This is a genomic window from Streptomyces sp. NBC_00285 (assembly GCF_036174265.1).
In the GTDB taxonomy this organism is placed as follows: Bacteria; Actinomycetota; Actinomycetes; order Streptomycetales; family Streptomycetaceae; genus Streptomyces.
The window spans coordinates 9,804,388-9,862,058 of sequence record NZ_CP108055.1 but is presented as its reverse complement, the minus strand read 5'-3'; the positions used below and the strand labels follow the sequence as shown (position 1 = coordinate 9,862,058).

Here is a 57,671-nt window from a genome sequence, read left to right as displayed (position 1 = left end):
ACGGTGTCACCGATGACCAGCTCGCCCTCGCCGGTGAACGGTCCCAGGATCCTGGCGGCCAGGCCGCCGTCGACCAGCAGCAACGGCGTGGGGCCGCACGGCGGCTGGACACTCACCCGTGCCCCGGCCGACATCACCCTCGGCGACGTGTGGCGGGCCATCCAGGGAAACGATCCGGTGCTCGCCCTGCACGCCGCGGCCCCCGACTGCCTCGTCGGCCGGTCGGTGCACTCCTCACTCGCCGACCTCGAGCGCCGCACAGCGCGCGCCGTCGAAGACGAACTCGACCGCGTGACGCTCGAAGACCTCGTCCGCGACGCAGTCGCCGCGATCGCTGCGGCCGCTGCGACGGAGTCCTAGATCAGCTCGTCATCCATCGACGTCGGCCGCTCCCGAGCCAAGAGCGCCTCGATCCCGGCCAGTCCTGAACAGTGCGCGCCTTCGGCGCAGTAGCCGAACGCCCACGAGATCCCTGCAGGTCGGCGCTTTCATGCGACGCGGACTTGGTGATCGGACCTCAAGACACCTGCGGTGTCAGGGCTGATTCAAAGTTGCGGTTCTCGTGAGAAGTTCCCGGTCACCGCAGCGTGACGATGCGCCGGGCGACCGTCACACAAGCAACGAGGCTCCGGTACAACGAGTCCTGCGAAGTCGCCCTGCGTAACCGGATCCTTGATGTGCCGCCAGGCCTCCGCCGCCTGTTCTGCCGAGGCGAACACCCGCCGCCAGGGCCGTGACGCCAGCCACGGGCGGTACGAGACACGCTCGGTGCGCACACTGACGGTCACCAGCCCTGACCTGGAATTCCCGCACGTGATCCAGGCAGCGAAGATCCCTCGGCATCGCACCGACCTGAACCGGTGCGCCGGCCAATCCGCCGAACTCCTCGCCCGACGCGACATCCGCATCGCACTCTCGCGCACCAACTCCCTTAACTCAAACCTTACTTCACCTCTTGACCTAATTGGTCCAGACCTTTAGGTTCACAGGTCAGCCAGACACCTCGCCCCCACGAAGGGTTCTGCGCATGCCCACCCCCACGCGCCTCCGCAGATCCGGCGCCGCCCTGGCTGTCACGGCGGCCGCCGCATCTGTCCTGACGTCCCTACCCACCCCCGCCCACGCCGCCACAGCGCTGCCCACCGACTTCTTGACTGTCATGAACGCGGCAATCGGGCGCTGTCTGGACGCCATGTCGGCCGCCACCGCCAACGGCACCGTCGTGCAGCAGTACGCGTGGGGGCGTGCGCTTCACGAGCATGGTGACGGTCTCCCTCGGCGGCACCGGCACCATCCGGCACGTCGTCAACGGCACAGGCGGGCCCTCCAACTCCGCGACCAACGTGGCCAATCTGGCCGGCTACCCGTAACCCTCCGTCCGTCATCGACCGAGGCCTCCCGGGCCCACCCATTCCCTCAAGGAGCGTGCTCACCCATGTCCGCATCCCTCCGCGCAGGTCGCTTCGCGGTCTTCGCCGTCCTCGCGGCCGTGCTCACCGCACTGCTCGCGGTGACACCCGCACACGCCGCCTCCGGCACCATCACCGGCTTCGCCGGCAAGTGCGTCGACGTGGCGGGCGCGAGCACCGCCAACGGCACGGCCGTACAGCTCTACGACTGCAACGGCACCGGTGCGCAGATCTGGTCCAACTCAGGTGACGGGACCCTGCGGGCGCTCGGCAAGTGTCTGGACGTCGCCGACCGCAGCACCGCCGACGGGGCGGCCGTACAGCTGTGGGACTGCTCCGGCGGCACCAACCAGCAGTGGGTGGTCTCCGCCGCGCGCGACATCGTCAACCCGGCCGCCGACAAGTGCCTGGACGTCCGGGACAACAACAGCGCCAACGGCACCCGGCTGCAGATCTGGACCTGCGCCGGAACCGCCAACCAGAAGTGGAACGCGCCCGCGAGCGGAGGCGGAAGCACGCCCTCCGGATTCGTCGTCAGCGAGGCGCAGTTCAACCAGATGTTCCCGAACCGGAACTCCTTCTACACCTACAGCGGCCTGGTCGCGGCGCTGAGCGCCTACCCCGGCTTCGCCACCACGGGCAGCGACACGGTCAGGAAGCAGGAGGCGGCGGCCTTCCTCGCCAACGTCAACCACGAGACCGGCGGTTTGGTGTACGTCGTCGAGCAGAACACCGCCAACTACCCGACGTACTGCGACTGGAACCAGCCCTACGGCTGCCCGGCCGGGCAGGCCGCCTACTACGGTCGCGGCCCCATCCAGCTGTCGTGGAACTTCAACTACAAGGCAGCGGGCGACGCGTTGGGGATCGACCTGCTCAACAACCCCTGGCTGGTGCAGAACGACTCGGCCGTGGCCTGGAAGACCGGCCTGTGGTACTGGAACACCCAGTCCGGCCCCGGCACCATGACCCCGCACAACGCCATGGTCAACCAGGCCGGCTTCGGCCAGACGATCCGCTCCATCAACGGCTCCCTGGAGTGCGACGGCCGCAACCCGGCCCAGGTGCAGAGCCGCGTCGACGCCTACAACCGGTTCACGTCGATCCTCGGGGTGAGCCCCGGCGGCAACCTCTACTGCTGAACAGGAGGACATCATGCGCACGTTGAAGTCCCTGGCCACGGTTCTGGGCGCACTGGCGCTCGTCGTGGCGATCCCCGCGACCGCCCACGCGAACGTCCTGACCCTGCTCCCCCAGAACGCCGACAGCCTGGAGCAGACCTACTCCCCCGCCTACGACTACGACGGCGACGGCTGCTACGCGACCGCCGCCATCGGGGCCGACGGCACGCTCAACCCCGGCCTCAAGCTCGGCGGCGACGTCAACGGCAAGTGCCACGACTACGCCCAACTGGCCAACGCCAACACGTACTCACGGGCGAAGTGCAACAACGGCTGGTGTGCCGTGATGTACGCCAGCTACTTCGAGAAGGACCAGGCCACGCTGGGTCCCGCGGCCATCGGGCACACCCACGACTGGGAGCACGTCGTGGTGTGGGTCTCCGACAACCTGGTCCAGTACGTGTCGGTGTCCCAGCACTCGGGCTACCAGGTGGCCGCGCGCTCAGCGGTGCGGTTCGACGGCACCCATCCGAAGATCGTCTACCACAAGGACGGCGTCTCGACCCACTGCTTCCGGTTCGCGAGCGGTAACGACGAGGCGCCGGAGAACGCCACCGGCGGCTGGTTCTTCCCGCGGCTGGTCGGCTGGAACGGCTATCCCGCCGGGTACCGCGACAAGCTCGTGGCCGCCGACTTCGGCTCTGCCACGCTGAAGATCGACGACGGCGACTTCTCGTACGCACTCGCACACTCCAAGCCGTCCGGGATCGGCTTCGATCCGTACGCGTGACGCCGGACGGTCGGCCAAGCACGGGAGGGACGGGGAACGGCTCGCGAAAGCCGCTCACCGTCCCTCCCGGTGCGGTCGGCTAGTTCGGCCCCTGGTTCGCCGTCGCGGACGAGGCCACGCCCCCTCTCGGGACGTCCGTCAGGGGCCGGCCCTGGAGCGCCGGGTCTCGCAGACCGGATCGGTACCTCCGCGCCACAGCGCACGCGAAGGAACCCACCCGTCAGTGACTGGACACGGTCGTCTGCTGCTCCATCGGCGCCGCGCCACGCCGGCTGTCGGCACCCAGCGCCTGCAGGATTTCCTCCACGCTCTGTTTGGCGTCGCCGAACAGCATGCTGCTGTTCTCCCGGAAGAAGAGAGGGTTCTGCACACCCGCATAACCGGAGGCCATGGAGCGTTTGAAGACGACAACCTGCTCTGCTTCCCAGACCCGCAGCACCGGCATCCCGGCGATCGGGCTCGCCGGGTCCTCGGTCGCGGACGGGTTGACGGTGTCGTTCGCGCCGATGACCAGCACGACCGAGGTGCCCGCGAAGTCGTCGTTGATCTCGTCCATCTCCAGGACGATGTCGTAGGGCACCTTCGCCTCGGCCAGCAGCACGTTCATGTGACCGGGCAGGCGCCCGGCGACAGGATGGACGCCGAAGCGAACCTCCACGCCCCGCCCCCGCAACTGCCGGGTCAGCTCCGCGACGGGATGCTGGGCCTGGGCGACGGCCATGCCGTAACCCGGGGCGATGATCACGGAGCGGGCCTGAGCGAGCATCTCGGCCACCTCCGCCGCCCGCACCTCACGGTGCTCCCCCTGCTCCTCCGCGCCGCCGGACGGCGCCTCGATGCCGAAACCGCCCGCGATGACGGACAGGAAGGACCGGTTCATCGCCTTGCACATCATGTACGACAGGTAGGCACCGGAGGAGCCCACCAGCGCGCCGGTGACGATGAGCAAGTTGTTGTCGAGAAGGAAGCCGGCCGCTGCCGCCGCCCAGCCCGAGTAGCTGTTCAGCATGGAGACGACGACGGGCATGTCGCCGCCGCCGATGGAGGCGACCAGGTGCCAGCCGAGCGCCATGGCCAGCGCGGTCACCGCGATCATCAGGGGCAGGTTCGGGCTGATCGTGAACCACACGGTCAGCGCGACGAAGGCCACGAGCGCCCCGACGTTCAGGGCGTTCTTGCCCGGCAGCATCAACGGCCGGGACTTGATGCGCGCCGACAGCTTCAGGAACGCGACGATCGAGCCGGTGAAGGTGACCGCGCCGATGAAGATGCCGATGAACACCTCGGCGTGGTGGATGCCCAGCAGGTCGGCACCGATCGTGTCCTGCGCCGAACCGTGGGACTCCACCTCCAGGTAGCTGTTCCAGCCCACCAACACCGCGGCCAGGCCGACGAAGCTGTGCAGGACGGCGATGAGTTCGGGCATCTGCGTCATCTCGACGCGCCGGGCCCGCCACAGGCCCATCGCCGCGCCGAGCGTCATCGCCAGCACGATCAGCGCGACCGCTCCGACAGAGATGCTCTGTGATGCGACCACCACGGTGGCCACCAGGGCGAGCCCCATGCCTGCGATGCCGTAGACGACGCCGGCTCGGGAGGTGCGGTGCTGGGACAGACCGGCCAGGCTGAGGATGAACAGCAGGGCGGCGACCAGGTCGGCCGCGTGGGAGGCTGTCAGGGAGGTCATCTCGGCTCAGCCTTTCGAGAACATGGACAGCATGCGGCGGGTGACGGCGAAACCTCCGAAGATGTTGACGCTCGTCAGCAGGATCGCCACGAAGGACAACGTGGTGACGATCCAGCTCTCGTGCCCGATCTGCAGCAGGGCGCCGATCACGACGATCCCGGAGATCGCGTTGGTCACCGACATCAGCGGGGTGTGCAGCGCGTGGTGCACCTTTCCGATGACGTAGTAGCCGATCACCACGGCCAGTGCGAACACGGTGAAGTTGCCCGCGAGTTGGGCCGGAGCGAAGGCCACCAGCAGGAACATCGCAAGCATCCCGAGCCCGATGAGGCCGAAGCGCAGGGCAGGCGTCAGTGTCGGCTGTTTCGGTGCTGGCGTCGCGCGTGCGGCCGCGGGCTGTGCGGCAGGAGCAGCAGAGACCGCGACGGGGGGCGGCGGCCAGGTGACGTCGCCGTCGCGCACCACGGTCACCGCCCGCTGCACGACGTCGTCGAAGTCGATCGTCAGCTGCCCGTCCTTGCCAGGGGTCAGCAGTTTCAGCACGTTCACCAGGTTCGTGCCGAACAGCTGCGAGGCCTGGGCCGGGAGCCGGGAGGCCAGATCGGTGTAGCCGATGAGGGTCACGCCGTTGTCGGTCACCACGATCCGGCCCGGCACGGTGCCCTCGACGTTGCCGCCCATCGCGGCGGCCATGTCGACGATGACGCTTCCCGGCTTCATGACGGCCACGTCCTCAGCCGTCAGCAGACGCGGCGCGGGGCGCCCCGGGATCAGCGCGGTGGTGATGACGATGTCCACGTCCCCGGCCTGCGCGTGGTAGAGCTCGGCGGCGGCGCGATCGTAGTCGGCGGAGGTCGCCTTGGCATAGCCGTCGGTGCTCACCTCCTGGGCGGCGTTCACCGGCAGGTACTCGCCGCCCAGCGACTTCACCTGGTCCGCGACCTCCGGACGAGGGTCGGTGGCGCGCACGATCGCCCCGAGGCTGGAGGCGGCGCCGATCGCCGCGAGACCGGCCACGCCTGCGCCGGCCACCAGCACCTTCGCCGGCGGCACCTTGCCCGCCGCGGTGACCTGACCGGTGAAGAACCGTCCGAAGACGTGCGCGGCCTCGATGACCGCGCGATAGCCGGCGATGTTCGCCATCGACGACAGCACGTCCATCGACTGGGCCCGCGAGATGCGCGGCACCGCGTCGAGCGCCAGCGCCGTCACCCCGGCATCGGCGAGCGCCCGGAGCAACTCGGGATTCTGCGCCGGGGCCAGCAGGGCGACCACGACCGCGCCCCTGCGCAACCGGCGGATCTCCGCCTCGGTGGGAGCGTTCACCTTCAGGACGACGTCCGCGTCCCAGGCCTCGGCGATCCCGGCGCCGACATCGGCGTACGCCTGGTCGTCAAAGCCGGAGGCCTCGCCGGCCCCCGACTCGACGACGACCTCGTAGCCGAGGCCCAGCAGCAGCCGTGCCGTAGCCGGGGTCGCCGCGACCCGCGTCTCTCCGGAGACGGACTCGGCCACGACGCCGACGCGGCGAGGAGGATGGTGTGCGCGTTCTTGAGCAGACATGTCCTGTATCTCTCGTCAAAGGAGGTGCGAAAGGGAGATCTGCACTCTGGGAGTTACGACGTCCTGCCCCGTGATCGCTGGAACGTAACCCGTCGGTCGAGTACCGGCCAACGGCAACCGACGGTGATCTGATTCACCTTGCGCTATGAACGGAAGACGTCAGTCGCCGCGGAGCGGGCCTGCCGTGCCCAACCGCGGTGACCGGGCCGACCGATTTGGAGACCCGCGAACAGTCGCGTCGCGCCGACCGCCCTCAGTGGGTTTCCGGTCAGAGCCTGCCCCGCACTCCGTACAATCGTGACGAATTGCCGTATCGGAGGTGGAGGGAAGCTCACGTGACGTCCCCCTTCGCGGAACCCGGAGAGGGCTCAGACACACTGTTCGACCTCGACGCACTGACCAGGCCAGCAGCAGCCTTACCCGTCGACAGCCCATCCCGGGCTGCCTCCCCCTTCCGCGACTCCCCCGCGGCCCGGACCATGCTGCCGGTGCGCACCGTCTACGCCGAGCCCACAGCCGCCGCATCTCCCCGTGGCCGCGAGATCCTGGCGCGTTTCCCCACCGCGCAGGTCATCGAGGTGGACTCCCACTGGCGTATCCCGGGCCTGCACGGAAACCAGGACAACGTCGAGCGCTGGGTCCGCGTCAAGGGCGAGACCCTGGTCCTCGGCGAGCGCAAGACCCTGACCACACGGCCCAACGGACGCTCCGCCGACTACATCGCTCCCGGACCCTCCAACGGGTGCGCGATGGCCTGCGCCTACTGCTATGTGCCCCGCCGCAAGGGATACGCCAACCCGATCACCGTCTTCACCAACGTCGACCAGATCATCGTCCACCTCGGACGCCACATCGCGCGCCAGGGCCGTAAAAGGGAACCCAACCAGTGTGACGAGGACGCCTGGGTGTACGACATCGGGGAGAACGCCGACTGCTCGGTTGACGCGCTCATCTGCGACAACACCGCGGACCTGATCACCGCCTTCCGCCGGTGGCCCACCGCGAAGGCGTCCTTCGCCACCAAGTTCGTCAACCCCGATCTGCTGACGCTGGACCCCCGCGGCCGGACCCGGATCCGTTTGTCACTCATGCCCGCGACCGACTCAAGGCTGCTGGACCTGCGCACCTCTCCGATGGCCGACCGCATCGCCGCCGCGGCCGACTTCGTGGACGCGGGCTACGAGGTCCACTTCAACCTCTCCCCCGTCGTCCTGCGGCCCGGCTGGCAGGACGACTGGGCCGACCTCCTGCGCCACCTCGACGACGTCCTGCCCCACCGGGTGAAGTGCCAGGCCGCCGCAGAGATCATCACGCTCACCCACAACGAGGACCTGCATCAGGTCAACCTCGGCTGGCATCCACGCGCCGAGGACGTCCTGTGGCAGCCCGACCTGCAACAAGGCAAGCTCTCACAGAACGGAGCGCACAACGTCCGCTACCGCGATCACATCAAAGCGGACGCCGTGCACACCCTGCGCGGGCTCATGACCACCCACGCGCCCTGGCTCCGTGTGCGCTACGCCTTCTGACCTGCCGGCCGCGCCGCTGGTTCGAAGCCGGGCGGGAGCGGCCTCAACGGGCCTTCGCAGCAGGAGCAATGCTCAAGACCCGTGGATCGGCTCGGGGAGGACCGGCTCGGGGAGGACATACCTTCCCGAGCAATCAATCGATAGGTCCGGTCGGCTCGTCGAACGCCCCGAAGGCCTCTCTGCCTGATTGATCCACCTGACCTTGACGCCAATCGACCCCATGGGCTCCTATGCGCCTGGAGACACGGGAAGCGGGAGGCGGAGGGCTCGATGGGCGAACGGCGAGGAGTTCACTGGCGTGAAACCGGTCAGATCCTGATGCTCAGCTGGATGGTCTGCGCAGTGGCGTGGGGCATTCTCAGTCTCCTCGACGGAACGGGGTTTCATGTCGCCTTCCCGGTCGTGGTGATCCTGGCGAACTGGTTCTGGAACCGGCACCGGTACTGGGCCGCGGCCGCTGCAGCCGCCTGCGCGGGCTCGGTCGTTGTCTTCGTTCTGACTGACCTGGCACGGTCGCACTTGGACCGGATCGCGGCAGACACATTGGCGACGGCAGGCGGCACAACAGTCGCTCTGGTCGTCTTCACGGGGGCGTCCCGGCTAGCATCCCCGGCCACCTGGTCAAAGGTCACATGACACACATCTCTTGACAATCACTCTCGCCGCAGCAGTGGTGGCCTTTCGGGAAGCCGGCTCGGCGGGAGGCTACCCGGACGACCCAGATCGCTCCGTCGTCGGGCACGGCCCCGCCATTGCCCGGGCACACGCTCGGGCAATGGCGGGGCCTGTCCAAACTGCGGGTTCCCGCACCTCGCCGGCTCACGATCGGAGCCGGCGGCACACCGTCTGTCCGCGAAAGCCCCAAGCGGGTCAGCGGTAACAGTTCGAACTGGTGTCGATACGGATACCGGTCACATTGCCGTAGCCCTGGATCCGCAGAGGGGCCTGACGCCCCGGTTCCACGCAGCTGGTGTAGCCGCCGCTGTAGAGGAAGTACGCAACACCATCGTGCCGAGCGTTGTAGGCGTAGGCGACGTCGGCACGACTGAAGGTCTGCCAGTAGCGTGTGACGTCCTTGTAGTTGCCCACCTTGACCTGGTTGGCGTCGTAGACACAGACGTACGGATGCCTACAACCCGTGAGCGTTGAGGCTGACGCGTGAGCCGCCGTTCCGACCGCCAGGCCGGCCCCCATGAACAGAGCGGCGGACGCACACAACACAGCGAACCGTTGCACAGGACGATGACGCATGCCCTTTCCCCCTTCTCGTACGTGAGCGACGAGTTCATCAGTGCCCTGCCGCAAACAGGAGAGCGTGAACAGGTGGTCCGGAAGCGTGACCACACGGTGTGCCTGGTCCAGCTCCCTGCTTCACACCCATGCCTTGCGGAAGGTACTGATGGTCTGTCACCGGCCACGTGTTCCGACGCCCGCCCCACCGGCCTCCCCACCCCGTCCGAGCCGTCCCACGGCCCGGCGGTGTCGATCGCCCGCACGGCCGAGCAAGGAACGCTTGGGCGGCGATGCCGTCGGCGATCTGCCCATGGCGAGCGGCACGTACGGATGGCGCATCTGCGGCTCCTCGAAGAGCAGTTCGCGGAGCTGGGAGCGCGGCCACAGGCCCTGCCTGACGACCACCGAAAGCTGTCTGATCCGTCGCTGCCGGACGCGTCAATCGTCTTCGCCCCGTTCCACCCGGCACCGCGCAAGCGGGCCCACGGGGACACCAATTTCAGCGTGTCTCGGATGAGAGTCCACCGCGAGGTCAAGGGCGCAACCCGCCGGCTACCAGGGGGCTCCAGCGCAGGGACCCCGTCAGCGACTTCGGCAAGGGACGACGGGAGCCCAGCCGTTCAAGGACGTGTGCTTGCAGACCCTGTCGTCCGTACTGCTCCGTAGGCACGCAAGCGCGTGTCAGACACCCTTGAGAACGCGGTCAAGTGCCGCCCGGCCCGCTGGTCCCCAGTGCGGCTTGCCGCCGGGAAGACCCCGATCTCCGTTCTGCCCCATCAGCATCAGGAAAAGGCACTTCATCGCCGCCAGCCCGCGGGCGCGCCGCATCGCAGCCTCGTCCACAGGGCCGTACATGTCGAAGAACCGTGCGGCCGTGCCCGCGGGCAGCAGCACCCATGCGGCGGCGAGGTCCCACGCCGGATCGCCGGCGAACAGGGCCCCGAAGTCGACGATGCCCGCGAGCGTTCCGTCCGAGACGACGACGTTCGCGGGATGGAGGTCGCCGTGCACCCAAACAGGCGGGCCCTCCCACTCGGCGGCCGCGACGGCATCGTCCCAGACGGCCCGGACCTCGTCGGCAATGCCGTCGGGGACCACGGCGTGGAAGAAGTGGTCGAAGCCCTCCGTGCACTTCTTGGGGTGAACGCCGAAGTCCGAACTGGTCGGCGCCTCGGTGGGCGCCTCCACGTGAAGCGCTCGGAGGAAGCCCGCCAGGGTGTCGGCGGCGTGGGCGCCGCGGCTGATCGAGCCGTGGTCCAGCGGCTCGCCGGGAACCCACGTCATCACGGTCCAGTGCTTGGGGAAACGCTCGGACGGTTCACCGAGCCGCACCGGGCTCGGCACCGGGAGCGGCAGGCGCGGGGCCAGCACGGGCAGCCACCGCCGTTCCTTGAGCTGGAGCTCCGGGGTGGGGTCCATGCGCTGCATCCGTACGGCCAACTCGTCCCCGAGACGCCACATTTGGTTGCCCCAGCCGCCCGCCACCTCACGGATGGCCAGCCCCGCAAGGTCTGGATGTTGCTCCTCCAGCAGGTCGCGCACCAGGTCTGCCGTGATCTCGATCTCGGTGTCGGTCATGCCGAGTCACCGTACTCGAGCGTGCGGTCCCGGTCCGGGCCGGCTACGGCAGCCGCGGGACGGACCGGACCGTGTTCCGTCTCCACGACGTCCACGCGGAGTCGGCGAGCGGGTCCCGCCAAAGGGGCGTCAAAGAAACGCCGCCGGCTGCTCGCGGCAATGGAAAAGGCCGTCACGCAGACGCCTCCGCCCCAGGCGGGAGCGACCATCACGGGCCTGCGGCTGCGGCTGCGGCTGCGGCGGACACCCTGACAGCCCCGTCGTGGTCTGGACCGACGCCTGCCCCACCTGTCACCGCAGCACGCCGGAACCGACACCGACCAGACCGAGCCCCGCTGGTGCGTCGGAGCGACGCACGGCGCGCTGAACGGGTGGACTCCGGCCAGGGCGATCACGCGAAGCGCTCGCGCCATCGGCACGGATGGTGACGTGGCTGCCCCGCCCCGAACCCGGAAGAGGCACTCCGACATGAGACGTCGTATCCCCGCCCGCCGTGTCCTGGCCGCCGCGCTGCTCGCGGCGTCCGTGTTGGCTTCGACGGCAGCAACCCCGGCCACCGCTGCCCAGACCTTCACGACCCGCCAGTCCGCCGATGACGACTGTCCCCCGCATGAACTCGACCATGCGCTCGCCTCGCGGCTGGACAAGGCCATCGAAACGGTACGTCGGCAAACCGGAGTTCCCGGTGTCGTCGCCGGCCTGTGGATGCCGGGCAAGGGCAGCTATGTCCGCGCGACCGGCATCGCCGACAAAGCCACCGGCGAGCCCATGAACACGGATGTCTTCGTCCGGATCGGCAGCGAGACCAAGACGTTCACGGTCACCGCGCTGCTCGAACTCGTCGATGACGGCCGGCTCGGACTCGACGACCCGATCTCCGCCTACGTCCGCCATGTGCCCAACGGATCCCGGATCACGCTGCGTCATCTCGCCGAGATGCGCAGCGGTCTCTTTCCGTACACGGACGACGCGGACTTCCAGCACGATCTGCTGAGCGATCCGAAGCGGTCGTTCACCCCGCAGCAGGTACTGGCGTACGGCTTCAAGCACAAGAACACCTTCGCGCCGGGCACGCAGTTCCAGTACTCCAACACCAACCTCACTCTGCTCGGTCTCGTGGTCGAGAAGGTCAGCGGGCACCGCCTCACCGACTTCCTCGAGAAGCGGGTGCTGCGTCCCGGCCGTCTCTCGCACACGCTGCTCCCCGACGGCTCCGAATTTCCGCAGCCGCACCCGCGCGGCTACACCAACCAGACGCTGAGCGGTGCGGTCGCCGACAGTACGGACTGGAACCCCAGCTGGTCCTGGGCGGCCGGAGGAATGATCTCCGACCTGCACGACCTGCATCGCTGGGCGAGGATCGTCGCCACCGGCACACTGCTGCGGCCACAGACCCAGGCGCAGCGGCTGAAGATGCTGCCCACCGGTCACCCGGGCACGAGCTACGGCCTCGGCATCTTCAAGAGCGGCGGCTGGATCGGGCACAACGGCTCCATCCCCGGCTACCAGACCGTGACCGTCTACCTGCCCTCGAAGAAGGCCACCCTGGTACTGATGATCAACACCGATATCGCCTACCAGGGCCAGGAGCCGTCCTCCCTGCTCGCGCGGGCGATCACGGAGATCGTGACGCCGGACAACGTCTACGACCGGGCGGCTCCCACGCAGTAGGACACGTCCGCACACCAGCCGTAGACCGTGGTCCTCGTGTACGGGCCGCCCGCTTGTCTCCGGGAACGGCTGGTGTGTGGCGGCTCGGTGGTGGCACCGCCAGTCGAACCAGTTGACCTTCTACGGTCCAGCGTTGTGCGGGTGGTCGGCCACGGCGGCTGGTCACATGTCCGGTAGGAGAAGCCAGACTTCGGAGAAGGCAAGGCCGTGCTCGCGGGTCACCACCCCGCACGGGCAGCCCAGCGAGATCAGGCGCCAGTCGCAGCTCACCCTCGGTGATCCTGCCAACGGCCACCACGTTTCGGCGCCCGCTCAGCGGCCGCCGCTTCACCCCGTGCATATGAGGTGCCGGACCTCGCGAAGCGCGGTGGCGGCTCCCACGTACCAACCCACTCGTGCTCGTGCCCGTCTGCAAGAGATCAGCAATTCTTGTGCCGTTGACGGATGCCTGGTAGGACTGTGACGCGCCGTCACCGTCACATGTTCGATTCCGCGGGGGTTCATGTGGTCGCCACGGCCTTCAGGTCTTCGCCGCGGCGACGCCCGGGGGCTGAGCGCCCGACTCGGCAGCATCTTCCCGTCGTTGCCAGGCGTGCCACGCAGCATGGGCTGGTGCTGGCCGCTGTCGCGGTGACCGTGCTGCTGTGTGCGACGGCACTGGCCGCGCTCGCGGCGGTGGCGGGGAGTTCGGTGCAGGAGGGTGCCGTACGACGGCTGACTGCCGACCTCGGCGCGCAGGTGAACGTCAACGCGTCCCTCCGGGCCGGAGGAATGGCCGCCGCCGATCGAGATGTGCGGGCCGCCGCCGAGCGGGTGTTCGCCGGGGTGCCGCAGCGGACGTATGTGGGGCTGCTGGGCACGTCGCCGGTCTCCGTGTCGGGGGTCGACGGTGCCGGCCCGCCGCGCGGTCCCGGGGGGAGCGGGCTGCACCCGGTAGCGGTGCAGGACGGGGGCAGGTTCGGGCAGTTGGTCGCCGGGCAGTGGCCTGCCGACACGGCCGACGCCCCGGCCGGCGCGTTCACCTCACTGCCCGATGTCCGGGTCGCCACCGGGTCCACCGCTCCGGTCGACGCGGCGGTGCCCGTTGCGCTGGCCAGGCGTCTGGCCGTCAAACCTGGTGCCAGCCTTCAGGTACAGGACGCTTTCGGGCGGGCCATGACCCTGCGGATCACCGGCGTCTTCCGGGCAAGTGGTGCCGTCGGGTTCTGGCCCGCGATGGCCGGCGACCTGAGCAAGGGGCAGACCGCCGACCAACGCCTGCTGGTGGTGTCGGCGTCGGCTCTCAACGGCAGTGCCGTCCTGAACGGGCACTTGACGGCCCACTGGAGTGTGCAGCCCGACTTCTCCCGTATCGACGCGGCAGGCCTCCCCGGGTTGCGGGACCGACTGCGCGCTCTGTCCGGCAGCCAGAGCCGTGTGTCGGTGTTCCGCGGGCGGCAGCCGTCGCTGGACGACCTGACGGTGAACTCCGGACTGCCGGGCGCGGTCGACGACCTGGTGGTGCCGATGGTGGCGGCCCGGTCCTCGCTGTATCTGCCGAGCGTGATGCTGGCGGCCCTCGCCCTGGCCACCCTGGTGCTGGCTGCTCGTCAGTTGACGGTGCGCCGGCAGGGTGAGCTGGCCCTCCAACGTGCCAGAGGCGCCGGCACCCTGCGGTTGCTGCGCGGCGCACTGGCCGAGTGGGCGCTCACCGGCGTCCCGGCGGCCGTCGCCGCGCCCTTCCTGGCCGGGCTGCTGCACCCCGGCAGCCGGGGCACCGGCGCGTGGGCGGCGGTGGGTCTGACCCTGCTGGTGCACGCTGCGGCGGTGCTGCTGCCCGTGGTGCCGTCGGCGCGGTCACGGCCGACCCGCGGCTCACGGGCCGCCGCCGCGCAGCAGTTGGGCGCCGACCTGGCATTGCTGGCCATCGCGATGCTGGGGTATCTGGAACTGCGGCGGCATCACTCGTTGATCGCCGGCCTGGGCACCGGCAGCGCCTCCGCGGACCCGGTGCTGGTCCTGGTGCCCGCCCTGGTGGCCGGGGCCGCCGCGCTCCTGCTGTTACGACTGCTTCCGCTGACCTCTCTCCTGCTGGACGCGTTCGGCCGCCGCAGCCGGGGCCTCGTCCTCGCGCTGGCCGGCTGGCAGTTGAGCCGACAGGCCGCGCGCAACGCTGGACCGGTGGTGCTGATGTGCCTGGCCGTGTCGGTGAGCGCTTTCGCCACCACCCAGCTGGCCTCTCTGAAGGCCCTGGCATCCGAGGAGGCAGCCTTCGCCGTCGGCGCGGACGTGCGGATTTCCCCATCCGCAGCCGACAGTTACCCCGCGTCCGTACTCGGGGCCGCCTATCGCGCGCTGCCCGGGGTGACGACCGTGACACCGGTGACGCAGTCGCTGGTGACCCTGCCCGGCGGCGCCAACGAAGACCTGGTCGGCACGATCGGCGGGCCCGCTCCCCACACCCCGTCACCGGTCGCCCTTGGGATACGGCTCCCCGGGCGCCCGACCGCGCTGCTGCTGGACGAGCGGCTGAGCAGCGACGGCACTCCCTCGGCGCCGGGTCTGGAACTGACCGTGCAGGACGCGTCCGGCCTCGTCAGCACGGTGGCGGCCCGCCTGCCCGCCGCCGACGGACGCAGGCACACCGTCGTGGTCCCACTCGACGTGGCACTCAGTGGCGGCCACTCACGGGAGTATCCGCTGACCGTGACCGCCGTCAGCGTGCTGCCGCAGCCGAAGGTGCGTCCCGCGCGGCTGGACCTGGAACTGATCCGGGTGGGCGCGCGCGGCACAACAGACACCTGGGCCACCCGGCTGCCCGGTGGGCAGGTGTGGACCAACGGCACGGACAACCCGACGGACTCCACCGCAGGGGCGTGCAAAGGAGAGTTGACCGGCGCCTACGCTCTCGGCACACCCGGTGTGTGCTCGGTCGTTTCCGGCGGCTCCGAGGTCCTCAAGACCACTGTCAGCACCGGCATCCGGGCCTCCCAGGCCACCGACGACGCCTTCGGCGGCCTGGCCGCCGACGACTACGACACCCTGCCCGGCACCCGGGTGCGCCTCCTGGCGGGCCCGGCCGGCGTTCCGGCGCCACTGCCGGTGCGCGCCGACGCCTCGGCGCTGAGCGACGCGCGCCTGACCGTGGGCAGCACCACCGAGCTGGAGCTGGGCGGCGCTCGGGTCACCGCCATGATTGTGGGCCGAGTCGACTCGTTGCCCGGACTGGGCCGCGGGCAGGGGCATCTGATCGCCGACCAGCGTCAACTCGCCACCGCCATCACGCGGGCCGGGGCCGACCCGGAGGATCCCGCGTTCTGGTGGCTCGGCAGCACCGCCGGCGCGCGTACGGCCGCCGCCGCCGAAGCGCACCCCGCGCTGGGCTCCGTCACCACCACGGCACGCACCGCCGCGGCCCTGCGGGACGACCCGTTCCGCAGCGGGCTGCGCCGGGTGCTGGAACTGGTCCGGTATCTGGCCCCCGGCTTCGCGGTCATCGCCTTCACCGTGCACGCGGTGGTCTCCACCCGTCAGCGCCGCAGGGAGTTCGCCCTGCTGCGGGCGGTCGGCGTCCGTGCCGCAAGCCTGTCCACGCTGCTGGGTGCCGAGCAGTTGAGTCTGGCGCTGTTCGCGGTGGTCCCGGGAGCGCTCATGGGCATGGCCCTGGCCTTGGCGGTGCTGCCATTGGTCACCGTGGACGACAGCGGACAGGCCCCCTATCCTCCGCTGCCGCAGGTCGTGCCCTGGGGCGTCGTGGCGCTCACCGCGGTGGCGACCGCTCTGGCGATCAGTGCGGTGGTGCTGGCCCTGGCCCGCCTGTTGGCCCGGGTGGACCTGGTACGTGTGCTGCGGGCAGGGGAGGACCGTTGAGCCGGGTGGCCGGAAACGACCGGAAGGGGCGGAGGACGGTGACACGGCCCGTGGGCTCCGGTGCGGCGGTGACACGGCGCCTGATACGCAAGGAGACCCGCGGCGACCTGCCGCTGCTGGCCTGCCTGGCGGTGGTGGTCCTGATGCTGGCGGCGCTCTGCGCCTGGGTCCCCGCCTTCGCGGGCGGCCAGGAGGACCGGGCACTGAGGCAGCGTGTCGACGCCGCGCAGGCCCAAGCGCCCCAGATCGCCCTGAGCACCACACCCGAGGTCTTCGACACCGTGCCGCCCTCCGTGGACACGGCCACCCTGCTCAACGCCGGCCGTACCCTCACCGAGCAGTTGAGCGGCCCCGCCGCGCAAAAGGTGACCATCACGGGCGGCAGCTACGACTACGGCCAGGCGTCCCTGATCTCACCTCGGCCGCCGGGGCCGGCCGACACCAGCACCCAGCTGACGGCCGGCTACCTTCCGTCGGCGCGGGACCACCTGCACTACGTCAGCGGCCACGCGCCGGCCGACCGGACGCCGCTGGGCAGCGTGCCCCAGATCGGGTTGTCGCAGGCCAACGCGCAAGCGCTCGGTGTCCGAGCCGGCAGCCGGCTGACCCTTGAGTTCGCCAAGACGCTCGGGGTGCAAAACGCCCCGCCCCGGGCGCAGTTGCAGGTGAGCGGCATCTTCCGCGCCACGACCGAGTCCGACGGCTTCTGGACCGGCCGGGAGACGCTGGACCAGCCGGCACGCTACCCGGCTGAGCACTCCGCAGGCACCATGCTCGCCGTCCACGGTCTCGTCGGCCTCGACGCCGCCGACCTGCTGGCCGGCGCCGGAGTGAGCGGCCCACGGGTGACCTGGCATCTGCGCGCCGACCTGTCCGGGGCGGCACTCGACCGGGCCCGTGCTCTGACCGGGCCACTGTCCCACTACAGCGCGGACCTCAGCGACGCCCTGTGTCAGGGAGTCGACCCGATCACCAGCGACATCAGCTGCCACATCGGCGGCCAGGCCACCGGGTCCCTGCTGGTGACCGACTCCCTGACTCCCCTGCTCGCCGCCTTCACGGCCCAGGACCAACAGGCCAGGGAACTGGCGACGTTCGCCGTCGACGCCCTGGCCGCGGTCGCGCTCGCCACCGTCACCGTCGCGGTCCGGCTGCTGTTGCGCCGCAGGCAGACACACCTGCGCTTGCAGCGCGCCCGGGGCGCCTCCACCGCGAGACTGGTCCTGCTGCGCTGCGCCGTCGCCTGGCCGGTGGTACTGATCGCCGCGCTGCTGGGCTGGGCGGCCGGAGGGGCCCTCGCTCCCACCGGCACCTCCGGATCACCGCAACCGATGACCGCCGCCCTCGCCGCCACGGTGGTGGCACTGACGGTGCCACTGATGACCTGGCTCGCGGTCCGCGAGCCGCGCAGACCCGGCCGGCTACGGCGCTCACGCCGGAACATCACCGTCCGCCGCCGTGTGGTCCTGGAGCTGACGGTACTGGTCACGACGGCGGCGGGCGTGGTCGCGCTGCGCACCCAGGGGCCCGACGGGATTCTGGGCGCGGTACCGGTGCTGGTGGCGCTGACCGTCGTACTCATCCTGCTGCGGGTCTACCCGCTCGTGCTGCGCCCGGTGCTGCGGCTGACCCGGCGCGGCCGGGGAACCGTGGCCTTCATCGGGGCGGCCCGGGCCGCCCACGACGCCCCGGCGACCGGGCTGGCCCTGTTCGTCCTGGTCCTGACTCTGGGGACCGCTGTGTTCGGCGGCCTGGTGCAACGGACCATCGACGACGGGTTGGCCACGGGTGCGGCCTGGACCAGCGGCGCCGACGCGAGCGCGACCACGGCCGGGACCGCACCCTCCGCACCGGGGACCGGCACCGCCGGAATCCGGACCGCCCTCCAGCATCAGTACACCCTCCAACTGGCAGGACAGGCCGACGGCACGGTGATCTCCCCGGTCGCCGTGATCACCGTGGATCCCCGGCAGCTGATCGCCGTCGCCCCGAAGTCGCCACTGGCCGGCGCCCTGCTGGCCCGGCTGTCCACCCCGACGGAAACCCGGGCAGGCACGAACGACCCCCTGCCGTCCTTCCTCTCGCCCGGCCTGCGGACGAGCGAGCGCACCGGCGGCTTCACCACCACGGTCGTGCCCAACGGGCAGCCCCCGAAAGACCTGATCTTCAAGCCGGTCGGCACCCTCACCGCCGCGGAACTGCGCGACCCCCTCCTCGGGCCGGTCACAGCGCAGATCGCGGCCGGCACGCCCATGCTGATCACCACCGCCAGAGCCGAGCATCTGATCCCCCGGCAGTCCTCGGGAAGCACCGTCCTGCTCCTCAAGGCCGACGGGCCCGCCACCGCCGAACCCGCAGCCCTGCGGTCGGCGGCGGCCAGGACACTCGGGCCGACGGCCCGCATCCGCGTCCGCTCCGAGACGCTGAACTCTCTGCGCACGGACGGTCTGACGCGGGGACTCGGCACGATCTACACCACCAGCTCGATCCTCGCCGCCCTGTCAGGCCTGCTCGCGCTCATCCTGGAACTGGCCCTCACCTTCCACGAGCGCAGCCGCACCACCTCGTTCCTGCGCACGCTCGGACTCGGCGGCAAAGAAGCCGGGGCGCTGCACCTGCTGCAACTGCTGCCGCTGGCGGTCGCCTCAGCGGTGGGCGGAACGCTGCTCGGGCTGCTCGAACCGCGGCTCATGGCACGGACACTGGACCTGCAGCAGTTCACCGGCGGCCCGGCCCAGCCTGCGCTGCACACCGACTACTCGCTCACCGTCGCCCTCGTCGCCGGCGTGACCGCGCTGATCCTGGCCGCCACAGTCACCGAAACCCTCCTCGCCCGCCGACGCGCACTGGCAGGCGTACTACGTCTCGCGTGAAGGCTCGGCACGCGGTGACTGCCCGGGCAGCCACCGGACGCCCCGCTCACCGCTGACCATTTCGGCGCTCTCAGCCCTTCGGGCCGCCGTTCGCCGCGTCCTGTGCGTCGGACCTCGCCCGGCGTGCGGCCTCGTCGGGCCACACACCGACGTGGTCGCTCTCCAGCACCAGCCGCACCCGCTTGCGCAGGTGCAGGCGCTCGGTGAACTCGCCCGGCAGCTGCAGCCGGCCGCTGGCGTCCAGTACCGCGTACTCCTCAGCGGTGAGCACCTGGACGCCGTCCTCGCCGGTGGCGACCCGGCGCAGCACCTCGGTCGAGGTGCGGCCGTTACGGATCCGTACGGTGCGCTGCACCTGCTCGGACACCAGCGCGTCGTGGGTGACCACGATCACTGTGACACCCAGGTCCTCGTTGGCCCGGCGCAGCGCCGCGAAGACCTCGTCGCTGGTGGTGGTGTCGAGTTCACCGGTGGGTTCGTCGGCGAACAGCACCCGCGGCTCGTTGGCGTTGGCGACGGCGATGGCGACCCGCTGCTGCTCACCGCCCGAGAGCGTGTCGGGGGTGCGATCCCGGCAGTGGCCGACGGACAGCAGGTCGAGCAGTTCCTCGGCCCGGGCCCGGCGCCGAGAGCGCTTGATCCCGGTGTACGTCATCGGAAGCATCACGTTCTCGGCCGCCGAGAGGTAGGGCAGCAGGTTGCGGGAGGTCTGCTGCCAGACGAAGCCCACGGTGCCGCGCCGGTAGCCGAGCCGCTCTCGGCGTTTCATCGCCAGCAGGTCGTGCCCGGCGACCTCGGCGGCGCCTGCGGTGGGTACGTCCTGGCCGGAGAGTATGCCCAGGAGGGTGGACTTGCCGGAGCCGGAGGCCCCGATCACCGCGATCATCTCGCCCTGCGCCACGGTCAGGTCCAGTCCCTGGAGTGCCTGTACTTCGACGCCCTCGCTCTGGTAGATCCGCACCAGGTTCTCGCAGACCACCATCCCCGCCTCGCGCTGCGGGGCCGTGACCACGGTCCGCCGACGCAGCTCGTCCAAGTCCGGTCCCCCGGTCGGCTGTTCGTGAGCTGGCACATGGTCCCCCGAGAAGGTGAAGTCTGCGGACAACGCTGTCAAAGCGACGCCAGGATAATGCGGAAGTCCGTACGAGGGGCCGGTTCCACCAGGTCGGCGGCAGCGCACCGGGCCAATGCCGCTTCCGGGACCGCCCACCGCATGACGGCAGACCGAGCCGCCTGCCCGTGAGCCGGCCACCAGATCTCAAAATCGTGGTCAACAGGCGACGTTGCAGGGAAAATGGACGTCATGACGTACGAACGCTCCCCGATCGACCCGGCCAAGCCCAGCATCGCCCGCGTCTACGACTACCTGCTGGGTGGCAAGGACAACTACGCCGTGGACCGCGAGATCGGCGACGTGTTCAAACGCGACCTGCCCGGTTCGGTGGCCATCGCCTACGCCAACCGCGCAGCCCTGACCCGCGCGGTCGCGGAGATCGTGAAGTCCACCGGCATCCGGCAGTTCATCGACCTGGGCAGCGGCCTGCCGACCGCCGACAACGTCCACCAGGTCGCCCAACGGCACGCCCCCGAGGCCACGGTCGTCTACGTCGACACCGACCCCCAGGTCCTGGTCCACGGACGGGCGCTGCTGGAGAAGGACGACCGCACCCGGGTCGTCGCCGTCGATGTCCGAAACCCCGAGGCCGTCCACACCCACCCCGACACCCTCGAACTGATCGACTTCACACGACCCGTCGCGGTCATTTTCAGCGCCATCCTCCACCACGTCAACGACGACGAGGACCCGGCCGGCATCGTCCGCTACTGGCGCGACAGGGTGCCCTCCGGAAGCCACTTCTTCGTCAGCCACTTCCGCTCCGGCAACAACCCGGAGACGCAGGAGGCCGAGAAGGTCCTCCAGCAGACGTTCGGCCGTGGCCGCTGGCGTACCGATGCCGAAATCGCCGCCCTCCTCGACGGCTTGGAGATCCTCGACCCCGGCATCGTCCCCGCTCCCCTGTGGCGCCCCGACCAGACCGCCACCCCCGCCTGGAACAGCAGCGGTGAACGGCAACTCACGGTCTGGGAGCACCTCATCGCCGCCGCCCTCGCCCGCAAACCCTGACTCTCATCCCGGACGACGACGTCCCGATCGCCATCCGGCGCTGCCTCGTTCGCGAACCAGGATGAGCTGTGCGGCGAAGGCCCGGACGGGCTCGCAGGACGAACTCCCCCGGCTACTCACCGGCTTGGCAACGCCGTAGCAGGGGTCGCCTGCTCACCGCGGATCCAGCCGGTGGGCGAGGTCGTGGGCGGTGTCGCTGGTGAGGTCACCGAAGCGGGCCCCGAGGATGTCGAGACGACCGCCGGTGATCGAGGCGGCCACATATGGGTTGCCCCAGAGCTTGTCGTCGATGACGATGGCGACTTCGTTGCGCGGGAGCGGGGCCGACGCGATGGAGCCGGTAAAGGAGGCGAAACGGGCCCGGTCGGCGGGGCTGAAGGTCACCTCGACCTGCCAGGTGCCGTCGGTGGGGTTCTTCTCAGCTTTCGCGGAGGCGACGCGGACGTCGGTCATGCCGCCCGTCCGGTCGACTCGTACGCACTGTGCCGGTTGGTCGGCGGTCGCGTGCACGGTGTAGCCGGCACCGGTGCATGGGTGCTCCGTGACCGAGGTGACGGGCAACAGAGAGATGGGGACCGCCTTCCCGGTGTCGCCTCCTGCGGCGGGACGAACCCCGTGCGCGCTCGAGGTCGCGCCGTCCGCGACGGCCATCCAGGCGGCGGCGACCACGGCGGCGGTGGCGACACCGACCCCCGCTCGGGCCAGCCGTTGCCGCCGCCGGGCGACCCGCAACGCGCCGTCGGCCAGGCCGACCAGCTGGGCGCCGGCGCCATCGCCGCCCTCCAGGACATGGGCGTGCAGGGCATCGTGAAGCAACGTGTCGTGCAGCAGGTGTTCGGTCGAGTCGTTCACGCGATGACGCCCCTTCCGGAGGCAGCGGAGGAAGAGGCTGCCTGCCCCGCCTCGGCCAGAGTGGCGCGGAGCGAGGCAAGGGCCTTGTGGGTCTGGCTGCGGACCGTGCCCTGGGCGACACCCAGAATCGTGGCGATCTCGCCGTCCGGCCGGTCCTCGAAGTAACGCAGCACGATCACCGCACGCTGACGCTTGGGCAACCGCCGCAGCGCGGCCATGATGTCCTGCCGCTGGACCACGTCGTCAGCCCAGTCCGCGCCGTGCCCGGACGGCCGGTCCGGCAGCATGTCCGTGACGGTCTCCCGCCCCCAGCTGAGGAGCCGGAAGCGGTCCACCTGGGCGTGGTAGAGCGCCCGGCGCACATAGATCTCCGGTTGCTCCCGGTCCCGCAGCTTCGACCAACGCCGAGCAGTTGACGCAAGCGCGGTCTGGAGCAAATCCCGGCCCTGTTCCCAGTCCCCGGTCAGCAGGTATGCCGTGTGCAGCAGCGATCTCGACCGCGCCGCCACGAACTCGCGGAACTGGCGTTCCTCGTCGGCGTTCAATATGCCCTCCCTCGTTCCCCAGTTAAGACGGGTACGGAACGGGGTTCGACTGCCCTGCCGATCAGAATTCTTCCCTTGCGATGCCACCGCGCTCCGGGACTGAAGACGTCCGGTACGACTCCGATCATGCAGGAGGCGTCGAGGCGCATCGACGGTGGCGGCACGCCCTGCGGTGCGTGCTGCGGGTACGACCGCTTCGGCACGGCCTCCGGTGCCGCGGCGCCGTGCCGGTCGCCCTGGATCCCTCACGGGGCTAGTGTCTGTCGAGTGAGCACTGACGATGCGAACCGGCGGTGGACCCGGTCCATGCCCGAGGCCTACGAGCGCCACCTGGTGCCGGTCTTCTTCCGTCCCTTCGCCGCTGACCTGGCCGCCCGGGCGGCGGCTCTGCAGCCGCTCACGGTGCTGGAGCTCGCCGCCGGAACCGGGGCGTTGACCTCGGCGCTGCTCACCGCGGTGCCCACGGCCTCGGTGGTGGCGACCGACCTCAACGAGGCGATGGTCACCGCCGGATCGGCGCGGGAGTCCCGCGCCGACTGGCGACAGGCGGACGCCCAAGAGCTGCCCTTCGAGGACGGCAGTTTCGACCTGGTTCTGTGCCAGTTCGGCGTGATGTTCTTCCCCGACAGAGCTGCCGCCTACAGCGAGGTGGGCAGGGTCCTTGCCCCGCAGGGCCGATTCCTGTTCAACAGTTGGGGCCCGCTGGCCTCGCACGGGTTCGGGGCCGCCTTCCAGGAGGCCCTGGAGCAGTCCATGCCCGAGGGAGCGCCCTCGTTCCTCAAGGACGTGCCCCACGGATACACCGATCCGGCTGTGGTCGCCGCGGACCTGGCGATTGCGGGACTGGCCCTGGCCACCACCGTGGAGATCACGCTGGACGGCGTCGCGGAGTCGGCGTCCTCCGTCGCCACCGGGTTCCTCACCGGCACGCCGGTGAGCGCCGCCATGGAGGCCCGTCAAGACGCAGGGACCATCCGGGCCTCCGTCACGCAGAAGATGACCGCCCTCCTCGGCACCGGAGCTGTCACGGCGCCGATGACCGCGACCGTCTACACAGCGCACCACCAGGTGTGACCTCTCGCCCGTCGTCCGACGGGCGCGGCCACCGGAGGAAGAAGCGGGGCCGCGGGTGGACAGCCGAACCGAGCCCGCGCTCTGACGCCGGCGCCTCGACCTCGGATACCCCGCCACACTCACCAACGTGACAACGCCCGCCGACCGGGGCGTTTCGCCTGCCCAGGTTCCGTTCAGTTCTTTTCTGGATAATCCGTTTCGGATCGAATTCCTCTAGGCTGGCAGGTATGACCGCCATGACGCCCGCGCGCACCGAACCGGACCTGTCATTCCTCCTCGACCACACCAGTCACGTCCTGCGGAGCAAGATGTCCGCCGCCCTCGCCGAGATTGGCCTGACCGCCCGGATGCACTGCGTGCTCGTCCACGCCCTGGAGGAGGAGCGCACCCAGATCCAGCTCGCGGAGATCGGCGACATGGACAAGACCACGATGGTGGTGACGGTGGACGCCCTGGAGAAGGCCGGCCTGGCAGAGCGCCGCCCTTCCAGTACGGACCGGCGGGCCCGGATCATCGCCGTCACCGACGAGGGAGCCCGCATCGCCGAGCAGAGTCAGGCGATCGTCGACCGCGTACATCGCGATGCCCTGGCCACGCTGCCCGGCAGGGACAAGGAAGTCCTGCTGCGGGCGCTGAAGCGCCTGGTCGACGACGGCCTGGCGAGCCCTGTCGAGGCCCCGCGCGCCGCCCGTCGAGCACGCCAGTCCAGGTAAGCGGGGACGCGGGAAAGCGGGGACGCGGTCTCGAAGTGAGGCCGAAAGAAATAGTCTGCAACAAAACCATCTGCTACGGTCTCTCCTGTTGCCTCAACCGACAGGAGACACCGCATGTTTGCTGGATCCGGCTCCGCACCCTCACCCGCAGCCCCGCGCTCACCACAGCTCGCCCTCGGAGTCATCGCCGCCGGGATGCTGATGGTCGTCCTCGACGGCTCCATCGTCACCGTGGCGATGCCGGCCATCCAGCAGGACCTGGGGTTCACACCTGCCGGCCTGAGCTGGGTCGTCAACGCCTACCTCATCGCGTTCGGCAGCCTGCTTCTGCTGGCCGGCCGGCTCGGCGACCTGATAGGCCGCAGGCGCATGTTCCTGGCGGGCACCGTCGTCTTCACCGCCGCCTCACTGCTGGCCGGGGCGGCCACCTCGCCCGCCGTACTGATCGCCGCCCGCTTCCTCCAGGGCATCGGCAGCGCGATGGCCTCCGCCGTCAGCCTCGGCATTCTCGTGACACTGTTCACCGAGCTCAGGGAGCGCGCCAGGGCCATTGCCGTCTTCAGCTTCACCGGCGCGGCGGGCGCATCCATCGGCCAGGTCCTCGGCGGCGTACTCACCGACACGCTCAACTGGCACTGGATCTTCTTCATCAACCTGCCGATCGGCATCGCCGTCCTCGCCATCGCCGTACGCGTCCTGCCCGGTGACATCGGTCTGGGCCTCAAGGCGGGCGCGGACGTACTCGGCGCGATTCTGGTCACCGCCGGCCTGATGCTCGGCATCTACACCGTCGTCAAGGTCGAGGAGTACGGCTGGACTTCGGGGCGCACTCTCTGCTTCGGCTCCCTCGCCGCCGTACTGCTCGCCGCGTTCCTCGTCCGTCAGGCGACCGCGCACAACCCCCTGATGCCGCTGCGGATCTTCCGTTCGCGCAGCGTCTCCGCCGCCAACCTGGTCCAGATCCTGATGGTCGCCGCGCTCTTCTCCTTCCAGATCCTCGTCGCCCTGTACCTCCAGAAGGTGCTCGGATACGGCGCCGCCGAGACCGGCCTCGCGATGCTCCCGGCAGCCGCCGTCATCGGTGCCGTCTCCCTCGGGGTCTCCGCCCGGCTCAACGCCCGCTTCGGTGAGCGCAACGTCCTGCTGGCCGGCATCGTGCTCCTCATCGGCGTCCTGGGTCTCCTCACCCGCCTCCCCGTGCGGGCCAGTTACCCGGTCGATCTCCTCCCGGTCATGCTGCTCGCTGCGGGCTTCGGTCTCGCGCTGCCGGCGCTGACCGCACTCGGTATGTCCGGCGCGAACGAAAAGGACGCCGGTCTCGCGTCCGGCCTGTTCAACACCACTCAGCAGATCGGCATGGCCCTGGGCGTCGCCGTTCTGTCCACCCTGGCCGCCTCCCGTACCGAGAGCCTTGCGGCGGCCGGCCGGACAGAGGCCGAGGCGCTCACCGGCGGCTACCGGCTCGCCTTCACGGTGGGCGCTGGGCTCCTCGTCGTCGCCTTCACCGTCGCCTTCACGATGCTGCGCCGGGCCGCCGAGGAGCCGGCCGCCGACGCTCAGGCTCCCGCTCACACCGCAGCCGTCTGACCCGCCCTGTCCCCCAACGCCGTCCCCACTGCTGAAAGGCCGATCCACGTGAGCGAGAACTCCGCCACCGAAACCACCACGGTCACCACGGTCACCACGGTCACCACCAAGAACGACGGACCGGCCCCTCGCGCGCTCACCGACCAGGAGCTCTCCCAGTTGCTGCGGCAACAGCAGTTCGGCGTACTCGCGAGCGTCAGGAACACCGGCCACCCGCACCTGTCGACCGTCCTCTACGACTGGAACGCCGAGGAGCGCGTACTGCGCGTCTCCTCCACCGCCGACCGCCTCAAGGTCCGCCAGTTGCGCCGCGACCCGCACACCTCACTGCACGTCAGTGGCCCGGACGTCTGGTCGTTCGCCGTGGCGGAAGGCGAGGCGGAGATAGTGGACCCGGTCGACGGGGCGGCCCCCGGAGAGCAGCCGCTGCCCGACCGTCGCGTGGTGATCCTGATCCGGGTGACCCGCCTGTACGGGACCGCCCTGGACATCCCCTCCCACGACTGAGAAACCAGCGCACACGCCGGGTCGAGGAGGAACCGCGACTGACCTCCGCGTCCCTGGGAGCGAGGTTCCGCAACGTCGGCAAGACGATCAAACGTGCCGGGTCGATCAAGGAACACCAAGCCGTCCGACGGCCAACGCCGCGCTCGGACCTCACAGCCCTGTGGTTGTCGGGCGGTTGAGGACGAGCGCGGTGTCGGGTCAGCAGTTCGGCCAGGTTGCGACGTCATCGGCGAGGGCCGCCACGCGGACTGCCCGGGCGGAGCTCGCGTGGACAAACCCCCGGGTGTGGCCCGTGAGCTCTCCCGGCCCCCGGCCCCCTGCCGGTCGGCCTACCGGCTCAGCGCAGTCCGTCGAAGAGATCCTTCTCGGGTACGGCAGCGCCGGTGGCGTCCTGGACACGTACGAAGGTCTCCGTTCCCATGAACTCGCCGAACCTCTGCTTGCCCATCTTGAGGAAGAAGATGTTCTCGCCCTGACTGGCGTGCGCGGCCAGCGCGTCGAACTTCTGGCCGCTGAACGCGGTGGTGTCCACCCACGTGGTGATCTCATCGTCCGGAAGGCCGATCTCGGCCAGAGCGGCAGCCTCGGCGGGGTCCGGCTCGGGCATGTCCTCATGAAACTCGCGGATGATCTCGCCGAACTGCTGCATCATCGAGCGGGGCATAGTCGTCCAGTACACCTTCGGCGTCAGCGTGGTCATCTCCAGCGCAGCCATCGTGATGCGGTGGGCCTGTATGTGGTCGGGATGGCCGTAGAAGCCGTTCTCGTCATAGGTGACGACCACATCAGGTCGGTAGTGCCGCATGAGTTCCGCGAGTCGGGCGGCGCCTTCCTCCACGGGGGTATTCCAGAAGGCTCCGGGGGCGTCGTTGCTCGGCCAGCCCATCATCCCGGAGTCGGCGTAGTCCAACGTCTCCAGATCGCTGATCTTCAGGACCTCGCAGCTCGCCTCAAGTTCCCGGCGACGCATCAAGGCGACCGACTCCGGATCGTGTCCGGGGTCGCCCGGCTTGACACCCCCCGGCCCATCACCGCAACCACCGTCGGTACAGGTCACAAGAACCGTGCGTATGCCCTCCGCCGCGTACCGCGCGAGGACCCCTCCGGTTCCGGTGGCTTCGTCGTCGGGGTGGGCGTGTACTGCCATGAGCGTCAAAGGCCGGTCGGTCATGAAAAAGTCCTCCTGTAGAAATACGTCTTGATCCAAGCGCACGACAGGCATACCGCGATCCAGGGGCCCAGATCCTGCTGACACAGGACGACCTTGCGGTCTCCGTGTTCCATGCCCGTGCGACACCGGTCCCCCAGTCGATGCAACCCCACCGACCGGACCAACTGTTCCCCACACGGCAGCTGAGCCTTGCAGGCATCGGCATTTCGATGCGACCGAGATACAGGCACGACCTGCTGACCTGGCATCCACGGAGGTCTCGTCCGCGACAGAGGCAGCAGCGCCGCCGACATCGCCCACTGCATCTGCCGAAGATCGCCGTTCGCCATGCCGGACTCCGGAGTGCGGATGGACGCACAGGACGTTCATCCCGTGGGCCGACGAGACGCCGCCCGAGTTCCACGGGGAATCGCTTCGCGTGCCCGCCATTCCCGCGCTCCAATATGTTCATCGTCGGCAACAGCGTGGAGAGCACCCTCGAAGAGCCGTTCGCCGCGCCCAAGCCGCGTCCGCAGCACCTCGGGAACCGGAAGTTCACGGGCTGATTCAGGCTCCGGAGCTCATGTCGTCTCCCGTGCGCGGGGCGCCCGTTTCCTGCTGTCCCGCGCTTCGGCGTGCCGCCGTCACACTGCCCTCCTGTGCCGTCGCGCGGCCCGGTCCACGGAACACGGCCCGGTAGGTGCTGGGCGAAGTGCCCAGCACCGTGTGGAAATGCTGGCGGAGGTTCGCGGCCGTGCCGAGGCCCGCCCGTTCGGCCACCTGGTCGACCGGCAGATCCGATTCCTCCAGCAGCTCGCGGGCGTGCTCGATGCGCTGCTGGGTCAGCCAGTTCATCGGCGTGGTGCCGACCTCCTCGCGGAAGCGGCGCGTGAAGTTCCGTACGCTGGTGGCTTCCTGGGCAGCCATCCGGTCGAGGGTGACGGGTTCCGCCAGCCGCTCCAGGGCCCAGCCGCGCGCGGCCGCAGTGGAGGGCCAGGACGGCTCCGGCACGGGGCGGCGGACATACTGCGCCTGCCCTCCTTCCCGGTGCGGCGGTACGACGGTTCGGCGGGCGACATCGTTGGCGACGGCCATGCCGAAGTCGCGCCGGATCATGTGCAGGCACAGGTCGATCCCGGAGGCGCAGCCCGCCGAGGTGAGCACGTCGCCGCCGTCGGTGTACAGCACGTCGGCGTCCAGCTCGACCTGAGGGAACAGGCGGGCGAAGCGGTCTGCGTAGCGCCAGTGCGTCGTCGCGGTCCGTCCGTCGAGCAGCCCGGCGGAGGCGAGGACGAAAGCGCCCGTGCAGATGGAGGCGATGCGGGTGCCGGGGCGGATAAGGGCAAGCGCCTCGGCGAGCGGCGCCGGCAGGGTCGGCTCCTGCTGCTCGTAGTCCTCGTAGGAGGACATCACGATCACCGTGTCGGCCCCGGCCAGGGCTTCGGGTCCGTGCCGGACGTTGACGGTGAAGTCGCCGTCCGTGCGCAGCTCTCCGCTGCGCAGGGCGCAGGTGGCAACCTCGTACAGCGGCTTGCCGTCTGCTGACGCGCCCTCTTTGGCCTGGCCGAACACCTGGTGGATGATGCCCAGCTCGATGGGGAGCGTCATCTGGCGCGCCAGGACGGCGACATGGTGGCGCTCGGGGTGCGCAAAGACGGTCCTGGACTCCGTGGCCTCATGCATGGCCACATCCTTGCGCATCTAGGCCATACAGACACTCGATGCATGCACCTCTCGCCGACAGGCTGAAAACATGGTTCAGCACCCACAGGCCCAGCCCCCGGTCTCCTCGCCCCCCACGCCTGCACCCGCTGCTTCGCCGTCGCCCGTCGTGCCCGTACGCTCCCCCTCCGGTCTGCACCGCGCGTGGGCAATCGCCGTCATCGCGGGGGCCGCCATCGTGACGGCCGGCGTCTTCACCACCGTCCCGGGCCTGCTGGTCACTCCGCTGCACGAGCAGTACGCCTGGGATCGTGGCCAGATCGCGCTGGCCGCTTCCGTCAACATGGTCCTTTTCGGCTTCACCGCCCCCTTCGCGGCGGCGCTGATGGACCGTGCCGGCATCCGCCGTGTCGCGGCGGGCGCCATGCTGCTCATCGCAGCCGGTGCCCTGCTCACCACCGCGATGGCTTCCCCGTGGCAACTGATCCTTTACTGGGGCGTACTGATCGGCCTGGGCAGCGGCTGTCTGACCATGACCTTCGCCGCCCTCGTGGCCGACCGCTGGTTCGTGCGGCGGCGCGGTCTGGTCACCGGTGCGTTGAGCGCCTCCAGCCACCTGGGGCAACTGGTCTTCCTGCCGCTGCTCGCCTGGTCGGTGGACCGCTACGACTGGAAGCCCCCGGTAGTGACGCTGGCCCTCGCGGCTCTGGCCGTATCCGGACTCGTGGCCCTGCTCCTGCGCGACCATCCGGCCGACATCGGCGTCCTCCCCTACGGAGGCGAACACTTCGTTGCCAAGCCCGCACCCGTCCAAGGCGCCGCCCGCCGCACCGTGACAGTCCTCTTTGACGCCGCCCGCACCGGAACCTTCTGGCTGCTTGCAGGCATGTTCATCATCTGCGGCGCCTCCACCAACGGGATCATGTGGAGCAACTGGGTGCCCGCCGCCCAGGAACACGGCATGCACGCGACTGCCGCCGCCTCAGCGCTGTCCCTCATCGGCGTCTTCTCCTCCCTGGGCGCGGTCGTCTCCGGCTGGCTCACCGATCGCTTCGACCCCCGCCGCCTGCTGGCCGTCTGCTTCACCGTCCGAGCGCTCACCCTGCTGACCCTGCCGATGGTGCTTTCATCCACCGTCCGACCCTCCTTGATCATCTTCACGGTGGCCTACGGTCTCGTCGACGTCGCGACCGTTCCACCGGTCATCACGCTCACTCAGCGGGCGTACGGCGACGACGGTCCCATCGTCTTCGGATGGACCAACTCCGCTCACCAACTGGGTGCGGGCGCCTCTGCCTTCCTCGGCGCCACCGCCCGCGATCTGTTCGGCACGTACAACGTCGTCTGGACCGCACTGACCGCACTCTGCCTCGTCGCGGCCTTGAAGGCCCTGGTCGTACGGATCCCGCGGACCGCCGAGCCCGCCGAATAGCACGTACTGCTCGCACCTCACATACCGTCGGACTCGCCGCACCGCACTTGCTCGACGTCCCCACACAACACAGGAGGATTCCGTCATGACCACGCGGTCCGTCACCTCAGCGTCCCCGCGCCGGCCCCGACTCCGAAACTCCCGGGGATGCCGCTGTGCACGTACTGCGGCTTTGACGGCGACACCTTCGACGGCGTCCCCCGGCACCGCACTTCCGACGGCACAACGGTGACTGCGCTACTCCTGTGGCCCCCCGCAGGTCCTGGAAGCCAAAACGCCTTGCGGGAAGTGACTGCCGCGATTCCGCTAACCAGCGACGAACGCGCGGCCGTCGACGACGGCCAGGCGGCTCTGCACCGCCTGCTGACCACCCGGCCGGCACTCCGACACCCGCAGGACCGACACCCCGCGAACTCGACGAGCCGGCCACCCTCACACCTTGTGCCGCTCATCGCCGTCCGGGAAGGCAGTGCAGGCCCGGCGTCACGCTGATATCGGAGTGCAAACTGGCTCGGGTGCGTGTCACAGTCACTGTCGTGACCTTGATGGACGTACTCGTCGACTTCTCCCTCTCTGGCCAGCTCGGACCCCTGAACTGCGGAATGACCTTGGCTGAGGCTGAAAACCTCCTCGGACCGGGGCGCCCGCACCCCGCCCACATCCTGAAGGGGCCCGATATCGACGGCTACCCGTACTCCTGGAACGGGCTGAGGCTGGTGGTCACCCAGCGGACCGTCAGCGGGATCTGGATCAACCTCTGGCCCGGTTCGGCCGCCAAACTTCCGCCGCTCGTGCTGCCCGACTCCGAGTCATTCGACGCCACCGTCCTCCGCGAGGAGCTGATCGCCGCCCTGGACGAGGCAGACTGCCAGCATGCGGTCAACAGCACCCTCACCTTCGGCGAGCAGTCCAGCCTCATCACCCAACCCGCTGACGTCTGCGCGGTCTTCGGCCTGCCGGGACGGGACAACCACGTGCCGCACCGTGATCGGCACTACCTCGACGTGATGCACAAGCACTCGGCTTGACACTGCTGATTCGACAAAGTGAGGCTTGCGGTGACGGCCCAACCACCCAACTCCGCTGGGGTACTCGCAGCGTTCCCCGTCACTCATGGCGTTGGTGGTTCTGAGTGCGGGCAGCTCACCTACTTTGCTTTCGGCCGGGTCAACGGGTCACGAATGTCATCACGCTTCGAGCAGGGAGCGTGACGGTGAAGGAGCCGTTCGACACGCCGGCCATGCCCTGGGAGGCGACGTTCCTGCTCGCGTCGGTCAGCCAGGACGAGACAGTGGACGCGGCACCGTTCACCAGGGTGAACTGCTGGCTCACCGCGGAGGTCCCCTTGTTGACGGCGACGACGACCGTGGAGCCGCCTCCCCGGTACGCCGAGACGTACACGTTCGTCGCCGGCGTCGCCGTTGCCTGCACCCGTACGTAACCGGGTCGGACGAACCTGGCGAAGTGCGCCATGGCAGCGCCCCGCTTGCTGATCTTCCCGTCCTCGCGCATCGGGCCGTAGCTGCGCCGGATGTACCACCAGATGTAGGCCTGGAACTCGGCCTCCACCATGGCGCGATGCAGGTGCTCCCCCACGTCGAGCGCCTGGGGCCAGAGGTCCGCCGAGTCCGAGCTGTTGGGGTAGTAGACCTCCGTCATCCAGAGTTCCTTGCCCGCGCCCTTCTGCTTGAAGAGCGGGTACGGGAAGTTCGCGAACGGCGTGCCGTACAGGTGAGCTCCTATTACGTCCACGTTGGCGAGCGCCGCCGGGTCGTTGAGGATCGGGTCGGACATGTTCTTCAGGTACTGGAAGGATTCCGGCGCGATGACCCTGGTGCCGATCGAGCCGGCGTTCTCCCGCAGGAACCGGACCATTTCGGTGGGGGTCCACCACGTCCAGTCCTGCGCGTAGTCAGGCTCGTTCTGCACCGAAATGCCGTACAGATTCACTCCGTTGTTCCGCAGGTACGTGGTGAAGTCGTTCAGGTGCTGGGCGTAGGCGCCGTACATGTCGTACCGCAGACGTCGCGCGTTGGTCTGGCTGCCGTGGACGAAAGTCTCGACCATGGAGGCCGGAGGATTCCACGGGGATGCGATGACCGCCGCGCCGAGTTCGGCCGCGCGCTTCGCCGTCGCCAGGTCACGGTTCCAGGCCGTCCGATCCTCGGCGACGGGGATCCTCAGCAGAGAGAACCCCAACTGTCCGTCGCCGGTGCCGAACGCCGTGTCCCGTTGGGCCGCTGTCAGGTCGCCGGCCCAGGCCGTGTGGCTCATGCCGCCGAATCCTCGGATCGTCTGCCGCGTGGCGGACAGATCAATGACCGCTGTGGTGGCAGCCGTTGCGCCTGCAGCGGCAATGGTTCCCGTGACCGACGCCGCGGCTGTGAGGACGGGTAAGGCCCCCACCGTCGCCAGGACGGTCCTGCGGCTCGGTGATCTGCGCTCCCCGCTTGCGGGTTCGTTCCGATTCTCTGTCATGCCCTCTCCTCTTGGCTGCCGGCCATGCTCCTGACCCTCAGGGCAGGGCCCTTGCCTGATTCGTGCGGGCGCTTCATGGGAGCGCTCCCACTCTCAGGGATGAATGCACGCTTGCCTTTTCGACGGGAGGTGCTGCTGGATGCCGCTCCGGCCGCCGACCGGCGGCTCGGGAAGACCCCGACACCGTTCGATATCGTGAACAGCGTCCAGGTAGCGGACCTATCGCAAGTTAACGACGTCGCCCACCATGGTCAAGCCCCACGACGGCAATCCACCCGCAGGGGCACCTTCTGATTCGGCTCGGCCGGCGGGGGGTCTGTTCAGCCAACAGCCCTGTCGCACATTGGTTGCTGATCCGGAGGCATCCTCGATGTTCATCTGCCCGGCCAGATGCCCGACAACCGGCCACGGCACGACCAGCGGATCGTCCAGGAACAGTCCGATGCAGCGCCCGACAACGCCCTTGGGAAGTCGGTACCCGCGCCTTCCGGAAGCTTCAGGAGACGGCACCGCGCCGCAGAGCCTCGGACATCGCGAGGAAGACCAGCAGGTTCGGGAATCCGACAGCGGACAACGTCATCCATGCCTTGCGGTCGCCATGCCGGTAGATGTACATGCTGCCTTGCTTGAAGTCGATCCGCTCGACCTCCCGCCAGCCGATGCGCCGGTCGCCCTGACCCAAACCGCCCGCGTTGATGTCGAGTTGGCTGCCGAAGTGCACCCGCTCGCCCTGCTCGATCCGGGCGAGCTCGTGCGGCACGCGTATCCGCGCGAACGCCTCGGTCAACTCCTCGGCGAACTGGAGAACACCGTCGAAGAGGTTGTCGACAACGATCAGACCACCCGTCTCCGGCAAGATCAGCAAGTTGTACTTCATATAGCTGCCGAACTGTTTGACCACCTTGATGTCCCGCCGCGCCACCCAGGAGATGTCGCCCCATTCGTAGGCCTCGGGTTCCTCGTCCGCGACCCGATGGACGATGCCGTGTTCGTACCAGGCCACCCAGGTCTTCGGCGGACCCGGTTTGAAGCCCATCCACAGGGAGGCCCACAAGGCCAGCACGGCGAGGGCCAGCATGGGTAGCCCGTAGTACCAGCCGCCCTCCTGCCGTTGTTCCTGTACGGCGATGCTGAAGCCGTCGACGACCGCCCCCACGCCTACGACGCCCAGCAGGGCGATCGCAGCCCAGGGCCGGCGCTTAGGGCTGTTCTCCACCATGCTCCGCAGGTGCCCGAGCTGCTGCTCCCGGGCTGTGTCGGCTATGACTTCCGGCACCACAAGCACTCCGCCTTTCATGACGCGATCGCCTTCGTGGAGGCGAGCGAGAGCGGGACCGTCCCGGAGCGGGCGGCGGCCGCTGGGTCACCGGACTGCTGGGCGATGTACCCCGGCCGGAAGTGCGCCTGCGGTTCCCCGGGGGCGAGCGTCGTGGCGCGCACGACAGCGGCGTAGGCGGCGGGCAGACCACTGGGGAGGGAGGCGAGGGTACGTGCGTGGGCGTTGTGGGTGGTCCGGCCGTTCGGGGCCTGCCGGACCGCTTCGGCCGCCGCGTCGACCGCGTCCGGTTGCCGCTCCAGCGTCTGCTGGGTCAGGGCCCGTATCCGCCAGACGTAGGCGTCCGTGGGGTCGTGCCGCAGGTGCTTGTCGGTGGCATCCAGAGCCCCCTCCGGATCGCCGAGTTCCCGGCGGCAGTGGGCGAGGATCGAGCACGACATGGTGTCGGTCGGTTCTGCGGCGAGGTGACGGTTGAAGAGGGCCGCGGCGTCCTGGTGGCGGCCCGTCCCGGCCAGTGCCAGGGCGTGTTGGGCGTGTCGGGCGTTGGTGTCACGGGGAGTCGTTCTCACGGCCGGCGCTTTCCGCTCCGGTTCATCATGCCGTCGGCCACCAGGACCAGCGTCTGCCGCACCGGGCTGGTGAACGGCTTCCCGCCCTGTCCAGCGGGCGACGAGGACGCCGTGTGCGGCGCTGTCATCCGGCACTCCCTTGTTCCAACGGTCAGTCACGTAGACCCCCGCGAGCGCAAAGCGCCCATGTCAGGGCCCGACTCAGCAGGACACGCTGAATCTCGCGCTCGTCACGCACACCGAGGGTCTGGCTCGGTGCTCCCCCAGCCTGTCCCGGCACGGGTATGTGCGGTATCCGGGAAAACACGTATTCAGGCCTGTCGAGGAACCTGATCCGGCCGGGGCCGCATGGAGCACACGAGATCGGGATCTGGTCCGTCGGCCCACCACCGGACTCGGTGCCGAAGCCGTTCTGCAGCCCATGCGGCCCTTGGCGTGCGGGACTTCGGCCGGTCGGTGCCGCCGGCGGATCTGCACAGCCGTCCTCGTCAACTGCCCTTGCTGGTCGACGTGATGGTGATCGCGATCGACGAGGACTGGCGCCTTGGGCGCGCGACATGCACTGACCTGATCTCGGGGCGGGCCGAGCTGCGGTGAACTACTTTGCTTTCAGGTCCGCCTCGGGACGCATCAACAGCAGATCTTCGCCCCACGCATCGAGCGTGCCACCCTGGCCGGCTTCCCGTGCCGCATCCTCGACCAGGGCAAAGAGACTCCGCTGGAGGTCCACGTCACCCGTTCCTACGATCAGTCCGATCCTGTCGAGGAGTGGGCTCGTTGCCCACCCTGGCAGAGGGAACCTCTCCAGCTCCCATTGCAGGTACTTGTTGTAGGGACGAGGACGACGGTCCAGGGCGAACAGCAGCTCCAGCAGAAAACCCATGCTGTCGGCCGCGTCGAGGTGGGCGGCCAGACGGTTGCCGTCTCGGGCATTCTTGACGGACCGGTAGAGAGAGTTGGCATAGGCGTCCAGCCAACCGGCCGCCGCCGCTATCGCCTCGGCACGGTCCCGTCGCCCCTTGGCGCCGACGATCTCGGAGATCTGGCCGTCGAGCCGGTCGACCACGACGTGGGCGCGGGAAAGCGCATAGCGCTCATGACCGTCGAGCTGACGGAACTGGTCGACCGTGGTGACCACGACATCGAGTTCAGCAGAACGATGACCGTGGAGTCCCGAGAGCGCGGCGTCTGCGCCCTCCCCGAGGACGACGTACACATCGCGGTCCGAATACTCGGTGGCCATGCCGTCATGAGCGTGGGAGCCCTTGAGGACAAGCCCGACTACGGCCGGGTCGCCATCGATGCGGCTGAGCAACTCCGCATAGGTCAGTTCGGGAAGCATGCTGGTGATCTCCGGTGAGTTGGACGGACTGCACACGCCTACCAGCCCTCACCGCCGTGTCGGCAGGAGAGCGGTCGCTCCGTCTGCGGCGGCCACGACGCCACCACCCTGAAGATCAACGCACGGCCAGGACATTACCGAGCCCGCGCCACCTCCGCAGCACCTTTTCCCGGCGGCTACGGATGCCGGCAAGCACCCCATGAGCAATGACGTGGAACGCGACCGGCTGCCGTTCCTGCGCCTCTGGACACTTGAGAAGCCACACCTTGGCCTCCCTCAACTGACTCGGCGACGGGGCTCAGGAGGTGCCGAGAAGTTCGGCGGTCGCGGCAAGGGTGGTGTAGTTCATCGTGAAGCGTCCTCCCAGGGAGTCGATGGCACCCCCAACCACGTGCAGTATGTCGGCCAGTTGGCGGGGACGGAATGCGGTGAGGCCGCCGGTCGTGGGGAGCAGGTCCAGCCATTGGTCGCGCGTGTAGGACCGCTCCCAGTCGAATCGCGGCCACACACAACCGTCAGGTCGCCGAGGCCGCGCAGCGGCCTTGGCCTCCGGTGTTCACGCACCGATAAGTTGCCCCCTTGACTTCCTTCCCCTCGTGAACGAGGGGGAGTTCCTACGGCTCGCGCCGTGGGGGTTTCTGCTTCATCGCCGACTGCCCCGTCCGGGAGGACTCCCGTTGAGGTCTTACACCAGCTCCCCAGACAGACACCGCCAGCCCGGCGGCCAAAAGATTGTTCGCCGCGTTCACGTCCCGGTCATGGACCGCACCGCACTCACACGTCCACACGCGGACGTTCAGCGGCAGCTTCGCCCGGGTCGTGCCGCAGACACCGCACAGTTTCGAGCTGGGGAAGAAACGGTCGACGACCACCAGTTCCCGCCCGTACCAGTCGCTCTTGTACTCCAGCATCGTCCGCAGTTCTCTCCACGAGGCGTCGGAGATCGCGCGGGCGAGTGTGTGGTTCTTGACCATGTTGCGGACGGTGAGGTCCTCGATCACGACCGTTTGGTTCTCACGGACGAGCCGAGTGGTCAGCTTGTGCAGGAAGTCCCGGCGCCGGTCGGCGATCCGGGCATGGACACGGGCAACCTTGCGGCGCGCCTTGGCCCGGTTCGCACCGTCACCTTTGGCCTTGCGGGACAGTTCCCGCTGGGCCCGGGCGAGCCGGGTGCGGTCCTTGCGCTCATGCCGCGGGTTGGTGATCTTCTCCCCGGTGGACAGCGTCAGCAGGGACGTGATCCCCGCGTCAATACCGACCGTGTTCGTGGTGGCCGGGGCCGGGGGGTTCGTGTCGTCGCAGAGCAGCGACACGAACCAGCGCCCCGCCGCGTCCTGGGACACCGTCACCGTGGACGGCTGCGCCCCCTGAGGCAGAGGCCGCGACCACACCACGTCCAAAGGATCGGCCATCTTGGCGAGGGTCAGCCGGCCTTCACGCAAGCGGAAACCACTGGTGGTGTACTCCGCGCTCCTGCGGGACTTCTTCTTCGACTTGAAGCGCGGGTACTGCGCCTGCTTGCCGAAGAAGCTGGTGAACGCCACCTGCAGATGGCGCAGCGTCTGCTGGAGCGGAACCGACGACACCTCACCCAGGTAGGCCAGCTCCTCCGTCCGCTTCCACGCGGTCAGCATCGCGGAGGTCTGGTTGTAGTTGACCCGCTCCTGCCGCGCCCACGCTTGCGTACGGGCGCTCAGCGCCAGGTTGTAGACCTTCCGCACGCACCCGAAGGTGCGCGACAGCTCAGCCGCCTGCACATCCGTCGGATAGAAGCGGTACTTGAACGCCCGCTTCACCTGCTTCACGGTCATGCTCACAAGCTAGCACCACTACTGGTTAAGATCAAATCTGCGGGTCAGAGCACTGCGATCCGCCCTGGCGGCGAAACCCAGCTCCCTACCCTGCTCCACAGGAGTCCCATTCCTCCCCGGCCTGAAGGCCGGGGTTTCCTCGGAGGTATCCGATGAGCGATTTAGGATCCGTCACCTGGCCACCCGCCCCGATCAAGACAGCGCGGCTCGTACTCCGTGAGCCCGAGGCCCGGGACCGTGCTGCGTTCATCGAACTGCTGGCGTCGCCAGAGGTGCACACCTACCTCGGCGGCCCCCGGCCTCGGGACGAGCTTGAGCGCGAGATGCCCGTAGTGCCCGAGCAGTGGCCTGGAAGTTTCGTCGTTGATCTCGACGGGGCGATGATCGGCCAGATCCTGCTCAGGAGAGCCACGGGGCACCGTCGCCCGGCTGCTGCGGGGAAGGTCGATCTCGGCTATCTGTTCCTGCCGTGGGCGTGGGGACTCGGATACGCCGTCGAGGCGTGCGCGACGGCACTCGACTGGTTCGATGGTGCCTTTCCCGGCGAATCGGTGGTGCTCACCACCCAGACCGCCAACGTCGGCTCGATGCGCCTCGCGGCGAAGCTGGGGTTCCGCGAGGTGGAGCGGTTCCATGCCTGGGACGCCGAGCAGTGGCTCGGCCTGCGGTCTCCGGTCACGCCGTCCCCTTGAGCGTGTGCTCGCGAAGTGGGTGGTGTGCCGATCGCCAGTCCTCGTCGCCCTCGGGGGTTGCCGTACGAGGCGGTAGGTGGTCGATGTCGTGACCTTGAGCATGGCGGCGACTCTGAGGGCGGGGTTGCCCGCGCCGTGCATCCGGCATCCGGCGTCCGCGTCGAGAGCGCCCGGGTCGGCCAGGAGAGCTACGTCGTCGTCGACATCGACAGTGACCCGACAACGCCACCTCCGTCATCGCCGCCGACCCGGACCGCGACACCGTCTTCCCGGTCCACCTGTACGGCGCCTACGGCACCGCCGCGGAGGTCAGCGACTACCAGAACAGCTTCGTCGCCGCGGAACTCCCCATCGCCATAGAAGAGTTCGGCTGCTTACCGGCCACGTGCTCGCCGCGGCGTCGATGCCTCACTTGTTCAGCGAGTGGACGACCGGCATCGTCCTGTCGAAGGTGATCGGCCCCCGAGTGGTCGTTGCCGATGTCGTTTTCTTGTGAAGTCGCTCCCAGCGGCAGCCTCCGAACACGACGTGTATTCGGTTGGCGAGATGACCTGTCCTCCTGGCATGAAGGCCAGAAGGTGTGCCAGATGCATCAGGAACGGAAGTAGGACCCGGTGTCCAGAACCTGCGCGAGGCTGGGTCCGCTCGGTGCCCAGCCGAGGAGTTCCTGGGTGCGAGCGCTGGAGGTGGGGCAGTCCATGCCGAAGAAGCGGCCGATCCAGCCGAAGTGACTCTGTGCGTCCTGCGGTGCTATCGAGACCGCGGGAACGCCGAGCCCTCGACCGATGGCCTCGGCGATCTCCCGGGTGGGAACTCCCTCCTCGCTCACCGCGTGCAGGAGTGTTCCCGCCGGGGCCTTCTCCAGTCCCAGCCGGGTGATCCGCGCGGCATCCGACCGGTGGATGGCCGGCCAGCGGTTCGTGCCGTCGCCGACATAGCCCGCGATCCCCTTCTCGCGTGCGAGCGCGACCAGGATCGCGATGAACCCGTGGTCGCCGTCGCCGTGCACGGTCGGGGCGAACCGCACGCTGACCGTGTGCACGCCGCGATCGACGTACTCCAGCGCGAGGTTCTCGCTGCCGCCTCGGGGGGACTCCGGACCGTGGAACGGTGACCTGTCGTCCTCGGTCGCCGGCCGGTCCTGCGCCAAGCCGACGACGCCGGACGCCAGCAGGAACGGACGGCCCGATCCGGTCAGGGCATCGCCGATCGCCTGCACGGCGGCCCGTTCGGCCTGACTGGAGACTGCGGGGTTGTTGAAGTCGTGCTTGTTGGCGAGGTGGATTACGGCGTCGGCGGTCGCGGCGCCTTCCCGGATGCTGTCGAGGTCGTCGAGGTCGCCGCGGCGGACCTGGGCGCCCTTCGCGTCGAGGGATGCGGCCGAAGTGTCGGAGCGGGCAAGCCCGACGACCTCGTGACCGGCGGCGAGCAGCTCGTCGACCGTGGCCGATCCGATCCACCCGGATGCTCCAGTGACGAAAACGCGCATGTGAATGATCTCCTTCAATGCCCGATCTCAGCGAACGGGCAAGCGAATGAGTAAGCGAACGGACAAGTGATGTCAGCCACTGACGTCAGCAACTGTCATCACTGTAGCTGTCATGTCAGCTGCTGTCATCACTAAGATGGCGGGCATGGTGCGATGGGAGCCCGGGGCACGGGAACGACTGCAAGGAGCGGCGATGGACCTCTACATCAGTCGCGGCTACGACAGGACGACTGCGGCCGATATCGCCCAGGCCGTCGGTCTCACCGAGCGGACCTTCTTCCGCCACTTCGCCGACAAGCGCGAGGTGCTCTTCAACGGCCAGGAGCTGCTGCAGCAGGCGTTCTTGGACGGTGTGGCCGCGGCTGCGCCGGACGCGTCACCGCTCGAGATGGTCGAGTCCGCCCTGTCCGCCGCGGCACCGTTCTTCTCGGCCGAGCGTCGCGACCATTCCAGGCGGCGGCAGAGGATCATCTCCGAGAATCCTGCCCTGCAGGAACGGGAGTTGTTGAAACTGGCCGCGCTGGCCACAGCGGTAGCTGCCGCACTCCGGTCGCGGGGCGTCCCCACGGCGACGGCGACGCTCGCCGCGGAATCCGGGGTGACCGTGTTCGGCGTGACCTTCGGGAAGTGGATCGCCGAGGGGGAAGAGCGGTCGTTCCTCGACATCGAGCGCGAGGTGTTGGGCGAGTTCGTGGCGATGGCCGCCGACGTGAGGTGAGCAACGTGGCTGTGGATCAGCTGGATCCACGGGGCGGACTGCCCTACGGCGTTCCGGCCTCGCGGCGACGGCCCGGCGGGTGCTGTGCGTTGTGCGTTGTGCACGGGAGGGCCGGCTGACGCAGGCGGCTCAGCGGCCAATTCGTCGTATGCGAAGCGCCGATGGGCTGGGAGTTCAGCGCCGCGCTGCAGGCGGTTCCCGGCCCGCCGGTGACGGAAATCGTGAAAGCTGGTGCAACAAATTGTTGCTTTGGCGGCGATAAAGTACTGAAATATGCGATGGGCCTCACAGCGGGTGGCTCCGTCCGTGATTTCATGGGCATCCGCACCACCGACAGAGAGCGACGGAGATGGCGACACCGCAAGCCAGGTGGAGTGCGCTGCTGGAGATGCTGACGCGCGACGGGCGTATCGAGGTCGAGGCGGCCGCGACCGAACTCGCGGTGTCCGCTGCCACGATCCGACGCGACCTCGACGAGCTGGCTCGCCAGCAGATGGTCACCCGCACGCACGGCGGCGCTGTGATCAACGCGATCGCCTATGACCTGCCACTGCGCTACAAGGCGGCACGCCACGCCCCCGAGAAGGAGCGGATTGCGCACGCGGCGGCCGGTCTGGTCAAGGCCGGCGCGGTGGTGGGCCTCAACGGCGGTACCACTACCACCGAGGTGGCACGGGCGCTGGCAACCAGGAGCGACCTCGGCTCCGAGGGCAACGCCGAGCCGTCGCTGACGGTTGTCACCAACGCCCTGAACATCGCGAACGAGCTGGTCGTACGCCGCCATGTGAAGCTGGTCGTCACCGGCGGAGTGGCCCGCCCGGCCTCGTACGAACTGATCGGGCCCCTGGCCACCGAACTGCTCGCCGAGATCACGCTGGACCACGTCTTCATCGGAGTCGACGCGATCGACGCCGTGCATGGCGCGACCGCCCATCACGAGGGCGAGGCCAGTATCAACCGGACACTGGCGCGGCGCGCGCAGCAGGTTGTCGTGGTCGCCGACTCCTCCAAGCTGGGCAAGCGGGCGTTCGCGCGGATCTGCCCGTTGGAGGACATCCATGTGCTCGTCACCGACAGGGACGCCCCCACCGAGTTGATCGAGCCGTTCGCTGCGGCCGGCGTGGAGATCGTCCGCGCCTGACCTTCTCCGTACCGCGAGGAATCGCGGCGGCCCGTCCACCGGACGCCCCCGGTCATCGGGCGTCCCGCGGGCCGAAGGAGCAGCCGTAAAGGAGCGCGCACGGCTCCCCGCTGTGCGCACCCACGGGTCGGCCACCTCATTGACCGGCGCTGACCCGCCTGTACCGATCGCCGCGGCCCAGCGCCCAGCAGTGGCGTCCTGCCCGCGCCCGCGATCATGCCCAGTGTTCTGGCCTGACCCCCGTCAGTACCTCACCCCTTGACACCGCCGGCCGTCAGACCGCTGACCAGATGGCGTTCCACGAAGATGAACAGCACCACGACCGGGACGACGGCGATCAGCGACGCGGCGAAGAGGTACTGCCACTGCTCCTGGTAGGCGGTGACGAACCCAGGGATGGCCTTGGTCAGCGTCGTGCGGTCCTTCGAGGACGTGATGGTGAGTGCGACGACGTACTCGTTCCAGGCGGCGATGAAGGTGTACACGGCTGCCGTCACCACACCGGGCATGGCCAGCGGCAGGGTGATGCGGGCCAGCGCCCCCAGCCGGCCGGCCCCGTCCAGGTACGCCGCCTCCTCCAACTCCTTGGGGACACTCGCGAAGTAGGCGTTGAGGATCCATACGCAGAACGGCAGATTGAACGCCGCGTTGACGAGGATCAGTGCCTCGCCGGTGTCGGTCAGGTCGAGGCTGACCATTTCGCGGTAGATCCCGACCAGCAGTGCGGTGGGTGCGAACATCTGGGTGACCAGGACCAGCAGCAGGAACGCGCCGCGGCCCCGGAAACGGTTCCTCGCGGTGTAGTACGCGGCGGGCAGCCCGACGAGCAGTGCGAGCAGCGTGGACATTCCGGCGACGTACAGCGAGAAGCCCAGCGAGCCGGAGACCGGCGGATCGTCGAGCGACCACACGTCGGCGAAGTTTGACCACTGCCAGTGGGACGGCAGGTACGAGGGCGGGGACTTCATCAGTTCCGGCGTCGGCTTCAGTGCCGTCAGCAGCATCTGGAGGTACGGGGAGAGGAAGACCAGGGCGACGAGCCAGCCGACTCCGGCGACCAGCGCGGTGCGTACCCTGTGTCCGGCCCGTGGTGCGACGTGAGCGGTAGGTGTGGTCATCGGATCTCCTCCCGCCACCGCACGACCCGCAGATACGCGAGCACCACGACGAGGATCAGTGCGAAGTTCACGACGGCCATCGCCGCCGATTCGCCGACGGCCTGGTTGTCGAAGGCGAGCTTGTACATGAACGTCGTCGTCGTGTCGGTGGCGAAGCCGGGGCCACCGCGAGTCATCGACCAGATGATCGGGAACGAGTTGAACACGTTGATGATGTTGATGATCGCGGCCACCAGCAGTGCGGGCCGCAGCAGCGGCAGCGTGACGGAGAGATACGTCCTGACGGTCCCGGCACCGTCCATGCGGGCCGCCTCGTAGACCTCGGCGGGGATGGTCTGGAGTCCGGAGAGGATGACGAACGCGGTGAACGGCAGGGAGACGAACACCGCCACCGCCATCATCGCCGCGAAGCCGAGGACCGGGTCGGCCAGCCAGTTCACCGGTTTGTCGAGAACGCCGACGTCCATCAGGAGGCGGTTGACGACGCCGTAGAAGTTGTTCAGCATCCAGCGCCAGATGAGCGCGGTCATCAGTACGGATGCCGCCCAGGGCACGATGAGCGCCCAGCGGACCACCCGCTGCCCGGGGAAGCGTGTGTTGAGCAACTGGGCCAGCCCCAGGGAGAGCAGGAGTGTGACCGCGACGACGCCGACCACCCAGATCAGGGTGCGCAGCAGTACGCCCGGCAGGTCCTCCTCGGCGAACAGGTCGGTGTAGTTGTCGAGGCCCGCGGAGCCGAGGGACAGGCCGGTGGAGCTGATCCTGGTCAGGGAGGTGCGGACCATTTCGACGACGGGCCAGACCACCATGGCCAGGATGAGGACGACGGCGGGGCCGAGCCAGAGCAGCGGTTCCAGGACCCGCAGTCCGCGCCGCTGCTTTCGGGCGGGGGCGACGGGCGGTGCGGCCTCCGGGGCCGGCTCCCGTCGGTCCCCGGAGGTGCGTACGGAGATGTCGTGGACGGCCATGCGTCAGCCGGTCTTCTGCGCGGTCTTCTGGATCTTCTCCAGGATCTTCTTCGGATCGCCGCTTGCCACGGCGGTGCCTATCTGCTGCTTCACGGCGCCGTCCACGGCGGCCCAGCCGGGGTTGTCGGCCGGGGCGAACTTGGCGCCGGCCAGCGCGTCGACGAAGGGCTTGTAGTAGTCGGTGTCCGAACTGAGCGCGTCACCGGCCGACTTGGTCACCGAGAGGAATCCCTCCGTGGACAGGAACTTGGAGGCGTTCTCCTTCTGGTAGACGAAGTCCAGGAACTTGTTGACACCCTCGCGGTTCTTGCCTCCGTCCTTCTTGAACGCCACCAAGTAGTCCTGAACGCCCAGGGTGTTGTGGGTGGTGCCGTCCTTGCTCGGCAGCGGCGCGACACCGTAGTCGAGGTTCTTGTCGACAGGGTCGATGAAGCCCTTGCGCATGAAGACGGCACCGTTGATCATGCCGATCCGGCCCTGTGCGAACTGGTTGAAGACGTCCTTGCGGTTGGTGGTCTCCGGGTTGGGCTGGGTCAGCCCTTCCTTGGTCAGCTTCCTGAGGTAGGTCAGGGTCTCCACGTTCGCCGGCTGGTCGACGGCCCACTTGCCGGAGTCGTCGACCCAGCCGCCGCCGTTGTTCATCGACCAGATGCCGAACTCGCCCTGGGCCTCCTCGGGTCCGAGCGGCAGGCCGAGCGGGATGACCCCGGTCTTCTTGGCCTTCTTGATCTTCTTGGCGGCGGTCTCGACCTCGGCCCAGCTCTTCGGAGGCGCCGTGAGGCCCGCCTGCTTGAAGATCGCCTTGTTGTAGAAGAACAGCCGCGCGCTGGAGATGAACGGCAGGCCGTACTGGACGCCTTTGTACTTGGCCTGGTCGGCGAAGAGGGGCAGGAAGTCGCCGCGCACCTTCGCCGACACCGCCTCGTCCGCCGGGTAGATCAGGTCGTCGCGGGCGAAGTCCGAGAACTTGTTGTAGTTGAGGACGTCCGGCTGCTGCTTGGTCTGGATGTACGTCTTGACCTTGGAGTCCATCTGCTCCCAGTCGACGACTTCCAGGTTGACCTTGTAGCCGGCGTTGCGGGCCTCGAAGTCCTTGATGAGCTGCGCCCAGTAGGGCTGCGTGTCGTCGTCGTACTTCGCGGCCACGAAGGTGATCGTCCGGCCGTCCGAGTCGCCGCTGCCGGAGGAGCCCCCCTTGCCGCATCCGGTGAGAGCCAAGGCCAGAACGAGGCCTGTGGCCGTGCCTGCGAGGTGCCGTTTCACGCGGGTACCACCCTCTCTTCGTTTCACTGCAGAGTGACGATGGGTGCGGCTCACTGCTTATTTATGCTCGAATCTTGCCCAGATCGAGCAGTAATCGACATCATGCTCGATCAATCACGCACAGTGTCAAGGGGCCGCCTGATCACGACTCGGTCACGCCGGGTGCGGAATCCGCGGGTGCCCGCACTCACCCAGGGGCGGCGATTCGCCGCGCGACCACGGCAATTGGCTCCACGTCAGGTGCGTCCGGAGTACCGCCACGAGCCGACCAGCGTCACCGGAACCGGGCGAGTGGCCCGGAGGTTCGGTGAGTTGTCCGGCATTCCCGGGAGGCTGCCCGGCGAGATGGCGCGAACCGGCCGCCGGCTGGCGGCCGTCGACCGTGACCCGGTGGCGGGCCTCGTCGTGACACAGCCGCCCGCCGCGGCCCTCGGTGCGGCGGGCGGCCTGGATCCGGACAACCCGCGCCATCCCACGCGTTCGGGGATTTACGTCTGACGCCGTTCACACAGAATTTACGGCCTGCCGAGGACGGGGCCCGCCGCCCGCGGCTCATGCCGTGAGCAGCGGGCCCGCCCGTCGACGGCGGCACCACCGGCTTGTTGGGCCCCTTGGGAATCAAGGACCGCATCGTTGACAGATGAATTTTCCTGCAAGAGTATGTGCGCAAAACTACAAGATCTTGCATCGCTCATCAGAGATTCCCAGCCTCTGCCTGCTGGAGGACAACAGTGCGTGCACAGCCCCGCAGACTCGGCGCCGTACTTGCCGCCGCCCTGACCCTGACTCTCGCCTCGCTCGGCACGGAACCCCTGGCCCAGCCGGCGCAGGCCGCTTCGGCCCCGCGGCCGAAGGTGACCGAAACCGCGGACGACCTCACCCTGTCCGTACCGGCCACCGGGAAGACCCCCGGCTACTCCGTCGGCATTCCCACCGACGGCGACCTCGCCCTGCGCACCGAACGCGCCGGCACTCCCGTCCTCGCCACCGCGGGCGGCGACACGGGTGCCTTACGGTTCCGTTCCGGCGGTGCGTGGCAGCACGCCACGGACGTGACCGGCTGGCGCTGGAAGGACGGCGTCCTGACTCTCACCGCCGGCACCACGCTCGCCGGAGCAACGGTCCAAGCGCGCCTCACGCCGGCCGCCGACCGCTACCAACTCGACTGGAACGTGGAGGGAGTCGAGCCGGACCGGCTGGGACTCGCCTACGACCTGGCCTCTGCCGGGCACTGGTACGGGCACGGTGAGGCCGAGACCCCGCAGGGCGGCCCCGGCACCGACCAGCCCTGGCCGCTGGACAGCGGCGAGGTCGAGCACCCGGCCTTCTCCCCCGCCTCGTACCACATGATCGACCCCTTCTGGTACACCTCCAGCTCGGCCGGCCTCCGCGTCGACACCGGGCATGTCATGGACGTGGCGATCAACGAGGGCAAGGACGGACTCGGACGCTTCGACATAGAGTCCGCCGACCCCTACAAGGCCACCGTCTTCGTCGAGTCGACGCCGCTGGAGGTCTACCGCGACTACATCGGCATCGTCGGGAAACCGGCGAAGAGCGACGCCACGTACGAGCAGTACGCCAAACCGGTCTGGAACTCCTGGGCGCAGTTCTACACCAAGGTCGACCAGGAGAAGGTCCTCGACTACGCCACCGACCTGAAGGACAACGGGCTCGAAGGGCACGCCCTCCAGCTCGACGACAAGTGGGAGTCGAACTACGGCAACCTGACCTTCGACGCGAAGGCCTACCCCGACCCCAAAGCCATGTCGAAGAAGATCCACGACCTCGGCTTCGACTTCGGGCTCTGGACCACCCTGTGGATCAACCTCGACTCCGACACCTACCAATTCGCCGTCGACAAGGGCTACTTGCTGGGGGACGCCGCCGACACCGCCAAGCCCTGCACCGTGACCTGGTGGAACGGGACGGCAGGCATCATCGACCTCGCCAACCCTGAGGCCAAGGCCTGGTACACCGGCCGCATCAAGACGCTGATGAGCGACTACGACATCGACGGCCTGAAGTTCGACACCCGCTTCTTCGACGACAAATGCGCCCCGCGCGACGGGTACAGGCCCACCGACTACCAGCGGCTCGGCACCGAACTCGCCGACGAGTTCGACCTGCAGGGCGTGGGTATCCGCGTGCACTGGGACTCCACCGCCCACCAGGCCGGATTCGTCACCCGGCAGGTCGACAAGGGCACCGGCTGGGACTCGGTCCGTGCCTCCGTCAGCCAGAACCTCGCGATCTCCACGATCGGCTACCCCTTCGTCACCACCGACATGATCGGCGGCTCCGGAGGCCAACCGGCCCCGGAAAAAGACGTGTTGATCCGCTCGGCCCAGGTCGCCTCGCTGATGCCGCTGATGTACTCCTCGACGTCGCCCGTGGACACCATCGACGTGACCACCGGCCAGAAGGTCGTCTACGACCAGCAGACCATCGACCTCTACCGGGCGGCGATCAAGCGGCACGAACGTCTCGCGCCGTACATCTGGGACCAGGTGCAGCAGACCCTGAAGAACGGTGACCCGATCGTCCGGCCGCTGTTCTTCGACTTCCCGAAGGACAAGGCCGGTTACACCGTCTCCGACGAGTGGATGCTCGGCCCCGCCGTCCTCGCCGCACCGCAGGTCGCCGACAGGGCCACCCGGACCGTACATCTGCCCCCGGGCACCTGGTACGACGTCAACCAGGGCACCGTGATCCGCGGCCCGAAGGACCTCAAGGGCTACGGCGCTCCCCTCGGCGTCACCCCCGCCTTCGTGAACCTCAAGGCCAAGGGTGCGGACAAGGCCCTGCGCGCCCTGCGGAGCGCCAAGGCCCCCGCCGCCTCCGTGTTGCTGGCCCCCGACGCGCCGGAGACCGGCAACGGCGAGGCCTTCGAGATCACCACCACGGCCACCAACTGGAGCTCCCGGCCGCTGAAGCGGGCCACGGCCGCTCTTCAGGCGCCCGACGGCTGGCAGGTCAAGGCCATCACGGGCGCGACGACCAGGTCGCTCGCCGCCGGCACCACGCTCACCACCAAGTGGACCGTCACTCCGCCCGCCGACGCGACCTGGGGCAGCCAACCCCTCACCGGGACGGTGACCTACGACGGCAGCCCGCCGGTCTCCGACCGCGTCCCCGTGAAGGTGAAGCCGCAGCCGGGCGCGGTCTCGGCGCCGTACCGCACCGCCGACACCGCGGGGGACGCCCAATTCGCCCAGGCCGGTGACCAGTTCGCCATCTGGGCGGGCGGCCAGGACCTGTCCGGCTGGAAGGACGAGAAGGCAGTCGTCTACGAGAAGTCAGTGGTCGCGGACAAGGCCACCGTACGGACACGGCTCGTCTCCCAGGAGTCCGTCAGCCCCGTCGGCAAGGCCGGCATCGCCGTCGCCAACGACCTGACAGCGCCCGAGAAGGGCGGCTACGCGGTCCTCGTCATGACCGACAAGTACGGCCTGGAATTCATGACCGACAGCGACGGCGACGGAAAACTCGACACCTGGGCGGGCGGCGGCCAGACGTACCACCCCGCCCACCTCAAGCTGGTGCGCGACGGCACGACCTACACCGCATACGCGAGCAAGGACGGCACCACCTGGTCGACCGTCGGCTCGGCCACGGTCGCCTCGGCCTCCGGCACCGGCGACGCGGGCCTGGTCGCGTCGGGCGCCAACGTCAACTACCCGGGCGAACGGATCCAGGCCCTCTTCGACGGATTCTCCGTCACCGCGTCCTGAACGGACACCGCGTCAGGGCGCTTCCGGCCGACACAGCCCGCAAGCACCCTGACAACCCGGCAGTACCCGACGGCCCTTTTCCGACAGGGGTTCACCCATGCCACGGCTCGCCCGTACACCTGCCCTCATCGCGTCCTTCCTCGCCGGCGCACTCGTCGCGACGGCCACCACCGTCATCGCGGCCCCCGACGACGACCAGCACAGACCGACCACCACCTGGCTGACCGTGAAGGTCGCCGACGCCATGGGCACCAGGGACACCGTCACCTGGGTCCCCACCGGCTCCTTCGCAAGCTCCGCGGAGGTCCGCGTCCCCCGCTATCCGATGACCGCCGTCGAGGGCAAGGACACCAAGGACCTGGCCCTGGACGCCGTACGCGGCGAACAGGTCTCCGCGCAGCTCGCCATCGCCTCCGGCACCAGCCTCAACGACGTGCACGCGAAGGTCGGCGACCTGACCGGGCCCGGTGGCGCCAAGCTCGACGGCGACAGCACCCGGGTGCGGTTCGTGAAGTACGTCCCCGTGCAGCGCTCCAAGAGCGAGGTCGACTGGTCGGCCACCATCGACCAGGTCAGCTCCGCCAAGGAGGTCTCCGGCGACCGCAACCCGGACGTCGTCGGCGACCCGCTGGAGGACCGCGACTCCGTCGACGTCCCCGCGTACGCCGCCCAGCCGCTCTGGTTCACCTTCAACATCCCGAAGAACGCCAGGCCCGGCACGTACAGGGGAACGGTCCGCGTCGACGTCGGCGACGACACGCAGGCCACGTACCCGCTCACCATCAAGGTCGCCGACGCCACCGTCCCGGCGCCCGCCGACTACTCGTTCTTCCTCGACGTCTGGGCGCAGCCGGAGACCATCGCACAGGCCCACAAGGTCAAGCTGTGGTCGAAGGAGCACTGGAAGCTCATCGGGGCGTACGACCGTGATCTGGCCTCGCGCGGGCAGAAGGTCATCAACACGACGATCGTCGACAACCCCTGGCACCACCAGTGGTCGCTCGGCACCCGGGAGTCGCAGACCGCGACGCCGTACTCCAGCATGGTCGGCTGGACGTGGAACGGGACGAAGTTCGCCTTCGACTTCGCCCGCTGGGACAAGTACGTCGAGACCGCGAGGAAGGCCGGGCTCGGCCCCGACATCGGCGCCTTCTCGATGCTGGCGTTCCAGGACCAGGAACACCTCACCTACACCGACACCCGGACCCGCAGGACGGTCTACGAGAACGTCGATCTGGGCGGGACCCGCTGGCGCCAGGCGTGGGGCGCCTATCTGCCCGCCTTCGAGGCCCATCTGAAGAACAAGGGCTGGCTGAAGGACACCTGGCTGTCCTTCGACGAGCGGCCGATCAGCACCATGACGGTGGTCAAGGACTTCGTCCACGAGGTGGCGCCGGTCTTCGACGACCGGATCTCCGTGGCCGGCTCGATCAGCACGGAGGGCGTCGCGTCGAACCTGTCGGTCGACTGGGGCGGCATCGACGCGATGACGAAGGAGAAGGCGGCGCAGCGGCGCGCGGCCGGCAAGATCACCACGTTCTACGTGTACGGCGCGCCCGCCCACCCCAACACCCTGTCGTACTCCCCCGCCGTCGAGTCGCGGATGCTCCCCTGGATCTCCGCCGAGCGCGATCTCGACGGGTTCCTGCGCTGGTCGTACAACAGCTGGACCAGCGACCCCTTCAAACAGCCCGTGCACATCTTCACCCAGGGCGACGAATACCTGGTCTACCCGGGGAAGAACGGGCCGATGTCCAGCATCCGCTGGGAGCAACTCAAGGAAGGCATCGAGGACTTCGAGCTCATCAAGCAGCTGCGCGCGAAGGACGGCGGTGACAGCGCCGCCCTCACCGAGGCCCTCACCACGGCCACCCGGGATCTGGACGGCCGTACGAAGAACGTGACCGACATCGAGACCGCGCGGGCGGCCGTGGTGAAGGGGCTGACGTCATGAGAGGGCGCGGGAGATCCCTGCTGCTCGCCTTCCTGCTGACCGTCATGTCGCTGACCGCTCCGGCTGCCACCGCGGCGATGTCACCTGCCCAGGCGGAGACCCAGGCGGCGCCCTCCGCGGGAAAGCGGCACACGGTCACCTACGACCAGTACTCCGTGCGGGTCGACGACAAACCCCTCTACATCTGGGGCGCCGAGCTGCACTACTTCCGGCTGCCCAGCCCGGACGCCTGGCGTGACGTGCTCCAGAAGATCAAGGCGGGCGGCTTCAACGCGGTCTCCCTGTACTTCGACTGGGGCTACCACTCCGCCAAGCCGGGCAGTTACGACTTCACCGGCATCCGTGATGTGGAGCGGCTGCTCGACGAGGCCGAGCGGGCAGGTCTGTATGTGATCGCCCGCCCCGGCCCCTACATCAACGCCGAGGTCTCCGGCGGCGGCATGCCCGCCTGGCGCTCGGCCCAGGCCGGCGTGAACCGCACCTCCGAGCCGGAGTACCTGAACGCGGCGCGGGAGTGGATGAGCCGGATCAACCCGATCATCGCGCGACACCAACTCACCCGCGGTACGGGCTCGGTGATCCTCTATCAGGTCGAGAACGAGTACCAGGGCGGGCGTCACGACGCGGACTACATGCAGACGCTCATCGACTGGGCCAAGCAGGACGGCATCGACGTGCCGACCTTCGTCAACGACGGCGGCGCCAACCAGAACTGGGTGAGCGGCAAGGGCGCCCCCGACATCTACGGCTTCGACGCCTACCCGCAGGGCTTCGACTGCAAGGACCCCGACACCTGGAAGAACCTGCCGGACTACTCCTACGTCAACGAGTGGAAGCCCCAGTCGCCGCTGATCATCCCGGAGGCACAGGGCGGCGCCTTCGACCCGTGGGGCGGCACCGGCTACCAGGACTGCGCGAAACTCACCGGCACCGACTTCACCCGGGTCTTCGGCAAGATGAACATCGCCGCCGGCGTCACCGGCCAGTCCTTCTACATGACGTACGGCGGCACCAACTGGGGCTGGCTCGCCGACCCCAACGCCGTCTACACGTCGTACGACTACGGGGCTCCGATCAACGAGTCCCGCCAACTCACCGTCAAGTACCAGGAGTTCAAGCGTCTCGGGTACTTCGTCAACTCGGTCGGCTCACTGGCGCGGACCGACAAGGCCCAGGCACCGGCCCCCTCCGACGAGGCGCTGCGCATCGACCGGCGCGTCAACCCCGACGACGGCACCCAGTTCTTCACCGTCCGGCACGCCGACACCCGGGTGAAGGACAAGGACGAGACGACGCTGTCCCTGTCGGGTGCGGACGGCGACTATCCACGCGTGCCGCAGCAGGGCGCGATCACCGTCGACGGCCGGGACGCCAAACTCCTCGTCGCCGGCTACGACCTGGGCGACCAGCGGCTCGTCTACTCCACCTCGGAGATCATGACGCACGCCACCATCGGCGACCGCGAGGTGGCCCTGTTGTACGGACGGGCGGGCGAGGCCGGCGAGACCGTACTGCGGTACGCGAAGCGGCCCCAGGTGAAGGTGCTCGCCGGCGACGTCACCGCCACCTGGGACGCCGAACGCGGCGACCTGCGCCTGAACTACACCCACAAGGGGCTGGCCCGGGTGCGGGTGAACGGCCTGGAACTGCTGATAGCCGACGTCGCCGAGACCGCCCACTGGTGGCGGCAGGACACCTCCGCCGGGCCGGTCCTGGTACGCGGCCCGTCCCTGGTCCGTACGGCCGACGTCGCGGGCGGCACACTGAAGTTGACTGGTGACTCCGCCAAGTCTGCGAAGATCGAGGTCATCGCGGACGCGAAGAGGGTCACCTGGAACGGCCGCAGGACCACCGTCACCGAAGCGCCGGAGCCGGTCCGGCTGCCCGCGCTGTCGGCATGGAAGTACAAGGAGGAAGCCCCGGAATCCGCCCCGGACTTCGACGACTCCTCCTGGACCACGGCCGCCCGCCTGACCGCCGCCAACGCCGCGCTGAACGGCTCGCTGCCGGTGCTCGCGATGGACGAGTACGGCTACCACCACGGCAACGTCTGGTACCGGGGCCGGTTCAGGACCACCGGTGCGGCGACCGCGCTCGCGCTGACCGCCGACACCGGCCCGACCGGCCAGTACGCGGTCTGGCTCAACGGCCGCTACCTCGGCAGCTCCGGCGACGGCGCACACACCTTCGACATCCCCTCCGGCACCCTCAAGGCCGGCGGCGACAACGTGCTCGCCGTCCTGGCCGAGAACGCGGGCCACAACGAGGAATGGGGCCACGACTACTCCAAGGAGCCGCGCGGTCTGCTCGGCGCCGAGGTGATCGGCGGGGCCTCCACCCTCACCTGGAGGATCCAGGGCAGCCGTGGCAGCGAGAACCCGGTCGACACCGCACGCGGCCCGTACAACAACGGCGGGCTGTACGGAGAGCGGGCCGGCTGGTCGCTGCCCGGTTATCCGGACGCCGGCTGGAAGCGCACCGCACTCGCCGCCGGCTCCGCGGCGACGGAGCCCGGCGTGCGGTGGTACCGCACCGACGCGAAGCTGGATCTGCCCAAGAGGCAGGACAACGCGATCGCGCTGGACCTGGCGGAGGCCGCCGGCGGCAGCACGGCCTACCGTGCGCAGATCTTCGTCAACGGCTGGCTGATCGGACGCTATCTGCCCGCCACCGGACCCCAGACCCGTTTCGTCATCCCCAAGGGCATCCTGCGCGAGCAGGGCGACAACAGCATCGCCCTGGCGGTGTGGTCCAACGGCAAGGCGGCCGGCCCTGGTTCGGCCAAGCTCGTCGACCTCGGCGCAACGGCCGGCGGGATCAAGGTGAACACGGTGGCCGCGCCCTCGTACGACGCGAAGACGTACGCCATGCCGGACGCCGGGGCCCGGGTCTCCGTGGAAGCCGAGCCGTTCCTGAGCACCGGCGTGGCCACCGAGGTCCCCGTCACGCTCACCGTGCCGAAGAACGCCCCCACCGCCCGCGCCGTCCACCTGTCACTGACCGTCCCGGACGGCTGGAACGCGACCGCGGACGGGGCCACCGCCTTCGCACGGGTCGCGCCCGGCGCGTCGGTGACCGCCGTGTACACCGTGACCCCGCCCGCCGACCCGGTTCACTACGCCGTGCTGTCCGCGACCGCCACGCTGCAACAGCCCGGCCACCCGTCCACGGTGACCGGCGAGCGGGCCGTGCAGGTGCCGCCGCCGGGGCTCTCCAAGGACGCCTACGTCAGCGATCTGACCCTGGTCAAGGCCGTCAACGGCTGGGGGCCCGTCGAGAAGGACCTGTCCAACGGCGAGGCCGCCGCCGGTGACGGACGCACCCTCACCATCGCCGGCGCCCCCTACGACAAGGGTCTCGGTGTCCACGCGAACAGCCAGGTCAGGGTCTATCTCGGCGGAAGCTGCACCCGGTTCACCGCCGTCGCCGGGGTGGACGACGAGGTCGGTGACGGCGGCAGCGTCTCCTTCCAGGTGGTCGCCGACGGCCGCACCCTCGCCACCACCCCGGTCGTGTCCGGCTCCGACGGCGGCACCGCCGTCGACGTGGACGTGTCCGGGGCCCGCTGGCTGGACCTGCTGGTCGACGGGGGCGGCGACGTCTCCAGCGATCACGCCGACTGGGCGAACGCCGAGCTGACCTGTAAGGGCGGTTCCTGATGGCCGTACAACAACGCGCGATACGCGGCGGGCCCCTCGCCCTGCTGCTGGCGCTCATCGCCGTCCTGGCGGGGCCGGTGACACCCGCCGAGGCCGGCCGGCAGGCCGACGGGCACGGCTGGACCGGCACGTGGGCGACGGCCCCGAGCGAGCACTACGAGGTCTCGGGCATGTCCGAGGTCACGGTGCGGATGCCGGTGCGCACCAGCGTCGGCGGCTCCCGGGTACGCGTCCGGCTGTCCAACGCGTACGCCACCGAGCCGGTGACGATCGGTCACGCGACCGTGGGGCTGCGCGACGGCGGCTCCGCCGTCACGCAACCGTACGAGGTGCGGTTCGGCGGACAGCGGCAGGTGACGATCCCGGCGGGCGGCACAGCGGTCAGCGACCCGGTCCGGTTCCCGCTGCCCGCCGGTGCCGACCTGGTGGTCAGCCTCTATCTGTCCGGTCAGGTCACACACATCACCGACCACTGGTGGGCGCAGCAGACCGTGTACTGGACGGACTACCAGGCCGGTGACCACGCCGCCGACACCGGCGGTGACGCCTTCACCTGGACCACCACCAGCTGGCCGTTCCTGTCCGGCGTCGACGTGAGCGCGCCCAAGGCGCGGGCGGTGGTGGCACTCGGCGACTCGATCACCGACGGGTCCTACTCGACGGCCGACACCAACCGGCGTTGGCCCGACCTGCTGTCCGCGCGGCTGAACGCCTGTCGGCCCGGCGCCGGGGTGCTCAACGCGGGCATCACCAGCAACCGGATCACCGCCGGGACCGAGACCAACCCCTCCGCGCTGGACCGCCTCGAACGGGATGTGCTGTCCCAGCCGGGGGCCAGGACCCTGATCCTCTTCGAGGGGATCAACGACCTCGGAGGGGCGAGCGCCGAGCAGATCATCGCCGGGATGAAGACCATCGCGAGCCGGGCCCACCAGCGCGGTATGCGGGTCGTCGGCGCCACGATCACCCCGTACAAGGGCTTCACCTGGGGTGGCTGGACCGAGGAGACGGAGGCCCGGCGCCAGCGGGTCAACGCGTTCGTGCGGCACTCCGGCCATGTCTTCGACGCCTACGCCGACTTCGACCGGGCGGTACGCGACCCGGCCGACCCGCAGCGACTCGCCGAGGCGTACGACTCCGGCGACCATCTGCATCCCGACGACGCCGGCATGAAGGCCTTCGCCGACTCCATCGACCTGACCTCGCTCGGCCTCGGCCGCGGCTGTCCCTGAGGAGGACCCGTAGTGCTCGGAGTTGTCGGACACCGAAGAAGACTGGCGGCCCTGGCCGCGGGCACGGTCGCCGTGCTGGCAGGGCTGCTGCTCCCGGCGGCCCCCACGGCGCACGCGGCACCGGCGCAGCAGACACAGGCGGGGACACAGGCAGGGAAGCAGAAGGGGACGCAGGGCTGGACGGGGACCTGGGCCACCGCCCAGCACGCCGCGTACGACCCGGGCACCTCCGAGGTGACCGTGCGCATTCCGGTACGGGTGAGCGCGGGCGGGTCCAGCGTGCGCATCCGGCTGACCAACGGCTTCACCACCGAACCGGTGACGATCGGGCACGCCACGGTCGGACTGCGTGAGGGCGGCAGCGCCGTCACCAAGCCGCGCCGGCTGAGCTTCGGCGGGAAGAGCGAGGTGACGATCCCGGCCGGCGGGCAGGCGGCCAGTGACCAGGTCCGGCTCACCGTGCCCGCCCTGAGCGACGTGGTGGTCAGCCTGTACTTCCCGGGCCGGCTCACCCACATCAGCCAGCACTGGATGGGCCTGCAGACCGTCTACTGGACACCTGACGGCGGCGGCGACCACGCCGGGGACGCCGCCGGAGGGGCCTTCACCCGGACCGACTCCACCTTCCCGTTCCTGACCGGGGTCGATGTGCGGGGCGGTAGCGCGGCGGGCTCCGTCGTGGCGCTCGGCGACTCCATCACCGACGGGGCGTCCTCCACGTCGAACGCCGATCGGCGCTGGCCCGACTACGTGGCCACCCGGCTGTCCGCCTGCACGACCACCGCCGGAGTACTGAATGAGGGCATCAGCGGCAACCGGATCACGGCCGGTACGGACGGCAATCCCTCGGCGCTCGAACGGCTGGAGCGCGATGTCCTGACCCAGCCGAACGCCCGCACAGTGGTCCTCTTCGAAGGTGTCAACGACCTCAGCTGGGGCGGCGCCACCGGCGACCAGGTGATCGACGGCATGAAGGAGATCGCCCGGCGTGTGCACGCCCGCGGCCTGCGGCTGATCGGCGCGACCGTCGTCCCGTACCGGGGCTGGGGCGACTGGTGGACCGAGGCCAAGGAGGCCGACCGGCAGAAGGTCAACGCGTTCGTCCGGGACTCCGGCGGGATCCTCGACGGGTACGCCGACTTCGACCGGGCGGTACGCGACCCGGCCGACCCCACCCGCTATGCCGCCGCGTTCGACTCCGGCGACCATCTGCACCCCAACGACACCGGGATGAAGGCCTTCGCCGACTCCGTCGACCTGCCCGGCCTGCGCGTGGC

General features: G+C 69.1%; 45 protein-coding genes and 1 pseudogene (1 of these 46 running past the window's edge). 26 read left to right on the top strand and 20 right to left on the bottom strand.

The annotated features are described in order from the left end of the window. Positions 1-12 precede the first annotated feature (12 nt). From OHT57_RS45045 to OHT57_RS45030, 4 genes are all read left to right on the top strand, one after another. A complete protein-coding gene (locus OHT57_RS45045; protein WP_328752773.1) occupies positions 13-360 on the top strand; it encodes an Rrf2 family transcriptional regulator in 348 nt (115 codons plus the stop codon). Positions 361-1,244: 884 nt separating this feature from the next. After that, entirely contained in the window at positions 1,245-1,370 is a 126-nt protein-coding gene (locus OHT57_RS45040) for a hypothetical protein (protein WP_328752772.1), read from the top strand. 65 nt (positions 1,371-1,435) lie between these two features. Then, positions 1,436-2,551 (top strand): glycoside hydrolase family 19 protein, encoded by a 1,116-nt coding sequence (locus OHT57_RS45035; RefSeq protein WP_328752771.1) that lies wholly within the window; start codon positions 1,436-1,438, stop codon positions 2,549-2,551. A 13-nt stretch (positions 2,552-2,564) separates the two neighbouring features. After that, the gene (locus OHT57_RS45030) at positions 2,565-3,320 is read left to right on the top strand and encodes an NPP1 family protein (RefSeq protein WP_328752770.1); all 756 of its coding nucleotides are present in this window, start codon (positions 2,565-2,567) and stop codon (positions 3,318-3,320) included. 220 nt (positions 3,321-3,540) lie between these two features. On the opposite strand, the gene pntB is transcribed toward OHT57_RS45030, so the two are convergent. After that, positions 3,541-5,007, bottom strand: coding sequence for a Re/Si-specific NAD(P)(+) transhydrogenase subunit beta (pntB, locus tag OHT57_RS45025; RefSeq protein ID WP_328752769.1), 1,467 nt, complete (start codon positions 5,005-5,007; stop codon positions 3,541-3,543). 6 nt (positions 5,008-5,013) lie between these two features. Next, on the bottom strand, positions 5,014-6,570 hold the full coding sequence (locus tag OHT57_RS45020; protein WP_328752768.1) for a Re/Si-specific NAD(P)(+) transhydrogenase subunit alpha: 1,557 nt from the start codon (positions 6,568-6,570) through the stop codon (positions 5,014-5,016). A gap of 488 nt (positions 6,571-7,058) precedes the next feature. Between OHT57_RS45020 and OHT57_RS45015 the strand changes: the two genes are divergently transcribed. Continuing rightward, entirely contained in the window at positions 7,059-8,099 is a 1,041-nt protein-coding gene (locus OHT57_RS45015) for a spore photoproduct lyase family protein (RefSeq protein ID WP_443053562.1), read from the top strand. A 270-nt stretch (positions 8,100-8,369) separates the two neighbouring features. Next, the gene (locus OHT57_RS45010) at positions 8,370-8,735 is read left to right on the top strand and encodes a hypothetical protein (protein WP_328752767.1); all 366 of its coding nucleotides are present in this window, start codon (positions 8,370-8,372) and stop codon (positions 8,733-8,735) included. A gap of 234 nt (positions 8,736-8,969) precedes the next feature. Here OHT57_RS45010 and OHT57_RS45005 read toward each other — a convergent pair whose 3' ends face one another. Together OHT57_RS45005 and OHT57_RS44995 are read right to left on the bottom strand one after the other, a co-directional pair. Beyond that, complete coding sequence (locus OHT57_RS45005; RefSeq protein WP_328752766.1) at positions 8,970-9,293, bottom strand: hypothetical protein; 324 nt, start codon at positions 9,291-9,293, stop codon at positions 8,970-8,972. A gap of 720 nt (positions 9,294-10,013) precedes the next feature. Continuing rightward, positions 10,014-10,910: an aminoglycoside phosphotransferase family protein gene (locus OHT57_RS44995; RefSeq protein WP_328752765.1), complete on the bottom strand. Its 897-nt coding sequence runs from the start codon at positions 10,908-10,910 to the stop codon at positions 10,014-10,016. Positions 10,911-11,378: 468 nt separating this feature from the next. Here OHT57_RS44995 and OHT57_RS44990 point away from each other — a divergent pair, with 468 nt between their 5' ends. From OHT57_RS44990 to OHT57_RS44980, 3 genes are all read left to right on the top strand, one after another. Continuing rightward, complete coding sequence (locus OHT57_RS44990; RefSeq protein ID WP_328752764.1) at positions 11,379-12,581, top strand: serine hydrolase domain-containing protein; 1,203 nt, start codon at positions 11,379-11,381, stop codon at positions 12,579-12,581. 612 nt (positions 12,582-13,193) lie between these two features. Further along, entirely contained in the window at positions 13,194-16,430 is a 3,237-nt protein-coding gene (locus OHT57_RS44985; protein ID WP_328752763.1) for an ABC transporter permease, read from the top strand. Positions 16,431-16,468: 38 nt separating this feature from the next. Then, entirely contained in the window at positions 16,469-19,303 is a 2,835-nt protein-coding gene (locus OHT57_RS44980; RefSeq protein ID WP_328752762.1) for a hypothetical protein, read from the top strand. 70 nt (positions 19,304-19,373) lie between these two features. On the opposite strand, the gene OHT57_RS44975 is transcribed toward OHT57_RS44980, so the two are convergent. Continuing rightward, complete coding sequence (locus OHT57_RS44975; RefSeq protein WP_443053561.1) at positions 19,374-20,339, bottom strand: ABC transporter ATP-binding protein; 966 nt, start codon at positions 20,337-20,339, stop codon at positions 19,374-19,376. 267 nt (positions 20,340-20,606) lie between these two features. Here OHT57_RS44975 and OHT57_RS44970 point away from each other — a divergent pair, with 267 nt between their 5' ends. Next, positions 20,607-21,428 (top strand): SAM-dependent methyltransferase, encoded by an 822-nt coding sequence (locus OHT57_RS44970; protein ID WP_328752761.1) that lies wholly within the window; start codon positions 20,607-20,609, stop codon positions 21,426-21,428. Between the two features lie 153 nt (positions 21,429-21,581). Here the strand turns inward: OHT57_RS44970 and OHT57_RS44965 are convergent, their stop codons facing one another. Next, entirely contained in the window at positions 21,582-22,280 is a 699-nt protein-coding gene (locus tag OHT57_RS44965; RefSeq protein WP_328752760.1) for a SecDF P1 head subdomain-containing protein, read from the bottom strand. Continuing rightward, positions 22,277-22,825, bottom strand: coding sequence for a SigE family RNA polymerase sigma factor (locus tag OHT57_RS44960; protein WP_328752759.1), 549 nt, complete (start codon positions 22,823-22,825; stop codon positions 22,277-22,279). The genes OHT57_RS44965 and OHT57_RS44960 overlap by 4 nt, the downstream gene beginning before the upstream one ends. Positions 22,826-23,131: 306 nt before the next feature. On the opposite strand from OHT57_RS44960, the gene OHT57_RS44955 reads away from it, so the two are divergent. The 4 genes from OHT57_RS44955 (at position 23,132) to OHT57_RS44940 (ending at position 26,706) form a co-directional block, all read left to right on the top strand. Continuing rightward, entirely contained in the window at positions 23,132-23,899 is a 768-nt protein-coding gene (locus OHT57_RS44955; protein WP_328753510.1) for a class I SAM-dependent methyltransferase, read from the top strand. A 227-nt stretch (positions 23,900-24,126) separates the two neighbouring features. Beyond that, positions 24,127-24,612 carry a MarR family winged helix-turn-helix transcriptional regulator gene (locus tag OHT57_RS44950; protein WP_328752758.1) on the top strand — a complete coding sequence of 162 codons (486 nt, stop codon included), beginning with the start codon at positions 24,127-24,129 and terminating at the stop codon, positions 24,610-24,612. A 114-nt stretch (positions 24,613-24,726) separates the two neighbouring features. Then, a complete protein-coding gene (locus tag OHT57_RS44945; protein ID WP_328752757.1) occupies positions 24,727-26,199 on the top strand; it encodes an MFS transporter in 1,473 nt (490 codons plus the stop codon). A gap of 48 nt (positions 26,200-26,247) precedes the next feature. After that, complete coding sequence (locus tag OHT57_RS44940) at positions 26,248-26,706, top strand: pyridoxamine 5'-phosphate oxidase family protein (protein ID WP_328752756.1); 459 nt, start codon at positions 26,248-26,250, stop codon at positions 26,704-26,706. Between the two features lie 337 nt (positions 26,707-27,043). On the opposite strand, the gene OHT57_RS44935 is transcribed toward OHT57_RS44940, so the two are convergent. After that, complete coding sequence (locus OHT57_RS44935) at positions 27,044-27,877, bottom strand: PIG-L family deacetylase (RefSeq protein ID WP_328752755.1); 834 nt, start codon at positions 27,875-27,877, stop codon at positions 27,044-27,046. A gap of 546 nt (positions 27,878-28,423) precedes the next feature. Next, a complete protein-coding gene (locus OHT57_RS44930; protein WP_328752754.1) occupies positions 28,424-29,539 on the bottom strand; it encodes a GlxA family transcriptional regulator in 1,116 nt (371 codons plus the stop codon). Positions 29,540-29,738: 199 nt separating this feature from the next. Here OHT57_RS44930 and OHT57_RS44925 point away from each other — a divergent pair, with 199 nt between their 5' ends. After that, complete coding sequence (locus OHT57_RS44925) at positions 29,739-30,950, top strand: MFS transporter (protein WP_328753509.1); 1,212 nt, start codon at positions 29,739-29,741, stop codon at positions 30,948-30,950. A 536-nt stretch (positions 30,951-31,486) separates the two neighbouring features. Then, the gene (locus tag OHT57_RS44920) at positions 31,487-31,978 is read left to right on the top strand and encodes a hypothetical protein (protein ID WP_328752753.1); all 492 of its coding nucleotides are present in this window, start codon (positions 31,487-31,489) and stop codon (positions 31,976-31,978) included. Positions 31,979-32,117: 139 nt separating this feature from the next. On the opposite strand, the gene OHT57_RS44915 is transcribed toward OHT57_RS44920, so the two are convergent. The 4 genes from OHT57_RS44915 to OHT57_RS44900 all read right to left on the bottom strand — a co-directional run bounded on the left by OHT57_RS44915 (position 32,118) and on the right by OHT57_RS44900 (position 35,401). Then, the gene (locus OHT57_RS44915) at positions 32,118-33,428 is read right to left on the bottom strand and encodes a glycoside hydrolase family 30 beta sandwich domain-containing protein (RefSeq protein ID WP_328752752.1); all 1,311 of its coding nucleotides are present in this window, start codon (positions 33,426-33,428) and stop codon (positions 32,118-32,120) included. A 496-nt stretch (positions 33,429-33,924) separates the two neighbouring features. Then, a complete protein-coding gene (locus OHT57_RS44910) occupies positions 33,925-34,704 on the bottom strand; it encodes a DUF6585 family protein (protein ID WP_328752751.1) in 780 nt (259 codons plus the stop codon). A gap of 17 nt (positions 34,705-34,721) precedes the next feature. After that, complete coding sequence (locus OHT57_RS44905; protein ID WP_328752750.1) at positions 34,722-35,273, bottom strand: tetratricopeptide repeat protein; 552 nt, start codon at positions 35,271-35,273, stop codon at positions 34,722-34,724. After that, positions 35,270-35,401, bottom strand: a complete 132-nt coding sequence (locus OHT57_RS44900) for a hypothetical protein (RefSeq protein WP_328752749.1) — start codon at positions 35,399-35,401, stop codon at positions 35,270-35,272. Before OHT57_RS44900 ends, OHT57_RS44905 begins: the two co-directional genes overlap by 4 nt. 307 nt (positions 35,402-35,708) lie before the next feature. Here OHT57_RS44900 and OHT57_RS44895 point away from each other — a divergent pair, with 307 nt between their 5' ends. Beyond that, positions 35,709-35,870, top strand: coding sequence for a hypothetical protein (locus OHT57_RS44895; RefSeq protein WP_328752748.1), 162 nt, complete (start codon positions 35,709-35,711; stop codon positions 35,868-35,870). A gap of 1 nt (position 35,871) precedes the next feature. Here OHT57_RS44895 and OHT57_RS44890 read toward each other — a convergent pair whose 3' ends face one another. From OHT57_RS44890 to OHT57_RS44880, 3 genes and pseudogenes are all read right to left on the bottom strand, one after another. Beyond that, positions 35,872-36,615 (bottom strand): hypothetical protein, encoded by a 744-nt coding sequence (locus tag OHT57_RS44890; RefSeq protein ID WP_328752747.1) that lies wholly within the window; start codon positions 36,613-36,615, stop codon positions 35,872-35,874. Between the two features lie 298 nt (positions 36,616-36,913). Beyond that, positions 36,914-37,114 (bottom strand): annotated as a pseudogene (locus OHT57_RS44885) (SAM-dependent methyltransferase); the annotation flags it as partial. Positions 37,115-37,229: 115 nt separating this feature from the next. Continuing rightward, a complete protein-coding gene (locus OHT57_RS44880) occupies positions 37,230-38,426 on the bottom strand; it encodes an RNA-guided endonuclease InsQ/TnpB family protein (RefSeq protein WP_328752746.1) in 1,197 nt (398 codons plus the stop codon). 152 nt (positions 38,427-38,578) lie between these two features. Between OHT57_RS44880 and OHT57_RS44875 the strand changes: the two genes are divergently transcribed. Further along, positions 38,579-39,118 carry a GNAT family N-acetyltransferase gene (locus OHT57_RS44875; protein WP_328752745.1) on the top strand — a complete coding sequence of 180 codons (540 nt, stop codon included), beginning with the start codon at positions 38,579-38,581 and terminating at the stop codon, positions 39,116-39,118. A 592-nt stretch (positions 39,119-39,710) separates the two neighbouring features. Here the strand turns inward: OHT57_RS44875 and OHT57_RS44870 are convergent. Then, positions 39,711-40,607 (bottom strand): SDR family oxidoreductase, encoded by an 897-nt coding sequence (locus OHT57_RS44870; protein WP_328752744.1) that lies wholly within the window; start codon positions 40,605-40,607, stop codon positions 39,711-39,713. 193 nt (positions 40,608-40,800) lie between these two features. Between OHT57_RS44870 and OHT57_RS44865 the strand changes: the two genes are divergently transcribed. Continuing rightward, on the top strand, positions 40,801-41,325 hold the full coding sequence (locus OHT57_RS44865; RefSeq protein ID WP_443053560.1) for a TetR/AcrR family transcriptional regulator: 525 nt from the start codon (positions 40,801-40,803) through the stop codon (positions 41,323-41,325). A 349-nt stretch (positions 41,326-41,674) separates the two neighbouring features. Then, the gene (locus OHT57_RS44860; RefSeq protein ID WP_328752742.1) at positions 41,675-42,466 is read left to right on the top strand and encodes a DeoR/GlpR family DNA-binding transcription regulator; all 792 of its coding nucleotides are present in this window, start codon (positions 41,675-41,677) and stop codon (positions 42,464-42,466) included. Between the two features lie 251 nt (positions 42,467-42,717). On the opposite strand, the gene OHT57_RS44855 is transcribed toward OHT57_RS44860, so the two are convergent. The 3 genes from OHT57_RS44855 to OHT57_RS44845 are packed head-to-tail and all read right to left on the bottom strand — an operon-like array spanning position 42,718 to position 45,815. Then, positions 42,718-43,584 (bottom strand): carbohydrate ABC transporter permease, encoded by an 867-nt coding sequence (locus OHT57_RS44855; RefSeq protein ID WP_328752741.1) that lies wholly within the window; start codon positions 43,582-43,584, stop codon positions 42,718-42,720. After that, on the bottom strand, positions 43,581-44,552 hold the full coding sequence (locus OHT57_RS44850) for a carbohydrate ABC transporter permease (protein ID WP_328752740.1): 972 nt from the start codon (positions 44,550-44,552) through the stop codon (positions 43,581-43,583). Before OHT57_RS44850 ends, OHT57_RS44855 begins: the two co-directional genes overlap by 4 nt. 3 nt (positions 44,553-44,555) lie before the next feature. After that, complete coding sequence (locus tag OHT57_RS44845) at positions 44,556-45,815, bottom strand: extracellular solute-binding protein (protein ID WP_328752739.1); 1,260 nt, start codon at positions 45,813-45,815, stop codon at positions 44,556-44,558. A 312-nt stretch (positions 45,816-46,127) separates the two neighbouring features. Here OHT57_RS44845 and OHT57_RS44840 point away from each other — a divergent pair, with 312 nt between their 5' ends. From OHT57_RS44840 to OHT57_RS44815, 6 genes are all read left to right on the top strand, one after another. After that, positions 46,128-46,313, top strand: coding sequence for a hypothetical protein (locus OHT57_RS44840; RefSeq protein ID WP_328752737.1), 186 nt, complete (start codon positions 46,128-46,130; stop codon positions 46,311-46,313). A gap of 233 nt (positions 46,314-46,546) precedes the next feature. Then, positions 46,547-49,549, top strand: a complete 3,003-nt coding sequence (locus OHT57_RS44835) for a TIM-barrel domain-containing protein (protein WP_328752736.1) — start codon at positions 46,547-46,549, stop codon at positions 49,547-49,549. 97 nt (positions 49,550-49,646) lie between these two features. Beyond that, positions 49,647-51,503, top strand: coding sequence for a DUF4091 domain-containing protein (locus OHT57_RS44830; protein WP_328752735.1), 1,857 nt, complete (start codon positions 49,647-49,649; stop codon positions 51,501-51,503). Beyond that, positions 51,500-55,162 carry a beta-galactosidase gene (locus OHT57_RS44825; RefSeq protein ID WP_328752734.1) on the top strand — a complete coding sequence of 1,221 codons (3,663 nt, stop codon included), beginning with the start codon at positions 51,500-51,502 and terminating at the stop codon, positions 55,160-55,162. The genes OHT57_RS44830 and OHT57_RS44825 overlap by 4 nt, the downstream gene beginning before the upstream one ends. Next, positions 55,162-56,394, top strand: a complete 1,233-nt coding sequence (locus OHT57_RS44820; RefSeq protein ID WP_328752733.1) for an SGNH/GDSL hydrolase family protein — start codon at positions 55,162-55,164, stop codon at positions 56,392-56,394. Before OHT57_RS44825 ends, OHT57_RS44820 begins: the two co-directional genes overlap by 1 nt. Positions 56,395-56,406: 12 nt before the next feature. Then, positions 56,407-57,671, top strand: partial view of a GDSL-type esterase/lipase family protein gene (locus OHT57_RS44815; RefSeq protein WP_328752732.1) — the 5' portion only. Its footprint extends 922 nt past the window's final position; the window shows 1,265 of its 2,187 coding nt (coding positions 1-1,265); its start codon is at positions 56,407-56,409; the stop codon falls past the right edge of the window.

Excerpts from the sequence above, each read along its gene's own strand:
- OHT57_RS45045 (WP_328752773.1), top strand. The coding sequence starts at position 13 with ATGACCAGCTCGCCCTCGCCGGTGAACGGTCCCAGGATCCTGGCGGCC.
- OHT57_RS45035 (WP_328752771.1), top strand. The coding sequence starts at position 1,436 with ATGTCCGCATCCCTCCGCGCAGGTCGCTTCGCGGTCTTCGCCGTCCTC.
- OHT57_RS45030 (WP_328752770.1), top strand. The coding sequence starts at position 2,565 with ATGCGCACGTTGAAGTCCCTGGCCACGGTTCTGGGCGCACTGGCGCTC.
- pntB (WP_328752769.1), bottom strand. The coding sequence starts at position 5,007 with ATGACCTCCCTGACAGCCTCCCACGCGGCCGACCTGGTCGCCGCCCTG.
- OHT57_RS45020 (WP_328752768.1), bottom strand. The coding sequence starts at position 6,570 with ATGTCTGCTCAAGAACGCGCACACCATCCTCCTCGCCGCGTCGGCGTC.
- OHT57_RS45010 (WP_328752767.1), top strand. The coding sequence starts at position 8,370 with ATGGGCGAACGGCGAGGAGTTCACTGGCGTGAAACCGGTCAGATCCTG.
- OHT57_RS45005 (WP_328752766.1), bottom strand. The coding sequence starts at position 9,293 with ATGGGGGCCGGCCTGGCGGTCGGAACGGCGGCTCACGCGTCAGCCTCA.
- OHT57_RS44995 (WP_328752765.1), bottom strand. The coding sequence starts at position 10,910 with ATGACCGACACCGAGATCGAGATCACGGCAGACCTGGTGCGCGACCTG.
- OHT57_RS44990 (WP_328752764.1), top strand. The coding sequence starts at position 11,379 with ATGAGACGTCGTATCCCCGCCCGCCGTGTCCTGGCCGCCGCGCTGCTC.
- OHT57_RS44970 (WP_328752761.1), top strand. The coding sequence starts at position 20,607 with ATGACGTACGAACGCTCCCCGATCGACCCGGCCAAGCCCAGCATCGCC.
- OHT57_RS44955 (WP_328753510.1), top strand. The coding sequence starts at position 23,132 with ATGCCCGAGGCCTACGAGCGCCACCTGGTGCCGGTCTTCTTCCGTCCC.
- OHT57_RS44950 (WP_328752758.1), top strand. The coding sequence starts at position 24,127 with ATGACCGCCATGACGCCCGCGCGCACCGAACCGGACCTGTCATTCCTC.
- OHT57_RS44945 (WP_328752757.1), top strand. The coding sequence starts at position 24,727 with ATGTTTGCTGGATCCGGCTCCGCACCCTCACCCGCAGCCCCGCGCTCA.
- OHT57_RS44935 (WP_328752755.1), bottom strand. The coding sequence starts at position 27,877 with ATGACCGACCGGCCTTTGACGCTCATGGCAGTACACGCCCACCCCGAC.
- OHT57_RS44930 (WP_328752754.1), bottom strand. The coding sequence starts at position 29,539 with ATGCATGAGGCCACGGAGTCCAGGACCGTCTTTGCGCACCCCGAGCGC.
- OHT57_RS44915 (WP_328752752.1), bottom strand. The coding sequence starts at position 33,428 with ATGACAGAGAATCGGAACGAACCCGCAAGCGGGGAGCGCAGATCACCG.
- OHT57_RS44900 (WP_328752749.1), bottom strand. The coding sequence starts at position 35,401 with ATGACAGCGCCGCACACGGCGTCCTCGTCGCCCGCTGGACAGGGCGGG.
- OHT57_RS44890 (WP_328752747.1), bottom strand. The coding sequence starts at position 36,615 with ATGCTTCCCGAACTGACCTATGCGGAGTTGCTCAGCCGCATCGATGGC.
- OHT57_RS44880 (WP_328752746.1), bottom strand. The coding sequence starts at position 38,426 with ATGACCGTGAAGCAGGTGAAGCGGGCGTTCAAGTACCGCTTCTATCCG.
- OHT57_RS44875 (WP_328752745.1), top strand. The coding sequence starts at position 38,579 with ATGAGCGATTTAGGATCCGTCACCTGGCCACCCGCCCCGATCAAGACA.
- OHT57_RS44870 (WP_328752744.1), bottom strand. The coding sequence starts at position 40,607 with ATGCGCGTTTTCGTCACTGGAGCATCCGGGTGGATCGGATCGGCCACG.
- OHT57_RS44865 (WP_443053560.1), top strand. The coding sequence starts at position 40,801 with ATGGACCTCTACATCAGTCGCGGCTACGACAGGACGACTGCGGCCGAT.
- OHT57_RS44860 (WP_328752742.1), top strand. The coding sequence starts at position 41,675 with ATGGCGACACCGCAAGCCAGGTGGAGTGCGCTGCTGGAGATGCTGACG.
- OHT57_RS44855 (WP_328752741.1), bottom strand. The coding sequence starts at position 43,584 with ATGACCACACCTACCGCTCACGTCGCACCACGGGCCGGACACAGGGTA.
- OHT57_RS44850 (WP_328752740.1), bottom strand. The coding sequence starts at position 44,552 with ATGGCCGTCCACGACATCTCCGTACGCACCTCCGGGGACCGACGGGAG.
- OHT57_RS44830 (WP_328752735.1), top strand. The coding sequence starts at position 49,647 with ATGCCACGGCTCGCCCGTACACCTGCCCTCATCGCGTCCTTCCTCGCC.
- OHT57_RS44825 (WP_328752734.1), top strand. The coding sequence starts at position 51,500 with ATGAGAGGGCGCGGGAGATCCCTGCTGCTCGCCTTCCTGCTGACCGTC.
- OHT57_RS44820 (WP_328752733.1), top strand. The coding sequence starts at position 55,162 with ATGGCCGTACAACAACGCGCGATACGCGGCGGGCCCCTCGCCCTGCTG.